At 70.8% G+C, this 57,671-nt stretch carries 37 protein-coding genes (1 of these 37 running past the window's edge); 22 read left to right on the forward strand and 15 right to left on the reverse strand.

The annotated features are described in order from the left end of the window. The first annotated feature begins 122 nt into the window (after window positions 1-122). Window positions 123-428 (forward strand): hypothetical protein, encoded by a 306-nt coding sequence (locus ACFSL4_RS33175; RefSeq protein WP_381091242.1) that lies wholly within the window; start codon window positions 123-125, stop codon window positions 426-428. 248 nt (window positions 429-676) lie between these two features. After that, window positions 677-3,916 (forward strand): SpoIIE family protein phosphatase, encoded by a 3,240-nt coding sequence (locus ACFSL4_RS33180; protein WP_381091326.1) that lies wholly within the window; start codon window positions 677-679, stop codon window positions 3,914-3,916. A gap of 117 nt (window positions 3,917-4,033) precedes the next feature. Here ACFSL4_RS33180 and ACFSL4_RS33185 read toward each other — a convergent pair whose 3' ends face one another. Beyond that, window positions 4,034-6,937 (reverse strand): SpoIIE family protein phosphatase, encoded by a 2,904-nt coding sequence (locus tag ACFSL4_RS33185; protein ID WP_381091244.1) that lies wholly within the window; start codon window positions 6,935-6,937, stop codon window positions 4,034-4,036. A 238-nt stretch (window positions 6,938-7,175) separates the two neighbouring features. Next, complete coding sequence (locus ACFSL4_RS33190; protein ID WP_381091246.1) at window positions 7,176-8,753, reverse strand: hypothetical protein; 1,578 nt, start codon at window positions 8,751-8,753, stop codon at window positions 7,176-7,178. 377 nt (window positions 8,754-9,130) lie between these two features. Here ACFSL4_RS33190 and ACFSL4_RS33195 point away from each other — a divergent pair, with 377 nt between their 5' ends. Next, a complete protein-coding gene (locus ACFSL4_RS33195; RefSeq protein WP_381091248.1) occupies window positions 9,131-9,775 on the forward strand; it encodes a dihydrofolate reductase family protein in 645 nt (214 codons plus the stop codon). A gap of 30 nt (window positions 9,776-9,805) precedes the next feature. Here ACFSL4_RS33195 and ACFSL4_RS33200 read toward each other — a convergent pair whose 3' ends face one another. The 3 genes from ACFSL4_RS33200 to ACFSL4_RS33210 all read right to left on the reverse strand — a co-directional run bounded on the left by ACFSL4_RS33200 (window position 9,806) and on the right by ACFSL4_RS33210 (window position 11,724). Next, window positions 9,806-10,033: an NAD(P)-dependent oxidoreductase gene (locus tag ACFSL4_RS33200; RefSeq protein WP_381091250.1), complete on the reverse strand. Its 228-nt coding sequence runs from the start codon at window positions 10,031-10,033 to the stop codon at window positions 9,806-9,808. A 105-nt stretch (window positions 10,034-10,138) separates the two neighbouring features. Then, complete coding sequence (locus ACFSL4_RS33205) at window positions 10,139-11,308, reverse strand: RNA polymerase sigma factor (RefSeq protein WP_381091328.1); 1,170 nt, start codon at window positions 11,306-11,308, stop codon at window positions 10,139-10,141. A gap of 8 nt (window positions 11,309-11,316) precedes the next feature. Further along, the gene (locus ACFSL4_RS33210) at window positions 11,317-11,724 is read right to left on the reverse strand and encodes a YciI family protein (RefSeq protein ID WP_381091252.1); all 408 of its coding nucleotides are present in this window, start codon (window positions 11,722-11,724) and stop codon (window positions 11,317-11,319) included. A gap of 642 nt (window positions 11,725-12,366) precedes the next feature. On the opposite strand from ACFSL4_RS33210, the gene ACFSL4_RS33215 reads away from it, so the two are divergent. The 4 genes from ACFSL4_RS33215 to ACFSL4_RS33230 are packed head-to-tail and all read left to right on the forward strand — an operon-like array spanning window position 12,367 to window position 20,837. Then, on the forward strand, window positions 12,367-13,890 hold the full coding sequence (locus ACFSL4_RS33215) for a TIGR02677 family protein (protein WP_381091254.1): 1,524 nt from the start codon (window positions 12,367-12,369) through the stop codon (window positions 13,888-13,890). Further along, window positions 13,887-15,371 (forward strand): TIGR02678 family protein, encoded by a 1,485-nt coding sequence (locus ACFSL4_RS33220; RefSeq protein ID WP_381091256.1) that lies wholly within the window; start codon window positions 13,887-13,889, stop codon window positions 15,369-15,371. Before ACFSL4_RS33215 ends, ACFSL4_RS33220 begins: the two co-directional genes overlap by 4 nt. Next, on the forward strand, window positions 15,368-19,549 hold the full coding sequence (locus ACFSL4_RS33225; protein WP_381091258.1) for a TIGR02680 family protein: 4,182 nt from the start codon (window positions 15,368-15,370) through the stop codon (window positions 19,547-19,549). The genes ACFSL4_RS33220 and ACFSL4_RS33225 overlap by 4 nt, the downstream gene beginning before the upstream one ends. Then, window positions 19,539-20,837 (forward strand): TIGR02679 family protein, encoded by a 1,299-nt coding sequence (locus ACFSL4_RS33230; protein ID WP_381091260.1) that lies wholly within the window; start codon window positions 19,539-19,541, stop codon window positions 20,835-20,837. The genes ACFSL4_RS33225 and ACFSL4_RS33230 overlap by 11 nt, the downstream gene beginning before the upstream one ends. Window positions 20,838-21,564: 727 nt before the next feature. Here the strand turns inward: ACFSL4_RS33230 and ACFSL4_RS33235 are convergent. Next, window positions 21,565-21,855, reverse strand: a complete 291-nt coding sequence (locus ACFSL4_RS33235; RefSeq protein ID WP_381091261.1) for a hypothetical protein — start codon at window positions 21,853-21,855, stop codon at window positions 21,565-21,567. Between the two features lie 424 nt (window positions 21,856-22,279). On the opposite strand from ACFSL4_RS33235, the gene ACFSL4_RS33240 reads away from it, so the two are divergent. After that, window positions 22,280-23,620, forward strand: a complete 1,341-nt coding sequence (locus ACFSL4_RS33240) for a ferredoxin reductase family protein (protein WP_381091263.1) — start codon at window positions 22,280-22,282, stop codon at window positions 23,618-23,620. A 546-nt stretch (window positions 23,621-24,166) separates the two neighbouring features. Here ACFSL4_RS33240 and ACFSL4_RS33245 read toward each other — a convergent pair. Further along, the gene (locus ACFSL4_RS33245) at window positions 24,167-24,760 is read right to left on the reverse strand and encodes a CGNR zinc finger domain-containing protein (RefSeq protein ID WP_381091265.1); all 594 of its coding nucleotides are present in this window, start codon (window positions 24,758-24,760) and stop codon (window positions 24,167-24,169) included. A gap of 87 nt (window positions 24,761-24,847) precedes the next feature. On the opposite strand from ACFSL4_RS33245, the gene ACFSL4_RS33250 reads away from it, so the two are divergent. The 9 genes from ACFSL4_RS33250 (at window position 24,848) to ACFSL4_RS33290 (ending at window position 34,760) form a co-directional block, all read left to right on the forward strand. Continuing rightward, on the forward strand, window positions 24,848-25,651 hold the full coding sequence (locus ACFSL4_RS33250; RefSeq protein WP_381091267.1) for an MBL fold metallo-hydrolase: 804 nt from the start codon (window positions 24,848-24,850) through the stop codon (window positions 25,649-25,651). Between the two features lie 648 nt (window positions 25,652-26,299). Further along, window positions 26,300-27,238, forward strand: a complete 939-nt coding sequence (locus tag ACFSL4_RS33255) for a protein NO VEIN domain-containing protein (RefSeq protein ID WP_381091330.1) — start codon at window positions 26,300-26,302, stop codon at window positions 27,236-27,238. A gap of 307 nt (window positions 27,239-27,545) precedes the next feature. After that, window positions 27,546-28,157 carry a DUF429 domain-containing protein gene (locus ACFSL4_RS33260; protein ID WP_381091269.1) on the forward strand — a complete coding sequence of 204 codons (612 nt, stop codon included), beginning with the start codon at window positions 27,546-27,548 and terminating at the stop codon, window positions 28,155-28,157. Beyond that, complete coding sequence (locus ACFSL4_RS33265) at window positions 28,133-28,774, forward strand: hypothetical protein (RefSeq protein ID WP_381091271.1); 642 nt, start codon at window positions 28,133-28,135, stop codon at window positions 28,772-28,774. The genes ACFSL4_RS33260 and ACFSL4_RS33265 overlap by 25 nt, the downstream gene beginning before the upstream one ends. A 209-nt stretch (window positions 28,775-28,983) precedes the next feature. Further along, window positions 28,984-30,657, forward strand: a complete 1,674-nt coding sequence (locus ACFSL4_RS33270; RefSeq protein WP_381091273.1) for a DUF262 domain-containing protein — start codon at window positions 28,984-28,986, stop codon at window positions 30,655-30,657. 219 nt (window positions 30,658-30,876) lie between these two features. Further along, the gene (locus tag ACFSL4_RS33275; protein WP_381091275.1) at window positions 30,877-33,300 is read left to right on the forward strand and encodes an AAA family ATPase; all 2,424 of its coding nucleotides are present in this window, start codon (window positions 30,877-30,879) and stop codon (window positions 33,298-33,300) included. Then, window positions 33,297-33,746 carry a hypothetical protein gene (locus tag ACFSL4_RS33280; protein ID WP_381091277.1) on the forward strand — a complete coding sequence of 150 codons (450 nt, stop codon included), beginning with the start codon at window positions 33,297-33,299 and terminating at the stop codon, window positions 33,744-33,746. The genes ACFSL4_RS33275 and ACFSL4_RS33280 overlap by 4 nt, the downstream gene beginning before the upstream one ends. Before the next feature lie 169 nt (window positions 33,747-33,915). Further along, window positions 33,916-34,236 (forward strand): helix-turn-helix domain-containing protein, encoded by a 321-nt coding sequence (locus tag ACFSL4_RS33285; protein WP_381091279.1) that lies wholly within the window; start codon window positions 33,916-33,918, stop codon window positions 34,234-34,236. A gap of 305 nt (window positions 34,237-34,541) precedes the next feature. Then, entirely contained in the window at window positions 34,542-34,760 is a 219-nt protein-coding gene (locus ACFSL4_RS33290; protein WP_381091281.1) for a hypothetical protein, read from the forward strand. On the opposite strand, the gene ACFSL4_RS33295 is transcribed toward ACFSL4_RS33290, so the two are convergent. After that, the gene (locus ACFSL4_RS33295) at window positions 34,734-35,246 is read right to left on the reverse strand and encodes an ATP-binding protein (RefSeq protein WP_381091283.1); all 513 of its coding nucleotides are present in this window, start codon (window positions 35,244-35,246) and stop codon (window positions 34,734-34,736) included. The genes ACFSL4_RS33290 and ACFSL4_RS33295 overlap by 27 nt on opposite strands. A 167-nt stretch (window positions 35,247-35,413) precedes the next feature. Here ACFSL4_RS33295 and ACFSL4_RS33300 point away from each other — a divergent pair, with 167 nt between their 5' ends. Beyond that, window positions 35,414-36,286: a helix-turn-helix domain-containing protein gene (locus ACFSL4_RS33300; RefSeq protein WP_381091284.1), complete on the forward strand. Its 873-nt coding sequence runs from the start codon at window positions 35,414-35,416 to the stop codon at window positions 36,284-36,286. 2 nt (window positions 36,287-36,288) lie between these two features. Continuing rightward, window positions 36,289-36,471, forward strand: coding sequence for a DUF397 domain-containing protein (locus ACFSL4_RS33305; RefSeq protein WP_381091286.1), 183 nt, complete (start codon window positions 36,289-36,291; stop codon window positions 36,469-36,471). Window positions 36,472-36,586: 115 nt separating this feature from the next. On the opposite strand, the gene ACFSL4_RS33310 is transcribed toward ACFSL4_RS33305, so the two are convergent. The 7 genes from ACFSL4_RS33310 to ACFSL4_RS33340 form a co-directional block, all read right to left on the reverse strand. Next, window positions 36,587-40,000 carry a Swt1 family HEPN domain-containing protein gene (locus ACFSL4_RS33310; protein ID WP_381091288.1) on the reverse strand — a complete coding sequence of 1,138 codons (3,414 nt, stop codon included), beginning with the start codon at window positions 39,998-40,000 and terminating at the stop codon, window positions 36,587-36,589. Continuing rightward, entirely contained in the window at window positions 40,000-42,858 is a 2,859-nt protein-coding gene (locus tag ACFSL4_RS33315; RefSeq protein ID WP_381091290.1) for a DUF1156 domain-containing protein, read from the reverse strand. Before ACFSL4_RS33315 ends, ACFSL4_RS33310 begins: the two co-directional genes overlap by 1 nt. Window positions 42,859-42,937: 79 nt before the next feature. Next, on the reverse strand, window positions 42,938-46,162 hold the full coding sequence (locus ACFSL4_RS33320; RefSeq protein WP_381091292.1) for a helicase-related protein: 3,225 nt from the start codon (window positions 46,160-46,162) through the stop codon (window positions 42,938-42,940). A gap of 439 nt (window positions 46,163-46,601) precedes the next feature. Beyond that, entirely contained in the window at window positions 46,602-47,966 is a 1,365-nt protein-coding gene (locus ACFSL4_RS33325; protein WP_381091294.1) for an AAA family ATPase, read from the reverse strand. Beyond that, window positions 47,963-49,474 (reverse strand): hypothetical protein, encoded by a 1,512-nt coding sequence (locus ACFSL4_RS33330; RefSeq protein WP_381091295.1) that lies wholly within the window; start codon window positions 49,472-49,474, stop codon window positions 47,963-47,965. The genes ACFSL4_RS33325 and ACFSL4_RS33330 overlap by 4 nt, the downstream gene beginning before the upstream one ends. Beyond that, window positions 49,471-50,589: a hypothetical protein gene (locus ACFSL4_RS33335; RefSeq protein WP_381091297.1), complete on the reverse strand. Its 1,119-nt coding sequence runs from the start codon at window positions 50,587-50,589 to the stop codon at window positions 49,471-49,473. The genes ACFSL4_RS33330 and ACFSL4_RS33335 overlap by 4 nt, the downstream gene beginning before the upstream one ends. A gap of 99 nt (window positions 50,590-50,688) precedes the next feature. Continuing rightward, window positions 50,689-51,564, reverse strand: coding sequence for a hypothetical protein (locus tag ACFSL4_RS33340; protein ID WP_381091299.1), 876 nt, complete (start codon window positions 51,562-51,564; stop codon window positions 50,689-50,691). 135 nt (window positions 51,565-51,699) lie between these two features. Between ACFSL4_RS33340 and ACFSL4_RS33345 the strand changes: the two genes are divergently transcribed. The 3 genes in view from ACFSL4_RS33345 to ACFSL4_RS33355 are tightly spaced (each overlapping or abutting the next) and all read left to right on the forward strand, a layout consistent with a single transcriptional unit that may run on beyond the window. Next, window positions 51,700-53,340, forward strand: coding sequence for a PD-(D/E)XK nuclease family protein (locus ACFSL4_RS33345; protein ID WP_381091300.1), 1,641 nt, complete (start codon window positions 51,700-51,702; stop codon window positions 53,338-53,340). Then, window positions 53,337-54,512: a pPIWI_RE_Y domain-containing protein gene (locus ACFSL4_RS33350; protein ID WP_381091302.1), complete on the forward strand. Its 1,176-nt coding sequence runs from the start codon at window positions 53,337-53,339 to the stop codon at window positions 54,510-54,512. Before ACFSL4_RS33345 ends, ACFSL4_RS33350 begins: the two co-directional genes overlap by 4 nt. Beyond that, window positions 54,505-57,671: the 5' portion of a pPIWI_RE_Z domain-containing protein gene (locus tag ACFSL4_RS33355; protein ID WP_381091304.1), read on the forward strand. It continues 271 nt past the right edge of the window; only the first 3,167 of its 3,438 coding nucleotides appear in the window; the start codon lies at window positions 54,505-54,507; its stop codon lies off the right edge, out of view. Before ACFSL4_RS33350 ends, ACFSL4_RS33355 begins: the two co-directional genes overlap by 8 nt.

Below are 57,671 nucleotides of genomic sequence, written 5' to 3' on the forward strand. Positions count from 1 at the left end.
ACAGGCTCCGGGTCACACAGGCCCCGCGTCGCACAGGCCCCGGGTCACACAGGCCCCGCGTCACACAGGGCCCGAAGTGACGCAGGACCCGAGGTCGTCGAGGGCGTACAGGGGGAGAGCACATGAGACTGCCGTGGCGCCGCACCTGGGTGTGCCCGCACTGCTTCCGGACCGTCACCGGCACGCAGATCGCGTACGTCTGCGTCAGCGGCGACCCCGCCTGCGCGGACGGCCGGGGCCTCGCGCACGCCGCCCCCCGGGCCGGCCGGGCGGTGTGCCGCGCCTTCGAGGATCCCGATCTGGATCAGGTACTCGGCCGTGCAGTCGACCGCGGTGTCGGTGATCTGCGGCCCGTCGGGCCCCGTCTGCTGCGCCATGCACCTCTGCCCCCGGGCATCGCCGCTTCCACTGAACTTTGCGTCAACTGACCCCGCAGCCAAGGGAATTCGTCCGGGCGTACGAGTCGTCGACCGCAGGCGGCAGGACGGGACCGCGGGCATGGCGCGGCCGCCGGGGCACGGAACGGGACATATTGTCCATCCAGTGGGATATCGACATGAGATACGTGAAAATTATGATATGCGTCATATCGTGTCTACTGTGAAAAACGCTTGGAGGTGTCCCCGCGGCGGGCCGGGCGGCGGTGCGTTCGACGAGGTACCTCCGGGTGCAGGGAGTGATCTCGTTGTCCGTCGCCTGGGACGACATCGGCGGACTCGTCGATGCCCATGAGCGTTTTCTGACCGGCGCCCTCGTCGACGCCGACGTCAGGGACGCCGTGCTCGACTCCTGGAAGCGGTGCAGATCCGTGGGGCTCGAACCGCACCGGCTGCTGATCCCGCACGCGGAGCCGGTGCTCGACGACCGGTTCCTGCGCGCGGCCGAACCCGTCCTGAAGGACCTGGTCGACTCCATCGCCCAGATGAGCATGACCGTCGTGCTCTGCGACGGCCAGGGCCGCATCGTCCAGCGCTTCGGCGGCAGCCGCCGGCTGCGCGAACGCCTCGACGCGGTCCGCTTCACCCCCGGCTGCGACGCCTCGGAACAGTTCGCGGGCACCAACGGCGTGGGCACCGCGCTGGCCGGGCGGAGCCCCTTCTACGTCGTCGGCCGGGAGCACTTCGCCGACTGCCTGCAACCGTTCGCCTGCGCCGGCGCACCCGTCCGCGACCCCCTCAGCGGCCGCATCGAGGCCGTCCTCGACCTGACCACGCTGCGCTGCGACGGCGACCCCGCCATGCTGCACCTGGTCCGCGGGGCCGTGCGCGACATCGAGACGCGGCTGCTGGAACAGGCCACGGAACGGGAGCAGGCGCTCCTGGCCGCCTACCGCAGGGCCGGCGGCGGGACGACCGGCCCCGACGGCTGGCCCCACCAGTCCGACCACGACTCCCCGGCAGCCCCCGGGAGCACCGCCGACCGGGGCGAGCTCACCAGGATCGACCTGGCCGTGCTGCGGGAGAAGGCCGAGGAACTCATCGCCGCACCGCACCGCACCATGGACCAGGTGTCCCTGTCCGGCGGCCGGACCGCCACCCTCCTGCGCCGCCTGGTCACCGGAGCGGCCGGCGAGACGGGCGTGGCCGTGGAGGCACGGATACTCGGCGGCCCGCGTCTGCGCCCCCTGGACTTCGAGACGGGCACCATGACGCTCGGCCCGGCGCCTTCGACCGGCGCGATCGTGCCACCGGCCACGGCCCCGCCCGGGCCGGCCGATGGCGTGCCACCGGCTCCCGTTCCCCCGGGGCCGGCCGCAGGCGTGCCGCAGGCGCCGGCTCCCTCAGGCCCCGCCGCGGGCGTGCCGTCGGTTCCAGTGCCGTGCGGCGAGGGCGTGCCGCCGGTTCCGGCCGTGTTCGGCCCCGCGGAGGGCGGACTGCCCGTCCCGGCGCCGACCGGGCCGCCTCACGCGGCGGCCGTCGCCCCGGCGCCGCCGTCCCCCGCAGCGGCCGCCCCCGCGCCTCCCCTCGCAGGAACGGCCGTGCCCACGGTCCCGGCCCCGATCCCGCCTCCGTGGGCCCCGCCCCCGGCCACGCCCACCGCCGGCCGGCCGTACACCCCGCCCCCGCCCGCGCCACAGCTACAGCTACAGCCCCGGCCCGGACCGGACGAGACCGGCGGGGCCCCCGGCTCCGCCGAGGGCCCCGCCCTGAAGCCCGCGTCCGACGACGGCTGGCTGCTGCTCGTCGGGGAGCCCGGCGTGGGCCGGCTGGCCGTCCTGGCCCGCAGACGCCTGGAGTTGCTGCACGACGCCGGCGTCCGCATCGGCAGCACCCTGGACGTCACCCGCACCGCCGAGGAACTGGCCGAGGTGACCGTGCCCCGGTTCGCGGACTTCACCGTCGTCGACCTGCCCGACTCCGTGCTGCGCGGCGAGGAGCCGGGCCCTCTCGCCCCCAACACCCCGCTGCGCCGCGTCGCGCTGGGGGCCGTACACGACGGGTCCCATCTGTACGGCGTCGGCGACACCGTTCGCTACATCCCCTCCACGCCGCAGGCCCGCAGCCTGGAGAGCCACCAGTCCGTGCTCGAGCCCGTCCTCACCGAGGCCGGCGGCTGGATGGCCCAGGACTCCGCACGGGCCGCACGGATACTCTCCGCCGGCATGCACTCCCTGATCACCGTGCCGCTGCGGGCCCGTGGCACGACCCTCGGCGTCGTGAGCTTCTACCGCTCCGAGAAGCCCGCCCCCTTCGAGGACGACGATCTGTCCCTGGCCCAGGAACTGGTCGGACGCGCCGCGATCTCCATCGACAACGCCCGCCGCTACACCCGCGAGCACAACACCGCCCTCGCCTTGCAGCGCAGCCTCCTGCCCCGGGGCAGGCCCGAGCAGAGCGCCGTCGAGGTCGCCTACCGCTACCTGCCCGCGCAGGCCGGCGTGGGCGGCGACTGGTTCGACGTCATCCCGCTGTCCGGGGCCCGGGTGGCGCTGGTGGTCGGAGACGTCGTCGGTCACGGCCTGCACGCGGCCGCCACCATGGGCCGGCTGCGCACCGCCGTGCACAACTTCTGCGCCCTGGACCTGCCGCCCGACGAACTCCTCACCCACCTCGACGACCTGGTCGCGCAGCTTGACCGGGCCGAGGGCTGGGCGGAGGAGGACACCGACTCCGAAATCGCCGGGGCCACCTGCCTGTACGCCGTCTACGACCCGGTGTCGCGGCACTGCACCCTCACCCGCGCCGGGCACCCCCTGCCCGCGGTGGTCGGGCCCGACGGCACGGTGGACTTCGTCGACCTCCCGTCCGGACCGCCGCTCGGCCTCGGCGGCACGCCCTTCGAGACCGTCGAGTTGAACCTGCCCGAGGGCAGCCAACTGGTGCTGTACACCAACGGTCTGATCGAGGACCGGCTCCGCGACCCCGACACCCGTCTGGAGAGCTTCCGCACCGTTCTGGCCTGCCCCGACCGCACGCCGGACGACACCTGCGAGGCGGTCCTCGACGCACTGCTCCCCGACCGGCCGCGCGACGACGTGGTCCTGCTGGTCGCCCGTACCCGCGCCCTGGGGCCGGAGCAGGTCGCCCAGTGGGAACTGCCCAGCGACCCGGCGGTCGTCCCCCGCATCCGCGCGGCCGTCACTAAGCGACTGGCCGCCTGGCACCTGGACGAACTCTCCTGCACCACCGAGCTGGTCGCCAGCGAACTGGTCACCAACGCCATCCGCCACGCGACCGGCCCGGTGCGGCTGCGGCTGCTCCGCGACCGCGCGCTGATCTGCGAGGTGTCCGACGGCAGCAGCACCTCGCCCAGGCTGCGCAGGGCCAGGAGCGAGGACGAGGGCGGCCGCGGGCTCTTCCTCGTTGCCCAGTTCACCGAACGCTGGGGCACCCGCTACACCTCCGACGGCAAGGTCATCTGGACGGAACAGCCACTGCCGCCGGCACCCCCGCCGATCCCGCCCCCTCGGCCGTGAGCGCCCGCAGGCCGCCGTCGAGCAGCCGGTGGTGTGCCGGGTGGCCGGTGCCGCAGGTCCGGTACAGCCGGAGGCCGTCGCGGTGCGAGGCGGAGCTCGTCGCGGCGCGAGGCTGAATCAGACCGGGGCGGTGGGGAGGGGCTGTTCGGTCCAGATGGACTTGCCGGTGCGGGTGTGGCGGGTGCCCCAGCGCTGGCAGAGCGCGGAGATGAGCTGCAGTCCGCGGCCGCCCTCGTCGGTGGCGGAGGTGTGGCGGACGTGCGGCGTGGTCAGGCTGGCGTCGGAGACCTCGCAGATCAGTGCGCGACTGCGGAGCATGCGCAGCCGGATGGGGCCGCAGGCATGCCGGATCACATTTCCGACCAGCTCGCTGACCAGGAGCTCGGTGGTCGTGATCAGATCCTCGTCGGCCAGCTCCCAGTCGGCGAGCTGGGTGCGGACCAGGTCGCGGGCCTGGCCCGCCGCCACCGGGTCTTCCGGCAACGGCCACTCGGCGACGTTCTCCGCGTCCAGCGGGTGGGTGCGGGCCAGCAGCAGGGCAGCGTCGTCGACCAGCGCGCCGTGGGCGGGCAGGAGGGCGGAGGTGATGGTGGCGCAGAGGGTGTCCAGCTCGGCCGCGTCCGCCGGTGAGGCCGGCCTGGCGTTCACGGAGTCGATGAGGAGCTCGGCGAGGCGGCTCATGCCGGTGGTGACATCCCTGTCCTTGCTCTCGACCAGGCCGTCGCTGTAGAGGGCGAGCAGGCTGTCGGCGGGCAGCAGGGTCTCAAGGGTCTCGAAGGGCGGCGTTGCCACCCCCAGCGGCGGGTCCGGGGCCATGGGCAGGAAGGTGACGGTGCCGTCGGGGTGGGCCACCGCCGGCGGCGGCTGACCGGCGCTGGCGTACGACAGACGCCGGGTCACCGGGTCGTAGACGCCGTACAGACAGGTCGCGAGGGCATCGGTGCCCGGCTCGCCGACGATGTCGTTGAGGTGGTCGAGGATTTCGTCGGGCGGCAGCTCCAGCTCCGAGAGGGTGCGGACGGCCGTGCGGAGCCTGCCCATGGTGGCGGCCTCGGCCATGCCGTGGCCCATCACGTCGCCGATCACGAGCGCCACCCGGGCCGCGGAGAGCGGGATCACGTCGTACCAGTCGCCGCCGACATCGGCTCCCTGCTTGGCCGGCTGGTAGCGTGCCGCCGCCGTCACCTCGGGCAGCTCGGGCAGTGCCTGCGGCAGCAGGCTGCGCTGCAGGGTACGGGCCCGGGTCTTCGCCTCGTCGTAGAGCCCGGCCCGCTCCAGGGCCTGCGCGATCAGTCCGCTGACCGCGGTCAGCAGTGTTCGCTCGTCATCGTCCAGCACCCGCGGCCGGCTGAAGCAGATCACCGCCGCGCCGATCCCGCGCCCCGATACCGCCAGCGGCAGAATCGCCCACGCCTGCTTGCCGCCCTCCCGGATCAGGATCTCGGTGCCCGGGTAACGCTTCAGGATCTCCTCCGGGGAGGAGACGCAGAGGGGGGTGCGGGTGCGCAGGGCGTCCCCCACCGGGTTCGTGGTGTCCCTCACCGTCCACTGCCTGTCCATCAGCCGGGTGAAGCGCTCCGGGTACCCCCGCGAGCCGATCACCGTCAGCCGGTCGCCGACCACGCCGAGCATGATGAGTCCGGTGCCCCCGAGGGGCGTCATCACGCCGTCTGCCACCGCCGCCATCACATCCTGGGCCGTGACGGCCTCGGCCAGCTCCCGCGTGATCCGCTGCACCAGGGCCGCCCGCTTTGCTGCCGCCCGCTCCGCGGCGGCCCGCTCGACCTCCCGCAGATGCCGCTCGGTGGTGTCGGTGATGTAGAGCGTGAGGCCCTCCGGCACCGGCACCAGCCGCAGGTGGTACCAGGACGTCCCGTCCGGCCACGGTACGTCGAATCCGGCCGGCTGGCCCTCGGCCGCCGTGGCCCGGCACCGCTGCTCCAGCCCCGGCACGGCCCGTACCGCGGGAACGTTCCAGAACAGGGCTCCGGCCACGTCTCCCGCGGCGCCGAAGAGCCGCTCGGCGGCATGATTGAGGAATCCGATGCGCCAGTCCCTGTCCAGGGAGACGAAGCCGTCGCTCATGTGCCGCAGCGCCCGTCCCACCGACTCGGCGGCGGTGTGCGTTTCGCTGCTGTCCCGGAGGGTGCCGATCACCTTCACCGGGCTCCCCTCTTCATCCGTGATCGTCCGGGCACTGGCCTCGACCCAGAGGTATGTGCCGTCCTGGCGCCGGATCCGGTACTCGTCCTGGAAGCCGCCGCGCAGCAGGATGCCCGTGTCGAAGCCCGTCACCGCCCCCGGCAGGTCGTCCGGGTGGATCAGCGCCGCCCACGCCTCGATGCCGCCGCTCATCACCTCCGGATCGATGCCGGCCAGCACCTTCTCGACGGGCCGGTCGGCGGACAGCTCGCCGGTGCGCAGGTCCCAGGTGTACGTGAGGGAGGGACCCTCTTCCACCTCCCAAGGGGAGACGTCCTCCTGCGGTCCCGGCCCGTTCTCCAGGGCGCGCAGCAGGGTGGGGGACGGATTGAGGATCCCGGACGACCTGAGCCTCCCGGACATCCAGGCCGCCACCTCGTTCAGGAACGCGCGCTCCGCCGCCCCGGGCTCGCCGCCCGGGGCGAAGAGGACGGAGAGCGCGCCGCGTCGCCGGCCACCGCCCGGAATGGGAACGGCCAGGTGACCGATGCCGGCGGAGAGCCGGGAAGGCCACAGGGCGGCGGGGTCCCGGCCCGGCACCGGGTCAGGCGGGGCCAGGACAGGCTGCCAGGTGACGGTGTCGTTGCGGGCGGCCCTGCTGGGCGGCGCCGTGCCCCGGGCCGGGATGATCAGCCAGGGCCGGGTCAGCGGTTCCGGCAGGCCACTGTCGGCGACCAGGTAGAGGATGCCGCTCATGCCGCCGCCCGGAAGATGCACCATGCCGCCCAGGCCGTCCACCTCGGCAACCGCTTGCTGGAGCGCGGTCAGCAGCACCTCGACATCGCGCCGGTCCTCGTCCACGGCGTCGAGCAGCCGCATCCGGATGCGGTGTCGCTCCAAGGGCCGCGCCGGGCCTGTGCTGTCCGCATCGCCGCCTCTGGCATTCACCACGGCCGATCGTCGCCTCCGCTCACCGCGTGGGTATCAGCTGGGCCGTATGCGATCGGGTGTGGACCTGCTGCGATCTACATCCGTCGCACGCACTCTAATGCGAACAATTTAGGCGATTTCATCTGTCCTGGGGAGTCTGCGCCCATCCGGTCAACGGTATGTAGTGCTATCTCACTTTTCGTGACTGTTGTGGCCGGGACTGCCACGCTTCCGGCGACGGGGAGGACGGGGAGGACGGGGAGACGGGGGTGCCCGTGGGCGAGGCGGCCGTGGTGGACGGGGCGGTCGGAGCGTCGCTCGTGCCGGCCGGCGGGGTGCTCGGCGACGCGGAGGGCGAAGCACCGGTCGTGAGGGTGGCCGAGGGGGCGGCCGAGGGGGGCGTGTGGCCCAGCGGTGCCAGCACCGCATCGGTCACCAGGCCGTCCGCGTTCCTCGTGAGGACGACGGGGTCGGCGGCGCCGAGGAGCCGATCGCAGCCCAGGTTGGTGAAGGTCTGGTTGGCCCGTGCGGCGAGGAAGGCGAAGAGGTTCGGCGCCGTGGCGGGATCCGGCGAGGGCGCCTTCTCGAAGAGCGCCCTGTCCCTGAAGACACGCCGGACGCCGGCCGGGTCGCGGAAGAGGGTGGTGCAGAAGGCCGCTCCGTCGCCTTCGGCGCCGGCACCGATCGCGGGCATGCCGACGCCCGCGCGGTACGCGTCGGTCTTCGCGACGCTGCCGCGGCCGTCGACGAGCGTCATCGGGTCGTTCTGCGGGACCAGCGCGATCGGAGCCTTCTGGCCGGCCGCGGCGGACAGTTCGTCCAGCGCAAGGGCGGACGTGGCGAGGCCGTCGCCGGACTGGTCGGGCGCCGTGAACGGCTTGCAGCCGAGAGCCGGGTCCATGAACTGGGTCAGCAGCAGGTTGTCGCTGCCGTTGGCCAGATCCTTGGGGGTGCTGGTGGCCGCCGACCGGGCCTTGCCGTTGTGACGGTGGTGGCGGTCGCCGCGGTTGGCCAGTCGCGCCGCCCTCTTGAGGGCCGCCCGGCTCGCGGCGTTGTTCTGGGCGATGCGGCCGTGTGCGTCGGCGAGGTAGTGGGTCACCACGTTGTCGCTTCCGTCCTGGTCCACGACCAAGAAGTCCCTCGTGGTCGGACAGGGCAGGCCGTCCCTGGCGGTCCCGAGCGCCGGAATCCTGAGGTGCCCCTTGGCGATCTGGGCGTTGGCGGCCCGGAAGAATGCCGGCGCATTGCAGTAAGCGAACTGGCCGAAGACCGATCGGCGCAGGCCGTTGACGCAGTTGCCCTGGGCGAGGCTGTCGGAGCGACCGCTCGTCCGCAAGACGAGATTCGCATTGTTGAAACCGAACCAGATACCGACGGTCGAGCCCTTCGGCACCGAGGGGCGGGCGGTCCGCGCGGCCGGCCTCGTTCCTTTGTCGATCACCAACGGGTGGTAGAGGGTCAGTTTGCCGTCCCGGGTGAGGATCGCCGCTTCCACGAACGCCGACTGATCGGGGTTGGCCTCATGGCACGGCCCCTGTGCCGGATCGGTTGCGACGAGTCGGTACGGCGTGGCCAGGCCGCGGGCGGTGAGGGGCCTGTCGGGGACCAGCAGGGTGCAGTCCGGATCGGGTCTGCCGGCAGGCGCGGGCTGCGCCAGGGCCCGCCGGTTCTCCTGCGGATGCCGCTGATCACGGCTCTCCGCGGCGAACACGGAACCCGCGACGACTGCCAGAAGCACCGGCCCGCCGATCAGAGCGAGCGACACCTTGGACCGTTTCCAGCGTCGGGCACGTTCTCGCCGCGAACCGCGCGACGCCTGCGTCAAGTCCTCACGGGGCACTGGGCTGCTCCTCACTGTCCTTTCCTCCGTCGGGAGGAACCCACCATCGTGCGGGGCACACGATGGTCATGACGGCGCGGACCCTTCTCAGCGGGACGGAGGGAAATCCGGTCACCCGGCACGACGGATCCACCCGCCGTACGAGCCGGGCCCGCGGAATGTTCAACGGCCGCACCAGCCATTGCCGAGCCTTGACCGGGCCGTGACGCCCACGAAGCCGGCCGCCGCCGCGGCGATGAGTCCGCCGGACCCGACGGGTCTACCTTCCGACCGGGACAAGACCGATTCATCGGGAGCAAGCCATGGGCCTCATCCACATCGAACTGTTCGCCACCCTCGACCTCGTCGGGCAGGCGCCCGGCGGCCCCGACGAGGACCCGGCGGGGTTCCCGTTCGGCGGCTGGCAGGCCCCTCTGCTGGACGAGGTCGCCGGGGCACAGGTCGGTGCCGCGTACGAGGGCACGGACGCCCTCCTGCTCGGCAGGCGGACGTATGACATCTTCGCCGCCTACTGGCCGCACCAGGAGGGCGGCGAGGACAACGAGATCGCCACGCTCTTCAACAGCGTCCCGAAGTACGTGGCCTCCCGCGGCAAGCCCGACCTCTCGTGGGCCGGGTCCACGCAGCTCGGCCCGGATCTGGCCGGCGCAGTGCGGGAGATCCGTGACCGGCACGAGCACGTGAAGGTCGTCGGGAGCCTGAACCTGGTGCAGACCCTCCTGCGCGAGAAGCTCTTCGACCGTCTCGACCTCTGGGTGCACCCGATCGTGCTCGGCGTGGGGAAGAAGGTGTTCGACGGCGGCGCGGTGCCCACGAACGTCACGCTCCTCGAACCGCCGGCAGCCGGCCCGAAGGGCATCGTGTACCTGCGCTACGGGCTCGCCGACGGCACGCCCGGGACGGGGGACATGAGCGCACCCGATCGCGGTGTCGGACGCCACGGCTGAAGCCGCCTTCCGGGCGCCGGGGCCGACGGCTCATTCCGGGCTCCTGCCGAATGCCTCGCGCCCTATGAGCTGCCACAGGGCCGGGGCCCCTTCGGCGGTCGTCACCGCCACTCGCCTGCCGCTCCACCGCCGGTCCCCGGCCTGCGCGAGGAGGCAGGCGGCGAGGTCGGCCCGGCTGGTGAAGACGCCGTCCGCGTGGTCCTCCTGGAGGCGGTGGTCGCTCACCGTCTCGGCGTCGAGGAGTCCACAGGGGCGCATCGGCGGTCCTCCTCGTCATGTCGTCTCCCCTCGCGCACAGCCGGGCTCAGACACTTGGCCGGATCAGGGCAGGGAAACGTGAATTCCGAGCGCGACCCGCCGGCGTCACCGGCGGGAGTTGAGCCGGGCGGCCTGGCGGGTCAGGTGTTCGCGCTCGGCGAGGTTGGGTGCCTTGTGGGCCGCCTCGGCGTACAGCCGTGCCGCCGTCGCCCGGTCGCCGTCGCGCTCGTGGAGGTAGGCGGCCACCGCCGTGTGGCGGGGCATGGGGTATCCCCCGCTCGGAGGACTCGGGGAGGAGCCGTCCAGCGCCGCGAGCGCCGCCAGCCCGGCGCGCGGTCCGTCGGCCTCGCCGACGGCCACCGCGCGGTTGAGCCGGACGACCGGGCTGTCGGTCAGGCGCAGCAGCTCGTCGTACCACTCGACGATCTGCACCCAGTCGGTCTCCTCGGCGGTGGGCGCGTCGGCGTGGAGGGCGGCGATGGCGGCCTGGGCCTGGAACTCGCCCAGGCGGTCGCGGGCGAGGGCCGTCTGCAGGATCTCCACGCCCTCGGCGATCAACCCGGTGTCCCACCGGCCTCGGTCCTGTTCGGCGAGCGGCACCAGGCTGCCGTCGGGCGCTGTCCGGGAGGCGCGCCGGGCGTGGTGGAGCAGCATGAGGGCGAGCAGCCCGGCCACCTCGGGGTGGTCGACCCGAGCCGCGAGCTGCCGGGTGAGCCGGATGGCCTCGGCGGCGAGGTCGACATCGCCGGAGTAGCCCTCGTTGAAGACCAGGTAGAGGACGCGCAGTACGGTGGCGACGTCGCCGGGCTGGTCGAACCGGACGCTGGAGACGGTGCGCTTGGCCCGGCTGATGCGCTGGGCCATGGTCGCCTCGGGCACCAGGTAGGCCTGGGCGATCTGGCGGGTGGTGAGCCCGCCGACGGCGCGCAGCGTGAGCGCGACCGCGGAGGCCGGCGTCAGCGACGGGTGGGCGCACAGGAAGTAGAGCAGGAGCGTGTCGTCCACCGCGGGCGCGGGCCCGGGCGCCGGCTCCTCCTCGACGAGATCCTCACGCCGGCGGCGGGCGGCGTCCGCCCGGGTCGCGTCGAGGAACCGGCGCCACGCCACGGTGACCAGCCAGCCCTTCGCATCCCGCGGAGGATCGGCCGGCCAGACGCGGACCGCCTCGACCAGCGCGTCCTGCACGGCGTCCTCGGCCGCCGCGAAGTCGGCTCCGCGGCGGACGAGGATGGCGAGCACGCTCGGCGTGAGGCTCCGGAGGAGGGCCTCGTTCATCTGGGAGGTCACTCCGTGATGGTGGGTGGCGCGGCCAGGAACGGGCGCACCTCCAGCCATTCGTGGATCGGTTTCCCGCCGGCCCCGGGGGCGGCCGACAGCTCCCCGGCCAGCTCGACGGCGCGCTCGTAGCCGTCGACGTCGATCACCATCCAGCCGGCGATGAGGTCCTTGGTCTCGGCGAACGGGCCGTCGGTCACCGGCGGCCGCCCCTCACCGTCGTACCGGACCCATGTCCCCTCGGGGGCGAGCGCCTGAGCGTCGACGAACTCGCCGGTCCCCTCAAGCCGGGCCGCGAAGTCGCGCATGTACTGCATGTGCGCCGAGATCTCCTCCGGCGTCCACTGGTCCATGCACACGTCGTTGACCGGAGCCGGAGCGCCCCGGTAGTGCTTGAGCAGCAAGTACTTGGCCATCGTGTTTCCCCTCGGTGCTCGTGCGACCCATTGTGGTCGCCTTCACCGCGGGGACGGAGCCGACCGCGGCTTCTCGACATCGCCGTCCGATTGTTTCTCGGGCCCTCGTGGCCGAGTCCGGGCGAGCCGTCTCGGGGTATCCGGGTCCCCACCGCCGGCACCGGCGGTGGGCAGGAGGTGGGCAGGCGGTGGTGCCGGATGCCGAGTCCGACGCCGGTCAGACCGGCTGCCCGGACCGCGGGGTGGCCGCCCGCTTCAGATGCCGGGCGAGCTGCTGGAAGGTCGACCGGGCCCTGGGGCCGCTTCCGTCTCCCTGAGGGCAGTGGAGGGTGGGGCGGGCCGCGTGGCCTCCAATTCCATTAAGATCAACCTTAACGGAATTCGCGTGGCTGCGCCTGACTCGTACGACGTCGTGAGCGCCACGCTACGGGTGTCCCTGTGGTTCCGAGCGGCCGGTTCTCTGGCTGGCCGGCGCCAGGATCTGTCCGCTGCGAGGGCGGAAGATTCGGCGGGCGCTGCGAAGGGCAGCGCATGGTAGCACAGGGAGCGAGCGCGAGGAGCGCGTTGAAGAAGGCAGCGGCCCGTGCGTCAGACTGGGTGTCGCCCATGCCCTTCCCGACCGAACGAGAGAGTCCCGCACCCGTGACCGACGAGTCCGCGGCCCTGGAATCCGTCGACGAGGACGCCTTCGGCATCGACGCGTTCACCCTGGACGACAGGCTGCGGCTGTTCCATTTCGCCGCCGCCGAGAAACGCCACGAATACCTCTGGCTGTTGCGGGCTTTCGACCGGGGGCGCGCCAACTACCAGGTGCTGCTGCACGCCTCGGACGCGGCGGGGCTCGTGAAGCGGCTCGCCGCCGACCATCCCGGCGCGGCGGCGGTCGGGGACGTGCAGCCGCTGCTCGACGCGCTCGCCGACTGGCAGCTCCTCGACCGGTCCTACGACGGGACGCGCGCCGCGAACCTCGCCGAGTACCGCAACCGCCACTACGTCTATCAGTTCACCCAGGCCGGCTACCGGGCGTACCGGGCGGTGGAGGACGTGCTCGGCGCGCGACTGGAGGACGCCCAGCTCTCCCGGCTCGTCTTCCCCGACATCCTCGCGGACCTTCACGCGCTGGCCGACGCCAACGCCGCCGGCGACGCCGAGGAGGTGTACCGCAAGCTCGGCCGGCTGGACTCCGTACTGGGTGAGATGGCGCAGCGCGCCGCGCGGTTCTACCTGATGCTCGGCGACCTGGCGCGGACCAACGACACCCGGCCCGAGGTGTTCCTCGCCCACAAGGACGCCCTGCTGGCGCACATGCGGGAGTTCACCGCCGAACTCGGCCGCTACGCCCCGCTGCTCGCCGAGGCCGTCGGGAAGGCCGCCGCCACCGGAGTCGACCGGATGGTCGAGCATGCCGCCGAGGCCGACGAGCGGCTCTTCCGCAGCCCCGCCGAACGCCTTGAAGACTGGCGGCAGCGGTGGCAGGGCATCGTCCACTGGTTCGCGGAGCGCGAGCACGGCGAGACCGAGCGGCTGCAGGACGCCACCGTCACCGCCATCCGCTCCGTCCTCGCCCTGCTGCGCCGCGTCACCGAGGCCCGCCGCGGCGGAGTGAGCCGGGAAAGTCAACTGCGGCACCTCGCCCAGTGGTTCACCTCCTGCGAGAGCGACGAGGACGCGCACGCCCTCTTCCAGGCCGTCTTCGGGCTCGGCGCGCCCCGCCACATCGCCGTCCCGTACGCCGACCCCGAGCTGATCCCGGGACGTACGTCCTGGTGGGAGGCCGAACCGGTCGAACTGGCGCGCACCCTCGTCCAGTCCGGCCGCAGTCCCGGCCTGCACGGCCCCGGCCGCATCGAACGCAACGAAGCCGGTCGGGAACGGCTGCGCGCCGAGCAGTTGAAGCAGCAGGCCGAGCGCCGCACGGCCGCCGCCTCGCTCGCCGCGGACGGAGCGCACGGCAGGGTGCTGGACGAGGCCGAGACGCGGGTCCTGCTGGCGCTGATGGACGTGGCGCTCGCCGCTCGCGTCCCGGCCAGCCGCACCGTCTCCGCCGCCTCCGGCTCCGCCCACGGCGTACGCCTCACCCTCACCCCCGCCGAGGGCTCCACCACCGTGCACACCGTCCGCGGCAACCTGCACCTGGACGGGCTGCGACTGGAGGTCACGGCATGAGCGCGGAGCGGAGCACGTCCGACCCGGATCGCGGTGGGCGGCGGGCGGGAGGAGGGCGACGGGCGTCGGAGCGCGTCGCCGAGAACGTCTCCCCCCTCGAACTCGCCGACTACCAGAAGGCCGTACGGCTGGTCCTGCGGCATCCGCTGATCACAGCCGAGTACCCGGACCGGGCGGCCCTGCCGACCGTGCGCCGCTGGTCCGAGCAGCTGCGCAGCGACCTCATGGAGGTCCTCGGCTACCGGCTCGTCACCACGGCCGACACCGCCCGGCTGCTGCGCGCCCAGGACCATCTGGACGCGACGCGACCCGCCGTCACTCGCGCGGGCCGCCCCTTCGACCGGCGTCGCTACGCCTACCTCGTCCTCACCCTCGCCGCCCTCGGCCGCCACGGTGCGCAGGTCGCCCTCGGCGAGCTCGCCGACGCGGTCGCCGCCGACGCCGTGCGCATCGACGGCCTGGGCCTGGACACCGCCCGCAAGTCCGACCGGGACGCCTTCGTCGACGCCGTCACCTGGCTCACCGAACGCGGCGCCCTCGCTCTCGCCGACGGCTCCGCCACCGCCTGGGCCGGCGACCCCGACCGTGCGGAGGCCCTGTACGACATCGACCGCGAGATCCTCACCGCCGTGTACCAGCCCACGCGAGTCCTGCAGCACCTCACCTCGGTGACCGGGCTCCTCGACTCCGGCAGCGCGCTGGGCCTGGCCACCGGCCGCCACACGCAGCGCCGCGACCAGGCCCGCCGCGCCCGCCGCCTCGTGCTGGAGAACCCGGTCGCCTACTACGCCGACGCCGAGCCCGACCTGCTCGGCCAGCTGCGCGCCCCTTCACTCCCCGAGGATCTGGAGCGTCTGACCGGCCTCGCCGTGGAGCGCCGTGCCGAGGGCGTCGCGCTCGTCGACACCTCCGGCAGACTGTCCGACATCCGTTTCCCCGGCGGCGGCACGGTCGCCCAGGCCGCGCTGCTCCTCGGCGCCCGCATCAGCGAGGCCGCCCGCCGCACCGGGCGGCACGCCCCCGACCTGCTGCCCGCCCCGACGGCCGCCGAACGCCTCGCCGCCCGGGCCCGCCGCATCGACGCGGTCCTCCCGGCGCGCGGACTGCTCGCGGAGCTCTCCGCACCCGAGGAGGAGACACCGTACGCGGCCGCCGACGGGCAGGGCGACGAGCCGCAGGAGACCCGCCACCCCTTCGTCACCGACTCCTGGCTGCGCGGCAGGCTCAAGGAGATCATCGGCGAGTACGGCAAGGGCTTCGCCGCCGACCTGCGCGAGGACCCGGACCGGCTGCTCACCCAGGTCCTGGACCTGCTGGCCGCCTTGTCGTTGGTCGCCCGCGTCGACGGCGGAGTCCTCGCGCTTCCGCTCCTCGCCCGCTACCGCGGGGTCACCGCCCGCGTGAAGTCCCGTGTGCCCGCCCCACGATCAGCCCGGACCGCCCTGTTCGCCGACGACACCGTGAAGGACCCGACGCCGTGACCACCCCGGCCAGCACCCTTGCTCCCACCTCGGACGACCGCTACGTCCCCACCCGCGCCGGGATCATCAATCTGTGGGACTACCGGGACGAGGAGTTCTCCTTCGCCGGCGGCTGGCTGGTGCTGCGCGGGCCGAACGGCTCCGGCAAGACCAAGGCTCTCGAAGTGCTCTTCCCCTTCGTCCTCGACGGCCGTATCGACCCCAAGCGGCTCAATCCGTTCGCGGCCGAGGACCGCACGATGAAGTCCAACCTGCTCTTCCGCGGGCAGGACAGCGCACTCGGCTACGTCTGGATCGAGTTCACCCACCGCGACAGCGGCGAGGCCGTCACCTGCGGCATCGGCCTGCACGCCCAGCGCCACCGCGACACCCCCGCCCGCTGGCACTTCGTCACCGACGGCCGTGTCGGGAAGGACTTCTCCCTCCTCACCGACGACGACCGGCCGATGACGAAGAAGCAGCTCGCCGCCGAGCTGGGCCACGAGCTGATCGCTTCCCCGACCGACTACCGCGCCACGGTCGACCAGCGGCTGTTCGGCCTCGGCCGGGAGCGGTACGAGCAACTGCTCACCCTCATCCTCACGCTGCGCCGCCCGCAGCTCGCCAAGAACCTCGACCCGGCCAAGCTCTCCGACACCCTCACCGAGGGCCTGCGCCCGCTGGACGACGACCTCATCGCCGAGGCGGCCCGCTCCTTCGACGACATGGAGTCCGTGCAGCGCACCCTGGAAGGGCTGGTCGCCGCCGACGACGCCACCCGGGCCTTCCTCGCCGGCTACTCCACCTACCTGCGCGTCCACGCCCGCGTGGCCGCCGACCGGCTCACCGCCCGCCGCACCGAGACCGCCGCCCGTACCGCCGCCCTGGACACCGCCGCGGCACAGCTGGCGGCGGCCCGCGAGCAGCAGGCCGCCGCCGAGACGCGCGCCGAGAGCGCCGACGCCGCGCTCATCGCCCTGCGCGCCCGCCTCGACCGGTTGCGCTCCTCCGCCGCCTACCAGGCCGTCGAGCAACTCGCCGACCTGGAACGCCTGGTGCGCACCTGCGAGCACACCGCCCAGCAGTCCGCCGCCGAACGCGGACGCCGCACCGCCGCCACCGGCCGCGCCCGCGCCGAGGCGGAACGCGCGGCTCAGCTCGCCGCCGAACTCGAGGCCGCCGTCTCCCGTGACGCCGCCGCCGTCGCCGACCACGCCCGCACCGCGGGCATCGCCTGGACTCCGGCCGACGCCGAACCCGCCCGGATCACCGAGCGGTCCGCCGCGCTCGCCACCGCCCGCCACGACGGCGTGCGGGCGACGCGCGCCGCCCAGCAGGACTGCCGCAGCGCCGAGCAGACCCGCGACCTCGCCCGCAGCTCGCTCGACCGCGCCCAGCAGACCGTCACCGCCGCCGAAACCGCCGAGGCCGACGCCGAGAGGGCGGTCGAGGCCGCCCGCGCACAGGCACGTCAGGCACTCGCGCGGTGGACGCAGGCCCACGGCCCGCTCCTGCCCGAGGGCAGCGCAGAGCGCCTCGCCGAAGCCCTCGACGTCACCGGCGAGAACGTCACCGGCGAGAACCTCACCGGCGAACGGGAAGCGGCCACCCTCGCCGAGACCTTTGCCGAGGCCGCCGCCCCAGCCGTGCAGGAGTTGCGCGACACCCTGGCCGCCGTGCACGCCCGGTGCACCGACCTCGAACGCCGCCGCGCCGAGACCGAGTCCGAGCGCGACCGCATCGCCGCGGAGCACGACGACGCCCCGCCCGCCGCGCGCGGCCGCACCGCCGACCGCACTCAGGACGGGGGCACTTCCCCAGCCACCGCCGGGGGCACCCCCACCGAGGCACTCAAGGCACTGGGGGCCGGCGTACCGCTGTGGCAGCTCGTCGACTTCGCCGAACACCTGACGGGGGAACAGCAAGCCGGCCTGGAAGCGGCCCTGGAGGCATCCGGCCTCCTCGACGCCCTCGTCACCGCCGAGGACACTCCCGTTCCGGCCGGACACAGCGACGGCTACCTGCACGCCCGCACACCCGTCGACGGACCCAGCCTGGCCGACCTGCTGCGCCCCGAGGACGGCACGCCGATCCCCGCCGCGCGCGTCACCGCCGTCCTGCGCTCCGTCGCCGTCACCTCCCACCCCGACTCCGGCGCCGCGCAGATCACCCCGGACGGCCGGTACGTCGCCGGCGTCCTCGTCGGCGCGCACGTCAAGAAGCACGCCGAGTACGTCGGTGCCACCGCCCGTGAGCGCCGCCGCACCGCCCGCATCGCCGCCTGCGAGGCGCAGCTCGCCGAACTCGCGGCTGAAACAGCGGAGCTGGCGCGTCACGAGTCCCGTACCGAGGCACGCCTCGAGTCGTACGCCGCGGCCCGTGCCGCCCTGCCCCGCACCACCGGTGTCACCGCCGCGCTGCGCGAACGCGACAAGGCCGCCGCCCGGCTGCGCGCCACCCGCGAGGCCGCAGACACCGCCCAGGCCGGCTACGACGAGGCCGTGGCCGCCTGCTCGGTGGCCGAGCGCGCCCTGCGCCGCACCGCCGCCGAGCACGGCATCGCCCCCGACCGCGTCGACGCCGTCGAGACCGCCACCCGCGCCTTCGAAGCGGCGGTACGCGAACTCGCCGCCCGCCGCCGCGAACACACCCGGCAGCTGGAGGCCGCCGAAGCCGCCGCCGACCGGCTGAGCACCGCCGCCGAGGACGAGGAAGCCGCCCTGGACGCCGAGCGCGCCGCGCGACGCCGCCACGCCGAGGAGGCCGCCAAGCTCGACGCCCTCCAGGAGGCCGTCGGGGCGGAGGCGCAGGAGGTGATGCGCCAGGTACAGGAGGCCGAGGGCGCCCTCGACGGCGCGGTCCGGGAAGCCGAGACAGCCACCGCCGCCCTGCACACCGCCATCGCCGCCACCGCCTCCGCCGAGGCCCGCCGTACCGCGGCGGCCGAGGCCCGCTCCGTCGCCGCCGCCGAAGAGAAGGACACCGCCCGTGGCCTCGCCCCGTACGCGGCCCGTGAACTCCTCGACATCCTGCGCTGCCCGCCCGGCCTCGCCTGGCCCGCCCAGGAAGCCGACTGGGCAGGCGCCGAGCTGCCCGGCACGGCGATCGCCGTCCACGAGGCGATCCTGGCCGCCACCCGCGACCTCACCCCCACCGAGACCAGCGTCAAGCAGTCCGTCACCCGCCTGACGAAGGCCCTGGACGACCTGCAGGCCCAACTCACCGCCGCCGGACAGGACTACCGGCCCGAGTGGGACGGCTCCGACGGCGTCATCGTCGTACGCGTCGCCGACGAGGAAGGCCCGCTGCCCGTCGCCTCATTCGCCGAGAAGATCGCCGAACACCGCCGCGACCAGGCCGAACTGCTCAGCGACTCCGAGCAGCGCATCCTCGAGGACGCCCTGCTCACCCGGCTCGCCCAGCAGATCCACGACCGCACCGTCGACGCCCGCGACCTCATCCGGCGCATGAACACCGACATGCGCGAACGCAGGATGTCCTCCGGCACGACGGTCGGCGTGAGCTGGCTGCTCGCCGACGACCTCGACGACGAGCAGCGCGCCGTCTGCGCCCTCCTCGACGCGGACGCCGCCCGGCTCGGCCCCGACGGGCTCGCCCGGATCCGCGCCCACTTCGCCGCGCAGATCAAGAACGCCCGCGCCCGCCACCGCGACCTGCCCTACCGCGAACTGCTGGCCCAGGTCCTCGACTACCGCCGCTGGCGGCAGTTCGCCTTCCAGCTCGTACGCCCCGACAGGAGCGAGGAGCGGCTCACCCGCGCCCGGCACAGCCGCCTCTCCGGCGGCGAGCAGTCCGTCTCGCTGCACCTGCCGCTGTTCGCCGCCGCGCACGCCATGCTCAACTCCGCACACCCGCACGCCCCGCGGCTGCTCGCCCTGGACGAGGCGTTCGCCGGCGTCGACGACACCGGCCGCGGCGAACTGATGTCGCTGGCCGCACAGTTCGACCTCGACCTGTTCATGACCGGCTACGACCTGTGGGCCGCCCACGCCTCCGTCCCCGCCGCCGCCCACTACGACCTCGCCCACTCGGCGATCGACCACACCGTCTCCGCGCTGCTGCTCCTCTGGGACGGCGGGAAACTGCTCGCCGACGACATCGGCGACCTCACCGCCGTCCTCGGCTCACCCGGCACCCGCCGCGTCCCCAGGCCGGAGGAGGCCGCCGTTGCCGACTGAGCAGCACGACTACGAGGAACTGCGCGGCGAGGGCTGGACCCGGCTGCTGGCCGCCGCCCGCCGCAAAGTGGAACGCACCTCGGGCGCGCTCGACGGCGAGATCGGCCTCACCGCCCCCAGCGAGGCCGAGCGCCGCACCGTCATCGGCGTCACCGGCCGCTACCGCCCCGAGACCGCCAAACGCCTCGCGGTCCCTCTCACCGCCCTCGACACCTACCTCTACGACCGCTACGGCACCGGCCTGCTCCAAACCCTCGGCCGCCTGAACGGCCCCCTGCGCGACCGGCCCGCCGAACGCGCGGACGAGGACGCCCGCCGCGAGCGGATCCTGGCCTCGGCGGGCTCCAGCCGCCTCGCCACCGAGAGCTGGTTCGCGGCCTGGCTGGACCGCCTCGCCGCCGACGGCACCCTCACCCGCCTCCTGCGCCGCGGGGACGCACCCCTGATCGACGCGGCGGTGCGCGTCCTGGAGCAACTCGAAAGCCTCCCCGAGGCACCCTCCCGCATCCTGCCGCTTCCGGTCCTCGCCGAACGGGCCACCGGCGACACCAAGGCCCTCGTCCCCGGCACCCCGCTCGAACAGCTCGTCCTGCGCGCCCTCGCCCAGCGCACCGGCGACGAAGTCCCGAGCGAGAGGGCCGGACGCCGCGCCCTGTGGGAGAGCGCCGGCGCGATCGCCGACGACCTCGCCAGCCAGGTCCTCGTCCTGGGCATCCGCCCCGAGGGCGACACGGTGGTCTGCGACTGGCTGCGCGATGCCGCCGACTCCGGCATCCCGTTCCGGCTCACCCTCCACCAGCTCGCATCCGACCCCGTCGTCCCCGTCCCCGGCGACATCTTCGTCTGCGAGAACCCGGCCGTGCTGCGTGCGGCCGCCGCCGAACTCGAAGCCGGCAGCGTGTCCCTGGTGTGCACCGAGGGTGTACCGTCCGCCGCCTGCCACCGGCTGCTCGCCGACGCGGTACGCGCCGGAGCCCGGTTGCACTGGCGGGCCGACTTCGACTGGGCGGGCCTGCGCATCACCGCCGCCGCCGTGGAACGCCACGGGGCCCGTCCGTGGCGCATGACCGCCGCCGACTACCGAGAAGCCCTCGGCCAGGGCCAGTCCACCCCGCTCGGCGGCCCGCCCGCGGCCAGCCCCTGGGACCCCGAACTGGCGCGTGCCATGGCGGAGTCGGGCCACGCCGTCATGGAGGAGCGCCTGCTGCCCGCGCTCCTGGCCGACCTCACCCGCACCCATCGCGGCCCCGGCGGACCGAGCGGCTGGCGGCCTGCCCGCGTCGAGTGATCGTGCATCCCACCGGCCCCGACCGGCTCACCGCGCTGAACGAGCACTGCGGACAGCCGGCCGGCACGGTGCCGGGCGGGACCCGACGGCGTCACGGTGTCCGTCGGGCAGCCCCGAGTGGCCGACGGCTTTGTCACCTGCGCCGCCGTCGGCCCGCTGCGCGCGGGGGTCACCACCCTCACGTACACGGTCACCGCTTCCGACGGCGACACGCAGACGAACGCGTTCCAGTTCGAGGCAGTCGACGGTGCGCCGGCGGTGACCGCTCCGGCCGCCTGCAAGGGCCTGAGCCTGCCGCCGCCGGCAACGGACACGGGCGCGGGTCCGGACGGCGTGATCCCGGGGCTCGGCCGGGGCACGGCGCTGGCCGTGGCCGCCGTGGCCCTGATCGTGGTCGTCGGTGCGGGCTTCATCGCCGCACGTGTACGGCGGGGGGCACGGCCGGCCGGCAGGAGGAGGACCACCCGGTGGGGCGGGAGCCGGTCCCGCCCGGGGCGGGCTCGCTCGCGGTTCATGCGCAGCGCCGCCTTGCACGCGCTCGCGTCCTGTCCGGGAACGGACCGGCCGGATGCGAGCCTCAGGACGGAGCGTCCTTGGGGGGAGAGCGCGCGACTCGGGTCGAGCGGCCCCTGTGACCCGCAGGCTGCTGGAAGCATCAAGTCGAGTGCCAACTGCCGTGTGTACAACACACGAAGGCACCCTGCACCGCGGCTCGCCGAGCACCGCTTCAGAACGCCGCCGTCACCGCAGCGGCGATCAGGAGGTAAGCGATCACGGCGCCGAGGACGACTCCCACCATGGACAGGGCTTTCCAGGTGGGGGCCAGCGCGGCGCGGGCGATCTTGAGGTTGGTGACCATGCCGAGCGCGCCGATGAACCCGCCGATCAATCCACCGATGAGGAGCAGACCCAAGGGGAGGGCCGCGAGTATGCCTTGCCACATGGGAAGATTGCGGATTTGACCGAACCGGTCATTCCTTTTTGGGGTATCCAGGTTGAGGTCGGGCATTTTGGTCACATGAACTTCCTCGGCAGCAGGGGAGTTGAGAGTGTGAAGATTCTAGAACTGCCGAATCGCGCATGGAAACCGTCCAGGGTGCCCCCGCAGCAGGACGCCAGACGGACGGGAACGGTCGTGAGCTGCGGTCTTCCGGGGCGCGGGTGACAGTGGAGGCCGTGTTCCCTCCTGCGCGCGCTTGTTGAGGATGTCGTTGATCCGTGCCCCTCCACGGGAGTGGTCCGCCCGGACGTGTGCAGATCCGGTTCGTCCGGCTCACGTACCACATGGCGGTCAGATCGGATTGTTCCGGCATGAACGGATCGGGCCCGCGCGCCGTATCTTTACCCGACCGAGGTGCGCATTCCGGCCGAATACCTCGGTCTTCACGGGGTTTGTGCACACGGTCCGCGAGTACTGCGGCCACGGGGGATGGGAGACAACCATGACGGCGGCGAGCAACACGGTGCGCAGAGGCACCGTTCTTCCGGTGGACGCGGCGCGCTGGGCGTTGTGGACGTTCGTCCTCGTCAACGTGGTGATCGTCGAGGCGCTGTTCCTCAGCGCCGGTTCGGGCAAGAACGGGGTGCTCACGGTCGCCAAGTTCTTCGGACTGCACGCAGCCCTGCTGATGCTGTTCCAACTGCTGCTGGTGGCCCGGCTGCCGTGGCTGGACCGCCGCATCGGGATGGACCGGCTCACGGTGTGGCACCGCTGGGTCGGGTTCTCCCTGCTGTGGACCGTCCTCACCCATGCCACGCTGGTGGTGCTCGGCTATGCGAACCTCGACGACACGTCCATGGGGAAGACGTTCGTCGCGCTGAGCGGGGTGCCGGCCTCCCTGCTGGGCATGCTCGCCGCGGCCGTCCTCGTCGGGATCGCCGTGATCTCCACCCGCTCCCTGCGGCGGCGGCTGCGGTACGAGGTCTGGCACGGGCTGCACCTGCTGCTCTACGCGGCCCTGGGCCTGGCGTTCGCGCACCAGTTGCAGGAGACCACGACGTTCACGTCCTCCGCGTTCGCCACGGCCTACTGGTGGACCCTGTGGCTGTTCGCCTTCAGCGCCCTGGTGACCGGGCGATTCGCCATGCCGCTGTGGCGCAACGCCTACCACCGGTTCCGCGTCGCGGCCGTGGTACCGGAGTCGGACAACGTGGTCTCCGTGTACGTCACCGGCCGACACCTCGACAAACTCCCCGCCCGGGCGGGTCAGTTCTGCATCTGGCGGTTCCCCGGGCACAACCACTGGTGGTCGGCCAACCCTTTCTCCCTGTCGGCGGCGCCCAACGGACGGGGGCTGCGCCTCACGGCGAAGGCGGCGGGCAGCACCAGCGCCGGCCTGCGGAACGTCCCGGTCGGCAGCCACGCCTTCGTCGAGGGACCGTACGGCGCGTTCACCTCGCTGCACCGGACCCGGCCCGGCATCCTGCTGATCGCCGGCGGCGTGGGGATCACGCCCGTGCGGGCCCTGCTGGAAGAACAGACGACCGGCGACGTCGTCGTGCTGTACCGGGTGCGCAGCGAGGCCGACGCCGTGCTGCTGGACGAGGTGCGCCACCTGGTCGCGCTACGGGGCGGACGGTTGCACCTGTTCACCGGCAGGACGGGCGAGGACGGCGTCCCGCCGTTCGGCCCGAGCGGCCTGCACCGGCTGGTCCCCGACATCACCGAACGCGACGTGTACGTCTGCGGCCCGCCCGCCATGACCACGGTCGTGCTCTCCGGCCTGCGAGACCTTCGGGTCCCCGTGCGACAGGTGCACGCCGAGAGGTTCGGCCTGGCCTGACCCGGAAAGGGGCCCGACGTCCAGACCTGCGCGTCGGGACCCGCCACAGGCCGATCCGGGCCCGACGCGTCAGGCGCGGATCGGCGACGGGCCGGGGACAAGGACATCATGGGCGCCTGGACACCGTGAACGCCGGAACGGCGCAGACGGACTCCGGGCTCGACCAGATGAACCAGGGTGCGGCGGAGGCCAACGCCGGACCCCTGCATGAGAACGCCGGTATCGGCCGCGCCAACAGCGGCATGTCCCTGATGGACAAGGGGATCAGCGAGGCGAACAAGGCCCTGGCCGGGCGCGACAAGGCCGTCGGGGACATGACCAAGGGGTTCGAGCCGCCGAACCACATCACCCCCGGCCGGATCGACCTCGACTTCTCCCGCTGGGGGCCTCTCCGGCAGCAAGAGGTCCTTTTCTCGGCTGCTTCGGCGAAGTCTTCGGTAGCGGCTTCGTCGCGAGAGATCGGGCAGCGGATGTTCGGCACTTCGGGCAGCAGCGGGCCTGGGCGTTGTTCGATTCAGCGCTGGTGGTGGCTGGGCGGTTGCGGCGTCATCGGGAGGTGGTGCGGCGGGCGTAGGCGCGGGCGGCGCGGGCGCGGTCGCCGCAGCGGGTGGAGCACCAGTGGCGGCGGCCGTAGCGGAGCAGGTAGCGGTTGCAGGGGGCGGAGCCGCATGCGGTGAGGCGCTCCGCGTCGGGGGCCGTGAGCAGGTCGGCGGCGTCAGCGGCGAGGACGGCCAGGGCGTGGTCGACGATCGCGGTGGTGGGGTGGGGGGTGGCGCGGTGGGGGCCGGTCTTGTCGTCCCACTGCAGCAGCGGGGCGGTGGGGACGCGGGTCATCGCGTCGTTGATGGCCCTGACCGCGGCGGGGAGGGCGGGCAGACCCTCGGCGCGGGAGGCGAACAGCGACCTGATCTGTTCGCGCAGCGAGCGCAGCTGCGCCGCACACGTCTCCCGCATGCCCGCGTCGACCGGCGCGAGACCGCGTTCCGTCAGCCACCGATTCGCCTGCACCGGAGTGCCCAGGAGATCGACCGTGTGCCCGCCGGGCAGCGCGATCGCGCTGTTGGCGAGGGCGAGGGAGAGGTGCTCTTCCTCGCCCTGTGCGGGCGGCAGACCGGGCTGTCCGATCACGGGCTCCTTCATGCTCCTCATGGTACGGCTTGCGTGTATCCGTGAGAAGCAACTACGGTCATCTCACGGTTACATAGCATCCATCCGTGAGGTGTTGTCGTGTCTTCTCTTCCCGCAACGACCAGCGAGTTCCCTGTCCGTGTCTTCGGCGGCCCGACCGCCCTCTTCGAGTACGGCGGCTTGCGGTTCCTGACCGATCCGACCTTCGACGGCCCCGGCGACTACGGCCGGCCCGGCCGCCCGGTCCTGACCAAGACCGCCCCCTCCACCGGCGCCCCCGCGGACCTCGGCCGCATCGACGTGGTCCTGCTCTCGCACGACGAGCACGCCGACAATCTCGACACCTCCGGCCGGGCCCTGCTCACCGGCGTTCCCCTCACCCTGACCACACGCGGCGGCAGCGAGCGCCTGGGCGAGAGCCTGGGGGAGAAGGCCACGAGCCTGGCCGACTGGGAATCCATCGAACTGGACCGCCCCGACGGCGGCACGGTCACCGTGACCGGTGTCCCCGCCATCCACGGCCCCGGCCCCCGCGAGGAGGTCGAGCCGGTCACCGGCGAGGTCGTCGGCTTCGTACTGAGCGGCGAGGGCCTGCCCACCGTCTATGTCAGCGGCGACAACGCCTCCCTCGACGCGGTTAGGGAGATCGCCGACCGCTTCGCCCCCATCGGCACCGCCTTCCTCTTCGCCGGCGCGCCCCGCTTCCCCGTCCTCTTCGACAACCGGCCGATCGTCCTGGACAGCGCCCAGGCCGCCGAGGCCGCCCGGATCCTCGGCGCCGGCCGCGTGGTCCCCGTCCACTACGACAGCTGGGCCCACTTCACCGAAGGCCGCGACGACCTGGTCGCCGCCTTCACCACCGCGGGCCTGGCCGACCGCCTGGACTGGGGCCGGCGAAACTGACCTCCGGCGCCTGAAGCGCCAACGGCACCGGCGAGACCTTCGCGCCGCTCACAGCCTGAGCACTCGGCCTTCGCAGCCCCCTGCCGATCCCACGCGTTCTGCCAGCAGGGCCACCGGGTGGTGAAGCGTGACCCAACCCCGCGCCACCTCACTTGTCCCCATCGTCACCCTGCAGCAGTGGCGGGGATCGAAGTCCTCGAACTGGGCGATGCGGTCGCCATTGACGGCCCGGGCAGCGCGGGCCAGCGACATATGCGTCGTCGGCAAGGCCGTTGGTGGGTCGGGCCACTCGGCTTGAAGGGAACACAGATCGCGGGTGGCCGAGTCCGGGCGCACCAGCGGGCCCTCGTTGAAGCGGGGCGGGCGCAAGCTGACGGGACATCGGCCGGTGATCGGTTCCGCGAAGATGAGGCGGGACCTCGCCCCTCTCGCCCTGTGTCTGGCCTGCGTTGCCAAGTCCTCAGCCGCGGAACTCGGTTATATGAAAATCTGATCGTCATGCGGAATGGTCATGGAGCTCAGCCGATCGTTGGGATCGACGCAGAAGCAGGCGGTCACGGAGGAAGACAGTTGCCGAGGCACGAGGACAGCCGCACGGACGACCTTCCTGCCCCCCTCGAACCTCCGTCGCGGACGGTCTCCTTCGTGATGGTCCACGTCGGCCAATCGCCCGAGACCCAGCGCAACCTGCAATACGGGATCGAAACCCGGTCGTGGGGGTTCCCTCTGTGGAGGCCCGAGTACCGGTCCGCGCGCCCACGCTTCGCTGTGCTGGCCACGGGAGTGGGGCCGCGCGTGCAACTTGATGTGTGGAGTACCAAGAGGATCACTCTGTACCTGTTCGAAGTACGGGAGAACTTCTACGAGGCAGAGGCTCCTCACTGGCCGGACGAGGAAGCCGCGAGCCTCATCAAGTACCCGGTGCGCTTCGGCATCGAGCCGTTGGCTGTACTCCACGATGTCCGTCTCGATGAGGACGGTCCGCTCGGAATCGCTGCCAGTGACGCCATACGTGTCTCAGGGACTCAACAAGGCAGAGGCATGCTCGTTGACATGGATCCGCAGCCGTTGCTCGATGCGGCGGGGATCCCGGCGAGCTGGTCCGAACAGCAGACAGTCCCCCTGAACCGCACACCCGGCTTCACCGCGGAGCAGGTGAAGCCGCCCAAGTCACCGAAGCGGCCCTCCAGCGGAGCGGGCTTCGTCTCCGACCCCAAGAAGCGCAAGGCCATCGAACTGCATGCGGAGGACATGGCAGTTGCTCACTACGAGGGGGAGGGCTGGGCAGTCGAACGCCTCGGCAAGCCGTACGACCTCCACTGCACACGTGGCCGGGAAGAGCGCCGCGTTGAGGTGAAGGGGACAACGGGAGCGGCCACAAGCGTCGACCTGACGATCAACGAGGTCGAGCATGCCCGGAACCCGCAGAACACCGTGGACCTGTTTGTGGTCAGCGACATCAAGGTGGACATGCGGACCGACAACTACACAGCGAGTGGTGGCAGGGTGTTGCACCTCCATGACTGGGCGCCGGCTGAGGAGGACCTGAGGCCGAGGAGCTTTGAGTACCGACTACCGCAGGCCTGATTGCCTGGGTGCACAGTCAGGGGATTCCGGGAGCCCCACTGGCCCTCTTGTCTCCGTGTCCACCGCCCCTATGGTGGTCCTCCGTGCCTGTTCTTCGCAGGGGCCGCTCTGCCTATGGCAAGGTCGGGAGCGGGCCGCTGAATGATCCGGACCGTCGTCCGGCTGAAGCGGTAGAACGTTGGCAGAGGTCGTAGGTGCGAGTTTCCGGCAGGGCACAGACAGATGAAGACGGCGGCTGGCGGTGGTTTCTGGGACTGTGGGTGCTGCTACGTTGCGGCTCGGGCTTGTGCGCGAGGGGCGGGGTGGGATGGACGTCCTTGGGGTCGACGCCTGTGGTAAGCAGGGGTGGGTGGGGATCAGGCTCACGGACGGCGCGTACGCGGGCAGCCTGGTGGATCCCCGGCTCGAGAGGCTGATCGAGCGCGCCGCCGAGGTGGATATGATCGCGGTGGACATACCGTTGGGCCTGGTCGAGAAGGGCTGGCGTGCAGCAGATCTCGCGGCCAGGGCGCTGCTCGGGATGCGGCGCAGCAGCGTTTTCCCCATAGCGCCGAGGATGGCGTGGCAGGAGCAGGACTACAGGGCGGCCGCCGACCGATGTCAGGAGCTCACCGGCAATCGGCTGAGCCGGCAGGCGTGGGCGCTGAGACCGAAGCTGCTTGAGGCGCGGGCGTGTTGGCTCGCCGATGAGCGGATCCACGAGGTCCACCCCGAGGTGTCCTTCTACGCCTTGGCCGGCGGAGTGCCGCTGGCTTACGCCAAGAAGACCTGGCGCGGTCAGAACCTGCGCCGCTCCCTGCTTGCCGAGGCCGGGTTCGTGCTCCCGGACGAGATTGGCGAGGCGGACCGCATTCCCGTGGACGACGTGCTCGAACGGATGGGTTCGGCGCCGACGTGTTCGAGCGTTGGCTCGACCTGATCGACAAGCTCGTGCGACTGGCCGCCGAGGTCGGCACCCCCGCGGGGGCGGAACCGTTGCTGCTGCCAGAGGAAGCGGTCGCGATCCTCAAGCGCTCCCGACTGGACGCGACCGTGCAGAAGATGCGTTGCCTGCACGTCTCGAGCCTCGTCCGGGCGGAGCTGGCGCGGGAGGTCGAGCAGGACGGGGTCATCGTGCGGACGGCGATGAGCCGGGGCCAGGGCATCGTGGAGATGTTCACCGCGGAGACGGCCCCCTGCTTCGGCTGGCAGATCCAGGAAGGCCAGTTCCGGCTGGTCTACCTGACCGGCTCAGGCCCCGGCCACGGGCCCGGCCCGACGCGGCGGGCGGCCCGCGAACAGGAGGCCCGCGCCTACGCCGACTACTTCTGCTTCGACCGGGCGCGCACCCTGCTGGGCGACACCGGTCCCGAGCGACCTGTAACCGCCCCGAATGCTCCGTTGGCCTTCAACGGGTTCGCGCCCGACTTCGTCTACCGGAGCATCCCCGCGCCAGACCTGGCGATCGAGCAGGTCGTCCGGCTCGGTGTCACCTATGCGCGGCGGGCGTTGAGGTGGCACGCAGACGCGTGGGGCAAGGGAGACGGGCGCGGCTGAGCGCTGACTGAGAGGGATGACGGACTTCCGGTCCCTGCTGAACCTGATGCCGGACGCGGCGGGTGCTCACGCTGTCGTCGATACAGCAGTGGACGGTGAAGCCCTCGTCCAGGCGTGGGATGGTCCTGCTGCCATGGAATCGCCGCTGGTGCAGAGTAGTTGCGTCGGATTAGGGCCGCGGAGCTCCATATTTCCGACATCATCGGGGCATGCAGAAGCTCGAGGCGCACGAGATGCCCTTGCACAAGGTGTTCAGCAGTGACTACGACTTCCAGATACCTGACTACCAGCGTCCCTATGCCTGGCAGGAGGAGCAGGCGGCTCAACTGCTGATGGACCTGCAGGAAGCCCTGGACCGTGGGACGGGTGAGCCGTACTTCCTCGGATCCGTTGTGCTCGTCAAGAACAGCGCGGTCCCCAAGGCGGATGTCATCGACGGCCAGCAGCGCCTCACGACCCTGACCATCCTCCTGTCGGTTCTACGCGACCTGACCGACGATCCGGAACTACGCGGCGACCTCGACCGGCTGGTAATGGAGCCCGGGGCCAAGATCCGTGGGCTCGCCCCGAGGCCGCGGCTCGCTCTGCGAAGCCGTGACGCGGACTTCTTCGAGAAGTACGTGCAGACGAAGGGCGCGGTGGGCACTCTGCTGACGCTCAAGGAGGAAGCCCTGCGGACCGACGCGCAGAAGGCCGTTCTCCGCAACGCGACAGTCCTTCACGGCACCCTCACCGCGTTGACCGAGGAACGCCGGCTGGAACTGGCTCAGATGCTCGCCGAGCGGACGTTCCTGGTCGTCGTCAGCACTCCTGACCTCGATAGCGCACACCGGATCTTCAGCGTCATGAACTCCCGCGGCCTGGACCTGTCCCCCACCGACATCTTCAAGTCGCAGATAATCGGGGATCTCGGGGCGGAGGCGTCCGAGGCGTGCGCCACCACCTGGGAGGACGCCGAGGAGATGCTGGGGCGCGACGACTTCGCGGAACTCTTCCTCCACCTGCGGATGATCTTCGCCAAGAAGCGGGCGGAACAGGAGCTGCTCAAGGAGTTCCCGGAGCAGGTGCTCAGCCGCTACCTCCCCGGCAGGGCCGAGGCCTTCGTCCATGACGTCGTCCGGCCGTATGCCGAGGCCTATGCCCAGATCCGTGAAGCACGTTATGAGTCCGCTTCGGGTGCGGAGGCGGTCAACGCCTGGTTCAGGAGGCTCCAGCAGGTCGACAACTACGACTGGCGGCCCGCCGCCCTCTGGGCACTGCGCCACCACGAGGACGACCCGGCATGGCTCGACACGTTCATGCGGGCCTTGGAGCGGCTGTCGGCCAGCATGTTCGTCCGCCGCGTCTACACGACCCCTCGCGTCACACGCTACGCCGAGCTGCTTCGGCAGCTCGACGAAGGACAGGGCCTCGACTCCCCGGCCCTCGAACTGAGGGACGACGAGAAGGCCGAGACCCGGTCCAGGCTCGACGGCGATCTCTATCTGGTCGGCAAGATCCGCAAGTACGTGCTGCTGCGGCTCGACGAGGTGCTGGCCCGCGGGCAGGGAGTGACGTACGACCACCCGCTCATCACCGTGGAGCACGTGCTGCCGCAGACCCCGAAGGCCGATTCGCAGTGGGTCGGACTGTTCGAAGAGGAGCAGCGTGCCCAGTGGACGCACCGTCTGGGAAACCTGGTGCTGCTGAACCGCGCCAAGAACTCGGCCGCCCAGAACTACGACTTCACCGCCAAGAAGGCCAAGTACTTCACCGGCCGCGGGGGAGTGGTCCCCTTCGCGCTGACCAGCCAGGTGCTCCAGCACGCCGAGTGGACCCCTGAGGTGCTGAAGGCCAGGCAGGAGGAGCTGCTGGGGGTGCTCTTCGAGGAGTGGCGTCTGTGAGTACGGGTGCCGGGGTGTCACGCCCCGGCCCCGGGCCCAATGATCTCCACGAAGTTCCAAAGAGTTCCATTATTGGGTCTGTGTGGGCTATGGTCGTCCACAACTCACGGCACACGGCCCCGCGTTGCACCGCTGCTCCCGTGCGCCCCCTGTCGTCCTGTTGCCGCCGGCCAGTCCGGCCCCTCGCTCCGCAGTCGTCGCCTCCACGGGAGTCCCGTCATGCCCGTACCCGCCGATCCCGCCCCGGACCCGTCTCCCGCAGGGCCGCCCGCCCAGGAGCCGGCGGCCGGTACACTCGCCCATCTCATCGCCGGGCGGCTCGCCGACTCGGACCTCGACGAGGGCACCCGGGCCCTCCTCCTCACCGCCTTCCAGGACGACGGCCCGGCACGCGGCCGGATGCCCGGCGCCTACCTGCAGTCCGTCACGGTCAGCGGCTTCCGCGGCATCGGCCGCACCACACGCCTCCCCCTTACCCCCGGCCCGGGGCTCACCCTGGTCACCGGCCGCAACGGATCCGGCAAGTCGAGCTTCGCGGAGGCCGTGGAGATAGCGCTGACCGGCGACAACGCCCGCTGGCGCGGCCGCAGCGACATCTGGCGCAAGAGCTGGCGCAACCTCCACCACGGCCAGCAACCCCAGGTCGCCGTGGAGTTGCGCATCGACGGCGATCCGGAGCCGGCCACCGTGCTGCGCACCTGGCACGGGGACGACGTCGCCGACTCCACCGCCGAACTCGAGCGGCCCGGCCACGATTCCGTCCCCCTCCCGGACCTCGGCTGGCAGGAGGACCTGGCCACCTACCGCCCCTTCCTGTCGTACTCCGAGCTCGGCCAGGTGATCGGGGGCAGGCCCAGCGAGATGTACGACGCCGTCGCCTCCATCCTCGGGCTGGAGCAACTCGCCGCCGCCGACAAGTGGTTGCGCGAGCTGGCCCGCGAGTACGAGGCGCCCGCCAAGGAAGCCAAGGCCGAACTGCCCGCCCTGCTCACCCTCCTGGACGGCACCGACGACCCCCGCGCCCGGGCCGCCCGCACCGCACTGAGCGGGCGGCGCCCGGACCTCGCGCGAGCGGCCGAACTGGCCGCCGGGACCGGCCCGGCGGACGAGTCACTCCTGTTCGACCTGCGCCGCCGCTCCACCCTGACCGGACCCGACACCGAGGCGGTCGCCACGGCCGTGACCCGGCTGCGCGAAGCCATCGCCTCCACCGAGGACCTGCGGGGCACGTCCGCCGAGGACGCGCTGCGCCGCGCCGAACTCCTCGCCCGCGCGCTCGCCCACCACCGCGCCCACCCCGCCCTCGACACCTGCCCGGTGTGCGGCGGCACGGCCCGCCTCGACGAGGAATGGGCACGGGACGCCGCCGAGCAGGAACACCGGCTGCGCGTCGAGGCCGAGCAGGTCCTCACCGCCCGCAGGGAACTCGACGCGGCCGCGCAGGCCGTCCGCGACCTGGCCGCGGCGCCCCCCGACTGGCTGCCGCCCGAGATCGCCGCCGCCTGGGACGACTGGCTGCGGTGCCGTACCGTCTCCGACCCGACCGTACTGGCGTCCGTCTCCGAGAACGCCGCACGGACCGCCGCCGACGCCGCATGGGTCACCCGTCAGCAGGCCGCGGAGCGCCTCGCCGACCAGGACGACACCTGGCGCGACGCCGCGCGGGCGCTCGCCGCCTGGCTGGACAAGGCCCACGCGGCCGAGCAGGCGGCCCCGCACATGGCCCGCGTCAAGGCCGCCCAGAAGTGGCTCAAGGTCGCCCATGACGAGATCCGCGCCGACCGGATGCGGCCCATCGCCGAGGACGCCCAGCGCATCTGGTCCAACCTGCGCCAGCAGAGCAACGTCGCCCTCGGCCCGGTCCGCCTGGGCGGCTCAGGAACCCAGCGCAAGGTCGCCCTCGACGTGACCGTCGACGACATCGACGCCCCCGCGCTCGGCGTCATGAGCCAGGGGGAACTCCACTCCCTCGCCCTGTCCCTCTTCCTCCCGCGCACCTTCCTCCCGGAGAACCCCTTCCGGTTCCTCGTCATCGACGACCCGGTGCAGTCCATGGACCCCGCCAAGGTGGACGGCCTCGCCCGCGTCCTCGCGCTCCTCGCCGAGCACCGCCAGGTCGTCGTCTTCACCCACGACACCCGCCTGCCGCAGGCCCTGAAGTACCTGCGGCTGCCCGCCACCGTCCTCACGGTCGACCGCCGTGAGCGCTCCGCTGTACGGGTCCGCTCCGGCGACGACCCCGTCAAACAGGCCCTCAACGACGCGAAGGCGCTCGCCAGGACCCGCGACCTGCCCGGCGACGTCGTAGCCCGGGTCCTGCCCGGCCTGTGCCGCACCGCGCTGGAGGCCGCCCTCCTTGAACCGGCCCGGCGCCGGCTCCTCGGCACGGGCCTGCCGCACGCCGAGATCGAGCAGCGCATCGCCAAGGCCCACAAGCTCACCGAACTGGCCTCCCTCGCCCTCTACGGGGAAACCGACCGGGTGGGCGAGACCATGACCGACCTCACCCGGGCCTACGGCCAGCAGGCCACCGACCACATCCGGTGGTGCAACAAGGGCTCCCACGAAGCCGTACCCGTCGACAACGCGGAGGAGATCATCCGCCGCACCGCGGACCTCGCGAAGGCGGTGCGAACCCTGTGACCACGATCCGCCCGGCCACACCCGTTCCGTCTGCGCGCCCGCCCCGGCTCCCCGCGACCCTCCCGCCTCCGCCGCCGCCCACCTCGACCCCCGAGGAACTGCTCGCGGGCGCGGACCGGCTGCTCGGCACGGCCACCGCCTCCACCACGGGCGTCTGGCCGCGCGCCGTGGCACTGCTGCTGCGCCACGCCCTCGAAGAGGCCCTGCGCCGCTACTGGCAGCCCCGCAAACCGCAGCTGTCCCGCTGCCCGCCGCACGCCCAGGCCCTGTGCCTGGAGTCCTACGCCGATCCCGACACGGCCCGCCGCTGGTCGGCGACCTGGGCCGGCCTCAGCCGGGCCTGCCACTACCACGGGTACGAGCTGGCTCCCACGCAGGGGGAGCTGCTTGCCTGGCGGGACGACGTCCAGCGGGTGCTGGACGCCCTGGCGAGGGGAACGGCGTAGCCGGCCGCCGGGCGTCCACGGCGGTCGTCGTGCCATGATCCGACGATGGTCACCGGTCGCGGGGCCGGGATCCACGCGACCGGTATCCCGTCCCTGAGGTACCGCACACCAGGTGCGCTACGGGCAGTGGCTGGCTTACCTGGAACAACGGCGCGAAGGAGAGTGAGCAATGGACACGTTCCACCCCTGGGACGAGGTAAGGGACGAGATCTTCGACGAGGACGATCTCGACGAGATCAGGGCGGGCGCCCAAAGGCTGGTTGCGCAGGCGCGCGCCCACCGGCTGGCCGAGGTACGTCAGGAACTCGGTCTCACCCAGAGCGAGGTTGCGGCGCGTATGCATGTCCGCCAGGAGCGGGTGTCCGCCATCGAACGCGGTAAGGCCGTCTCGACGGAGGTCGGCACCGTGGCGGCATACGTCGCCGCGCTCGGCGGCAAGCTGGAGATCGTCGCGAACTTCGGTGGCACCCGCGTCGTCATCGCTCGGTGACCCAGCCCCCACGCAGGTGGAGCTGCTGGCCCTGGCGGGACGACGTCGAGCGGGCCCATGCCGGAAGGTGGGGCCATTCACTCGCCGACCGCAAGGCGAAGGCGGTGGCCCTCCACGAGGGACTGCGCACGGTTCCGCACCGTGCGCTGGTGCTCCGCCCCGGTCCCTCGCTCAGGTGCGGCGCCCCCAGTCGGCGCTGGTGTACGCCCTGTCCGGCGTCCTGAAGGACTGCAACGTCCCTCAGGCCCGTACGTCCGAGCCGCCCATGCGTGAGGCGAAGGCGGGCCGTCCGGAGTGTCTGGCCTGTGCGACGGGCCCGGACCTCGCGGATCGGCGGCGCATCGGCACCGCTCTGGGGCGGGTGGCCCCTGCCGGCGAAGAAGCGGCCGGACGCGGTGGACGCCTGGGTGGCCCTGGCAGCGGCCCGGCACAGCAGTGCGGTGGTCTTCACCACCGACCCGGGGGACATCCATGTCTGCCTGACGGTCCTCGCGCCGTCAGACGTACACGTGGTCGCCGTCTGACGGTCGACTGTCACGCGGGAGTGCGTTTGTCGCGCACGTCCGGGCCGAGGTCTCGCAGGCGCACTCGGCCCAGACTGTCTTGCCGCCGGGCGGGTACGGCTCGACGCCCCAGCGGTCGGCGAGGGCGGTGACCAGGAGCAGGCCGCGGCCGGACTCGGCGTCGAGGGGCGTTCCGCATTCCGCCGGCGGCGACGGGATGCGCTCGCCCCGGGCGTCGGTGACGGCGATGCGGAGCAGGCCGGCCGTGGCGTCGAGGGTGAGTGTGAGCCGGAAGTCGCGGCTTCGAACGCGACCGTGCAAGTAGGCGTTGGTGGCGAGTTCGGCCACGATCTGCTCGGCGCGCTCGGTGACCCTGGGTGACACGGGCCACGCGCGGAGCTGCTCGGCGGCGAGGAGACGGGCGAGCCGGGCTCCTCGGCGGGTGGACGACAGAAGCTGGGAGAACATGTGTACGGGGGCGTTGAGTTGGGGTGTCGTTGCGCGCATGGGGCCACGGTGACGGGTGCGCGGGGCGCGTTCCAGAGGTGCCGTCCGTACGTTGTGTCAGCGTACGGGCACATTCCGTGGACGGTACGACGGTTCATGCGTCACGCTGGGTGCGGTCGGGTGGGGAACGGCGAACAGCGCGGGAACGGAACCGGAGGTGGCCGCGGATGACCGGCGGCGGTGCGGTGGACGACGAGGACATGCCGGGCGGCGAGGCGGACCGGGAGCCCGATCCCTCGGACAGCCTGCGGACGTTCGGGGCCTTCCTGCAGGCACTGCGCGAGCACGCCGGGTACAGCAGGACCGAGTTCGCGAACCTGGTGAGCTTCTCCAAGCACACGGTGGAATCGGTGGAGTTGGGCCGGCGAATGCCCGACGTGGCGCTGGTGGAGCGCTCCGAGGAGGCGCTGGGGAACACGGGGGCGCTGCGGAAGGCGTCGAAGTACGTGACCCGGGGGCGCGGGGATGCCGGGCTCGCGGCGTGGTTCCGGCAGTGGGCCCGCCTGGAGCGGGTGGCGGTGAGCCTGTGCACGTACGAGTGCCGGCTGGTGCCGGGGTTGTTGCAGTCGGAGGGGTATGCGCGGGCGGTGTTCGAGGGGACCGTTCCGGTGGCGCCGGACAGTCTGCTGGAAGACTTCATGGCCCGGCGGATGGAGCGGCAGCAGATGCTGTTCGAGCGACCGACGATGCCGTTCAGCTTCATCGTCGAAGAGCACGTCTTCCGGCGTTGGTTCGGGGATCTGGAGCAGATGCGGCAGATGCTCGACCATGTGCTGGAGCTGAGCACACCGCGGAACGTGACGCTTCAAGTCGTGCCGTTGGAGGCAGGGTTGCATGCCTGTCTGGATGGCCCGGTGCGGCTTCTGGAGACTCCCAGGGGGCAGCGATACGCGTACTCCGAGGGACAACAGAACGGCCGTCTGATCTCCGACGTGAAAGAGGTGAGCCTCCTCTGCCAGCGCTATGACACACTGCGCTCGCAGGCCCTGAACGCCAAGGACTCGCGGGGTCTGCTGGAGCGACTCCGAGGAGAGCTATGAGCATGACGCCGGAACTGGCGTGGTTCAAATCCAGCTACAGCGGCAGTCAGGGTGACGACTGCGTGGAGGTCGCCATCACCGAACAGGCCGTGTACGTAAGGGACTCCAAGGAAGTGTCGCGTCCTCACTTCGCCGTCGGCCGCGAGGAGTGGTCGCGGTTCGTGGGGTTCGCAACAGAGGTGTGAGGGACACGGGCGCCGGCAGCCGGTGACCCCGTTGCAGCGATGCCTCGGTCCCGCATAGCGTTCAGCGCGCTGGTGGGGGAGACCCTGTGGTCTCCCTCCACCAGCACGGACCGACTCAGTTCTCTTCGAAACCTGTGTCTTCGAACTTCAGCTGGGCGGCGTTCTCTCTGACGGTACGTACCTGCTGTTCGGTGAATCCGTCGGCAGCGCTTGCGGTGATCTCGATACGGACCTCGAGCGTGACGCCGTCGGCGGCTTCGAGATGCGCCAGGACCTCCTGCTGGATATTGGCGAAGTCGGCAGCAGGACGGTTGGGATTAAGGGTCTTGACACCCCAGAACCTGCGCGTGACCTTCTTCGCAGGCGGAGGCGAAGGCTGAGAGCCGGGACCCGTCGTAGGCGTGACAGCACCGGGACTGGAAGACGGGCTGCTGCTTTCACCACTATTGCCGCCATCCGCAGGGGTGACCGGTGCGATCGGCGGGGTGGCCACAACCCGTGCGCGCTGGGCGATGGCTCGGGCTGGTTGGACAAGGAGCGTGTCGTCGGTGACGAAGCTGGGATCGGGCTTGTCGCCGTGGATCCAGAGGTTCTGGTACTCGTCGGTGGCCTCGTCGTAGCCGTCGGCGAAGGCGAAGGCGTCTTGCTGCCAGAGGAGGACGTCAGCAGCACCGAGTACGGCCTGCTCAAGCACATGCCGGTTGGGCAGGCGCTTGAGGTAGGGGTACTGCGTGTACCAGGACCACAGGTCGCCGAACCTCACATGCCCCTTGCCCCAGGCGTTGGCCAGGGCGCCTTCGAGAGCCATACGCACCAGCGTGGCCCCGAGCACCGGGGTGATCCAGCCCTTGGCCTTGAGTGCCGCGGTGACGCGCTCGGCGAGGGAACCACCGTCCTTGGCGATACGAGTGAAGGAGATGGTGGGCTTCTGGCCGGGCAGCTCGGTCGGGATCAGCGCTGCGGTGAATGCCGCTCGGACACGGTCGTCGACAGCCGCGTCCAACTGGCGTGCGCGGGTGACGGACTGCTTGCGCTGCTGGGCGCTCAGCTCGAGTTCTTCGGCCTCGTCCGCGATGGACTTCCAGGCCCGGTACTCCCGCACCACTCCGTCGAGCTCGGGGTAGGTGTCCCGATCGGCGGCGACCATGACCAGCATGTTGCGGCGCTGCCGCTGCCCGTTACCTGCCTCCCGCAGGAGACGCGCGGCAAAGTCCGTGGCGGTGGAGGCGTCCTTGCCCCAGGTGAACTTCGGGTGCAGGACCACGAGCTTGAGCACCTCGGAATCGGGGATGTCCCCGGTGTCGAGAGGCGCGGCGTGCACGGCACCGAAGGAAGCCTTGGATGCCTTCGCCGTGGCCTTGAGGCGTTCGATGATGGTGGCGTGCACGTCGGCCTCGCTGTAGCCGGCCGCACGATCGGCGGCCACGCGGGAGACCGAAGCGGCCAGGTCGTACCAGGAGCGGTCGCCGTCCTCATAGAAGTAGGTGGCACGCTGGCCCAGCAGGGCGCGCGCGTCACCGATGTGGTTGATGACGTCACCAGGAACTGCGGTGCCCAGGCGGAGCTGCTGGATGTCCACGCCCTTGTGTGCCGAGCGCAGCGTCGGGACGGTCGCGATGAACACAGATCGGGCGACACGCCTGGTAAGGGCCCGCTGCCCGAACGACGGACGCTCGTGGTCGATCTGAACCGGGGTGGCCCCCTCCCCGTCGACGTCCTTGTCTACCACCGGCTTCCAGTTGTCATCGAGATACTTGGTGATCTCGCTGAATACCTGGGTGTCGTGGACGGGTACGGCGCCGGGGGTGATGAGCGGTGTGGTGTCATTGGCCGCCCACAGTGAGTTGATGACCACGCTCATTAGACGCAGCACGCCGCGGGTGCGCTGGAACTTCGGCAGCGTCGACCAGTCCTCGTAGAGCCGGTCGAACAGCTCGGGATGGATCGGGTACGCCGCTCGGATGCGCTGCTCGTACGCGCCGGTGGTCGTCTCGCGCGGGAAGAACCCGGTGTTCTCCTGGTAGTACTTCACGTACTGCTTGGCCACCGCGGCGATGTCCGCCAGGGCCACAGCGTCGGGTTCTTCGAACAGGCGCCGCCGGACGATCTCGAAGGATTCGATGTTGTTGGCCGGTCGCCAGTCGTCGGCGTTCCGGCCGATGGTGTGCTGCAGGGTTTCCAGAGCGACGTGCCCGTTGGGGCCGCCCACCTCCAGTGCCGAGCCGCCGCCTCCGTTGTCGAGGGAGTCGGAGGCGGGGATGGAGACCACCAGCATGACGCCGGGGATGGACTTGGCCATCTCGGTCAGGTGCTGGGCGAAGGTGTGCTGAGTTGCGAATGTTCCGCCGGGCAGGTCGTCGCGGCCGACGAGTTGGCGGGCGTAGGCCACCCACTCGTCGATCAGGATCAGCACGCTCTTGCCGCCGGCGACGACGTCACGTACGACGGCGTCCAGGGCGTCGCCGGGGTCGGTGCCGGTCGCATCAGCCATTGCGATGCGGTCGAACGCCTCGCGATCTCCGAGCTGCCAGGCCAACTCCCCCCAGAGCGTGCGCACCTGCGTGCCATCGTCCTTAGGGATCGGCTGGCTCGGGGAGAGCTTTGTGCCCACCAAGGTGACCCGCTTCACGTCCAGAGACTTCAGCGGATCGCCGTCGCCCGTGGGCAGGGAGGCATGTACCACGTCCTGGACGGCCTGCGGCAGCGCGTTCGTGGTCAAGCCGCCGGAGAACAGGTGGTACAAGGCCAGCATCGAGTGCGTCTTGCCGCCACCGAACTGGGTCTGCAGATTTATCACCGGGCTTGCCCCGGCATCCCCGGAAAGACGCTTGAGCGCACGAGTCAGCAGGTCGGACAGACCACTGGTGAGATAGGTACGGGAGAAGAACTCAGCCGGGTTCAGGTACTCCGGCGCCGCAGTGTGGCCATGGGCCACCGCGTACAGGTCGGCGGCGAACTCCGCAGCGGAGAACTGCCCGCGGATCACGTCGGCGTGCGGCCGGATGACCTCACGCCACGGCTTGATCGCCGTACCGGCCTGCATACCGGCCACCTTGACCGCCTGCGCTTCACGCGTCAGCCGGTTGCGCGTCTGCTTCTCGAAGACCTCACGCTGGTGTTCCATGCGCGTCTTCGCTACTGCATCAGCCTCGTCGGCGGCACCGATCACCGTCAGCAGACGCTCGATCGTGTCCAGCGCGCGGTAGGTGTCGTCCGAGGAGAACTTCTGCCCGTGGTGCGCTGCGTTCGCCGTCTCCCGCAGCTCGGAGGCCAACGCGGACTGTGGGCGCGACAGGTCCTTCTCGAATACCTTCCATCGCTCGGTGACCATGCGCAGCAGGAACCGCACGTCGTCGCGTGAGTACGTCTTGGCTGTGCCGAACTTCGCTTCGTCCTCTGCGGCGATCAGCTCTACCCAGTCCTTGCCGGCTGGAGCCTGCGCCGACATACGCATGTCGACCCACGGGCGCATCCCCTCGAGCAGCTGGTCGAGTCCGCGCAGCACCTTCTCGTTGTTCGTCAGCGCCATCAGATCTCCTCCCCAAAGAGCGTCTCGGCCACAGCGGCCGGGCGGATCGTGGTCGACGTCGCGGAGACATCGGCCCACGCCCCTCCAAGCCCATTGAACAACCCTGCGGTTGAGGCATCCTGAGACTCCATCAGCTCGTACAGGCGAGTGGCCAGGCGGTTGACCTCGTCCAGGTCCACCTTCCCCTTCACTCCGGCCATGAGCCTGGCGGCCTCCTCGCGTCCCTCGGTCGCGTACGCGCGTGCCAGATGGCAGGTGACCTCCCACAGGGACAGCCGGTCGTCGTGAGCCGGATCCCATCGGGGGTCCAGATCCAGCGGCTTGATGAGCGCGACCTTTCCGCCGCCGGAGGTCAGGACTCCGCCGCGGGCAATCCCGTCCACCGATAGCCCCAAGGGCACAGCTAGCGACTCGGCGTCACCGTAGGGGCGTGTGTCCCAGCCGTAGGAGCGGAACCAGTCCAGGCAGAATCGGGTGTCGGCGTCCAGCTCGGCGTCATGCTCGTTCTGCAACGCGTCGAACGTCTGGTTGATCAGCGCCAGCGCAGTCTTCACGGACATCGTGGAACCGTCGTCTTCCAGCACGCGGGAGAAGCGGGAGAACACTGCCATCCCCGGCCCCAGAATCGTCTGCCGCAGGTCCGCTGGGGCAATGGCGCCCTCGTGAATACGGGGCAGCGCTTCCTCCAACTCGGCGTGCAAGGCCGAGAGGAATCCCATGCGATCAGTGGCCGATGCTGTCTCCTTGCGTGGCCGCAATGCGAGCACGATGGAAGATGCGAGGGCGTTAGTACCCACCGAGATCATCCGGCCGCTGCGCTCGGAGCGGACTGGCCAGGTCGCGGTAATGGTCCAGCCAGCCCGGATCATGCCCTCCAAGAGAGTGGACCATCCGGTGCTGGCAATTCCCTCCTTTTCTAGTTCAGACTGTTTGAAAGCGTAGAATGCGGTGATCGGGTATTCTGATGATGCTGATTGCCGGGTGTGGGTAAATACCCGCTCGAATCCCTCCTCGAAGAACTTTTCTGCTTTCGCCCTCCCTCCATGTCGATAGGGGTTGGCGACTAGCTCTTCCTTCTTCGGGACGAGCATTGTACCGAAGAGGTCCGGGTGGATTCCTCGGAGGGATCGACGAAGCCAGACGTAGAAGAAGTCAGACAAATCGGAGTAGCCGATGTTGTCGTAATAAGGAGGGTCGGTGGAGACCAGGAGGCCAGAGTAGTCCCGACTAGCCGCGTCTGCTTGGTGTGAGAACCCTGGAACTTGATCCGCAGGGACGGAGTCGATGCCGGAAGATACCCAAGTCACATGGTTTCCGAAATTGCCTACCGCGTTGGAGAGGACGTTGACTTCAATAAAATCCCAGGTCATGGCGATGGCGTGGCGGGGGAACGTGTTCCTGACCTTCTCGACCCCGTTGATCCAGCTGCAGATTGAAGAAGACCAATCGGCAAGCTTCGAGATTGCCATGGAAAGGTACGTCGCTACCGCATCAGCGTAGGCCTCAGCTCCCACGCCGCCGCGGGCCAGGGATTCACCACGGGGGCGGCCGACCGCGAGCGCATCCTTGAGTGCCATTTCTCGCGCCTCGGCAACTAGATCGCTGAACGTCACGAGGGCGGTGAGCTGCCTATTGGTGAATAGATCGACATAGTCGGTCATTCCATAGGCTTGAACTCGGAAACCGAGCGTAGCGTCGGGGAGGCTCCCAAGAGGTACTGACTCCGGCTGCGATAGATCTGCTGACGAGATATGGGCGCTGGTGGGTTTCAGGTAAATCCGGCGACGATCACCTTCGGCGATGATGGCCATCAATTGCTCGCGCACTTGTTTAGCGCGGCCTTTCTCGCGGATGTACTTGAATTCGACAGCGCTGTGGCAGGCGATGCAGGTGGCCCCCTTGCGATCTACCGTGCCCTCGCTGTCCTTACCTGGGGCAAACTGCGGGTCATGCCCTATGGCGAACTCCACGCGCCGCCCGCCCGGTGAAGTGGTGTCGGGTACGATCCTAGGGGCGACGTAAGCCTCCTTGCCCTTCTTCTTGCTAAGCCACCAAGAGCGCACAAGAGGCATTCGGATCCCGCAGGCGGGGTTGGGGCAAATTACGGTGCGGGCCCAGAGCCAGGCGATCACTGGTGCTTGCGTGTGCTTGCCGGTGGGTTCGCCGTCTCGTCCCAGAATAGGAACCTGCGCGTCGGGGTAGTGATGTCCAATCCGCCGTTTAGCCTGGTCGAACATCCACATTCCGTATCGGCGCACGTCCTCAGCCAGGCCGGTGGCGCGAGGCCAATCGTTGACCTGGGTATCGGCTGCCCCCGGGAACACAGGTGCTTGTCCGGCGAACTTCGGTGGGATTTCGATCAACGCCCTGGTCTTGAGGGACGGGACGGGATTGAGATCACTGCCGTGTGCTTCGAGCCCGAGTCGCTGTGCTTCGACGGGGATGGTTCCTCCCCCGGAGAACGGGTCGAGGATGGCTGGCGGCTTTCCGTCGGTGTACTTGAGAATCGCTTCCCGAGCCTCGCGGTAGACCCTTTCGTTGTTCGTGTTCTCCCACCGCGCAATCCTGCGAATAATCCAGTGCAGTCGTTCGCGTTCGGCCTTCTGCTCTTCCTCAGTGGGAAACAGATCTGGCCGCGAGGAGGGGTCGTCGACGAGCTGAGCGAACAGTACAGCTCGGATCGAAGCGAGAGGGCGTGGTGCCCACCACAGGTGCATAGTTGCCGGGTGCCCCTTGCGGGGGACGGACTTCTCATGGGCAGAGGCGTCGTTGATGTCCTCCAGCGGGAGAGAGACCTCGATGAGCTTGCGTCGGGGGACAGAACCTGACGGCGTTCCGGGCTGCACTGCGGTGTTCACCTACTCAATCTAGATTCCGAGGCGCTCGAACCGTGCCTCGGGTGGCGTTCGAGCGGATGAAGCGTGTGGATCTTGTGCGTCAGAGGGGCTCTACACCGCGGTCCCACTCCGCCTTCCAGTTGCGGCGCAAGTCGTCGACGTACTTGTCCAGGACCAGGTCGGCGAAGGGGTTGAGCACATAGCGGACCTGGTCGTTCGACCCGTCGGGGGTGTCAGGATCCACGGCGACGAGCGCGAGCCGGTAGTCGGGCTCGGCGTTCTTGGCGTAGCCGACCTCGCTGGTGGTGACGGTGAAGTTGTCAGCGCCTAGCACACGCCCCTTGACCTCAATGAAGATCAGGTGGCCGTCGGGCTTGCGGGAACGGATGTCGAAGCCCTTGTTGGAGTGCGCCATCTCCTCAGGCACCCGCCCGAGCCGACGCTCGGCAGCCAGTACAGCATCTACGGCACGGCGTTCGGTGACGGAGGTGTCCAAGGCAAAGCTGCCAGGCGTCGGCTGTTCACCGGCGACGCCTGGGACGACCGAGGCGGGCAGGACGAGCGCTGCGCTGACGATCTTCGGCGGGTGCACGGTGACCTGGGTCTCGAGGTCGAGCTCGCTTTGGCGGCGCGCGAGTCGGGCCTCCAGGGAACGGGCGCGTTCACGTGCGGTGGCCGGTGAGATACGGATCTTCTTACCTGCCGCCTGTGCCTCGGCAAGCTTGATCGACTCACCGTCCCAGTAGTTCATCTGAGCCAGCAGCCGCTGACGTACTAGCTTGCGCGTCCGTTCGACAGCCGGGACGACGCGAGCGATGACATCGGCCCGGTGTTCGGGCAGGCCATGCTGGATTGCCCAGTTCTGAGCAATCTTCTCAACGCCGTCGGCAAGCCAGGGCGAGGACAGCTCGGAGTTGATGGCAAGGGCCAGCGCGGTGTGCTGCTCCATATTCAGGTCCGCGGGCAGGGACAGGTCGAGGTACGGGGCGGGGCCTGCTGGCTGTGCGGTTCCGTCCGGCAGCACGGAGACGTACTCGAACCTCTTGCTGATTGCTGTGCCGCGCCCGTCCGAGAGCTCTTCCAGCAGGGCGAAGACAAGGCGGGGGGTGGTGGCGGTCCGGTCCAGGAAGGTTGCTCCACGGGTCAGGGTGTCGCCGTACCTGTTCAGGATCTCGGTGATGATCGCGTCCATCAGCGGATGACCGGGTGCTATGAGCTCGGCGTCCGGGCGTCCGGGCATCACCACGGCCGAGGGCTCGAAGGTGATGCGCCCGTAGCGCGGGCTGATGGTACGCCGACCTTCCCGCAGGACCGCCGGCACCTGTGTCAGCTCGAACCGGTCCTTCTCCCGCTTGGAGGCTCGCCCGCCTAGGGCACGCAGGGACTCCATGACGAAGGCCTGCACGAAGTGGGGCTGCATGCGCCGGGCGCGGGCCTCGTCCATCTGCCGGCGCAGCTCGGTCAGCTCCTCCAGCCCGATCTCCGGGGTGGCCAGGGCGCGTTCCTTGATCAGCTCCTGGAGGCCGTCGGCTACGGACTTGTCGATGACCTGGTCCAGATAAGCGCGGACCTCGGGCTGCTCGCCGTAGCGGATGGCTCGCACGAGCAGGTCACGCAGCGGCTCGTCAGCGAAGGCGTTCTCACCCAGGACGTCGAAGACCTTGCCGCCGTAGGCGCGGCGCTGCTGCTCGATCTTGGTCAGCAGGCGCTGGAAGACCTGGCCCTCCCTGGTCTCGGAGGCCACGAGGTTCCACAGGCGGCAGACTTCGCGCTGGCCGATGCGGTGGATACGCCCGAAGCGCTGCTCGATGCGGTTGGGATTCCAGGGGAGGTCATAGTTGACCATGAGGTGCGCGGCCTGGAGGTTCAGTCCTTCGCCGGCGGCGTCGGTGGCGATCAGAACGTGGCAGCGAGGGTCGTTGGTGAACTTGGTGCGGATCTCCCGACGAGCCTGTCGCGCGGTGCCACCGTGGATGGTGCATACGGCATCCTCGTCGCCGCCCAGCAGAGTGGTGATCCGGCCTGCGAGGTAGTCGAGGGTGTCGCGGTGCTCGGTGAAGACAATGATCTTGTGCGGGGCGTGGCGGTCACTGCTCAGACCGTCTTCGCGGGCCTTGAGGACAAGGGAACGCAATTCCTGCCACTTGCGATCCTCACCCGAGGTACGGACCTGCTGGGCGATCTCTTCAAGACGTGCCAGGACCGCGAGCTCGGCGTCCAGCTCGGCTGCCGTGCGTGCGGCGGTGGCGGCGTCCAGGACCTCGCTCTCCAGCTGCTCCAGCTCGGCGGCACCCCACTCGTCGGAGTCGAAGTCCTCCGGGTCGAACGACAGCGTCTCGGGTGGGGGAACGAACGGGCCTGCCAGGATCTGCTCACGGTGGGCGCGCAGGCGTGCGGCGCGGCGCCGGATCGACTGGTAGATCGCCTCCGGGCTCGACGCCAGGCGTCGCTGCAGGACCGTGAGCGCGAAGCCGACGGTGCGTCGTCTGCCGTCGGCTCGCTCGGCCCGGTTCATCTCCGTGCGTACGTACTCGGTGACTTCTTCGTACAGGTGCATCTCCAGAGGGGAGAGCGTGTACTCGACGGTCTCGGCCACCCGCTCGGGGAACAGCGGCTTGCCGTCGAAGGTGAGCAGGTCCTCCTTGATCATCCGGCGCATCAGTCCGGTGGTGTCGGTGGAGTGCACGCCTTGGCGGTACTGCCCGGCGAACCTGTCGGGGTCCAGTAAAGCGAGGAACGTCTGGAAGTTGGCTTCCGACCCCGAGTGAGGGGTGGCGGTCATCAGCAGGAAGTGCCGGGTGATCTTGCCGAGCAGCTGGCCCAACTCGTAGCGGCGGGTCCGCTTGAGTTCGTTGCCGAACCAGGAGGCGCTCATGCGGTGGGCCTCGTCCACGACGATGAGGTCCCATTCCGACTCCGCGAGCACGGTCTGCCACTCTTCGTTGCGGGCCAGCTGGTCCATGCGCGCGATCAGCATCGGGTTGCGCCGGAACGGGTCGCCGTCGCGGTCGGCCTCCGCCAGGTCGCGTGTCAAGATCGCCATCTCGATCCCGAACTTCTCCGCGAGTTCGGTCTGCCACTGCTCGACGAGCCCACCGGGGGCCACGATCAGGCAACGCTGTATGTCCCCGCGCAGCAGCAGCTCTTTGAGATAGAGACCCGCCATGATTGTCTTCCCTGCGCCAGGATCGTCTGCCAGCAGGAAGCGCAGGGAGCCGGCTTGGGCCAGCAGCGTGCCGTAGACGGCGCGGATCTGGTGGGGCAGCGGGTCGATGTCACTGGTCTCCACTGCCAGCATCGGGTCCGACAGACCCGCGTGCTGCATGCGCAGCGCCTCAGCCGCAAGACGGAACTGTTCAGGGGTGGCGTCGAACGACCACCGTGACCTCGGTGCTTCACGCCGCAGCCCGGTGATGTCTTCGGGGAAAAGCACCTGATCGAACAGGTGTCCGGAGTCGTCGCGGACCGTAATCTGAAGAGCGTCACCAACCGGCGTGGCAGCCACGACGGTGACCGACCCCGAGGCCAATCCGGTCAGGCGAACCCCAGGCTCGACATCATCGGCGTGCATAGGACCCTTCCCCCCACAACCAGGCGCTGAGAAACTCGGCGCCGACCGCCTTGGACGTCGCTGCTTCATCGAGAGCGTAGTTACGAGTGCCCGACGTCACTGACGAACGCTGCCAAGGCGCTGCACATGTGGCATTCAACCACTTTCTCCACAGACATTTCACATCTTGGTGATGATCGGAATTCATGGGTTCTCACGCTGCCCGCACCCGATGCTCCCCCGCCTCCAAAAGCCCCATGACCACCTGATGCGCCCGCCACCCATCCGGAAACTTGGGCGGCACATCCAGGTACACAGGACTGCTCCGCGGATGCCGGTCCAGCAGGTCGCGGATGCCGGCGCGGGCCACCACGATGCAGGCGAAGCGGTGCCGGGAGAGCAGGACGCACAGACGGCCCGTCTCCAGGTGGAACGCGGAGGCGTCCTGGCGGCCGGACAGCGGGTGCCAGACCAGGGTGACGTCGAACTCGCGGCCCTGGAGGCGGTTGGCGGTGTCCACGGTGATGCCGGTCAGGCCGCGAGTGGCGAGACGGGAGCGGACCGCGTCCGCCTGGACGGTGCGTGCCGTGCCGATCGCGATGCGGTCCGTGGTCAGGGGATCCCCGTTGACCAGCGCACCGCGCTCCAGCAGCCGGGCCGCCGTCGCCGCGAGGGCCTCGGCCACCTCCGGGTCCTGGTCCAGGGTGTGGCGGGCGGGGAGTTCCAGGTGGCCCCAGCCGGAGGCGGCGGCCCGGGCGAGGACGTCGTCCAGCGGGCCGGAGCCATGGGGCAGGGTGGTGTACGAGAGCACGCGCTCCGGTGCCGTCGTACCGGGGACGAACCGGTAGAAGGGGTAGAAGGCCCGCTCGACCAGGGGTGCCGCCGTCTCTGGGAGGCGCCAGGAGACGGGGAGTTGGTGGCGTACGAGGTCGGGGTTGTGGGCGAGGGTGACGTCCACCGCGTTGCGCAGCGGGTCCCAGGTAAGGCCGTGCCAGCGGTCGGTCTCCACGGTGGCGAAGGGGTCGAGCTGGCCGGGGTCGCCGACGAAGAGGACCTGTGAGTCGTCCTGGGCGAACAGCGGGGCTGTCGCCAGGAGTCCGTCCGAGCGCATCTGGTACGCCTCGTCGACGATGGCCCACCGCCACGGCGCGCACTTGTCCGGGGTGACGAACGACCACTTCTTCGCGGTGGACACCACGACGGGCAGGTCACGCAGGTCCGTCACCTGGCTGCTCCCGGTGACGTTGGGGTGCCGGGTGACGCGGGGCGGGAGGACGTGGCCGCCGGCGTGGAGGCGGCCGAGCGCCAGACCGGGGTGCTCCCGCGCGATGCGGTCCACCAGGTCGTCGACCTGCTCGTTGGTCTGCGCGACGATCATGAGCTGGTGGCCCGCGGACGTCAGGTGCCCGGTGGCCCGCACCACCAGCGTGGACTTCCCGGCCCCGGGAGGCGAGTCCACGACGACACCCCGGCCGGGCGCGGTGTCGAGGCCGGTGAGGATCCCCGCGACCGCCTGGTCCGCGCGTTCGCCGGGAGTGAGGGCTTCGGGCTCGCCGGTGTCGGGAAGGAGGGCGGTCACTCCCAGGTCTCCTCTGCGTCCTCGTCGGTGGGCTCGTACGGCTGGGGCGGACCACCGTGGGTCCAGGGCGTGTTCTCCTCGTCGGGCAGGGCGGACGGCATGGCGGTGGGGTTGAGCGTGGTGTACGTCAGCTCCTCGCCGGTCTCCGCGAGGGTGCCGGCCGGTGCCGGGGGCTTGCGCTTCCTCGCGAAGCCGCCCTCGAGTTGGAGCAGCACGGTGTGGCCGCCGTCGCCCTCCTGCCGTACGTCGAGGATCCGGGCTCCTTGGCCCGGCCGGGCGGGGGACTTGACCTCTGTACCGACCTCCAGGCCGACGCGGGAGTCGGTGCGGAGGGTGATCGTCGGACGCCACACCTGGGACCCGGGAGGGTCGCCGGGGACGAAGCGGTCCTCGTCCCTGGCCGTCACCGTGCCCGTGAACGCCTCGCCGGTCAGCTCGTACTCCGCCATCACCAGCGGGTCGTCGTACGCGCGCTGCGCCTCGTAGCGGGCGACCGCGTCCTCCAGCCGGGCCAGGCGGCGGGCGGCTCGGACGGCCTGGTCGCGGCGGGCCTGCGGGCGGCCGTCGGCGTCCAGGTACTCGGCGTACTCGGAGAACCAGCGCCGGTCGAGGGCCCAGCGGCCGGGGACGTGGGCGCCCTCCGGCAGCTCGCGGAGCAGCTCCACGCCGCGCCACATCAGCCGCCAGGTGGGCAGCACCTGGCCCTGCAGCTCACGGTCGATCTGGCGGCCGACCGCCTCGCGTCCGCGGTCGTCGGACGCCTCGTCGTAGCGCGTCATCAGTTCGTGCAGGGTCCGGTCGAAGACCGGGTCCGTGGACGGACCGGCCGACGGCCACACGGCGGGGTCCTCCGCCTCCCGAGCCGCCCGCGCACCGTCGCTGCCCTCCGGTGGATCGATCCAGGCGAGCAGGGACGCGAGGTGGGAGTCCTCCGAGGGGCTCTGGCCCGTGGCCCAGTGCGCGGCGAGCAGCCGGGTCATCGCGAGCAGCACGGAGGAGTCCGGGAACTCGGCCAGGTCCGCGAACCAGGTCAGCCACTTGCCGAGGGCGGGCACGGACGGGTCGACCGCGTACGGCCCATCGGTGGCGCGCAGCCTGGTCAGTCGGCCGAGCAGGCGCACGTACGCGATGCCCTCGCCGTTCGGGACGAGGAGCTGCGGGGCCCGCTGGAAGCGCAGGCGTTCCTCCTTCTCCTTGCCGCGGCCGACGGTGTAGGGCTCCGTGTCCGTCCGACATCCATCGATGTACGCGAGGAGGAGCGCGGCGAGGCGCTCGGCGAACCGAAAGCGTTCGGCGCGGTTGCGCGGCTGGCGGACGGTGAGGAGGGTCGGGTGCTCGGGGTCCGTACCCGCCAGCGCGGCCAGGGGGGCGCAGGCCTCGCCGGCGAGGGTGAGCGGCACCAGGACGAACGGCTTCTCGTCCAGGTGTTGGTGGCGGACGGTCGTCAGCGGTTCGGCGCGGCCGGTGTGTGACGCCGTGAGCGTCGCGACGGTGGACAGGACGCTCATGCAGCCCCCCGGCGGAGTCGGCGCAGCCGGGCGGCGGCGCGCAGCAGGTCGACGGCTTCCGTCTCGGCCTCTCCAGGGGCGGTTGCGCCGTCCAGGTAGTCGAGCGCGGTGCGGGTGGAGTCGATGCCGGGCAGATCGTTGCGTACGCCGCTGCCCAGGCGGGCCGACGAGGCGCATCCGTCGGCCTCGTCGCGGCAGTAGCGCGCCATCTCGCAGAAGGACAGGCAGGAGGGGGTGTACGACGCGTCCAACGCCTCTATGGAAGAGGAGAGTTCGTCCGGGCTCCGGGTCGTGTCCAGGGTCGCAGTCTCGGGGAGCTGGGCCGCGAGGTCCTCGGCGCGCCGCAGTCGCGAGAGCTGGAACTGGAGGGCGTCGAGTTCCTGCCGGAGGTCGATCAGGCGGCCGTAGGGGCGGTTGGAGAAGTCCTTGGGGCAGACGAGCAGGAACTCGTGGGAGATCTGCTCGGTGGGCAGGCTGGCGGTGTCGAAGGCGCGGCGCAGGGCGAGGACGTACACCGCGGCCTGCTTGGCGGCCTCGGCGACGGCGGTGGGATCGGCCTGGCCGTCGATCGCCGCGAAGGAGCGGATCAGGACGACGTGGAACTTCCCTCCGATGCGGTGGGTGAGCGCGTCCGGTTCCAAGTACGCAGTCTGGCCAGCGACTTCGAGGGTCAGTACGGGGCGGTCGAGGATGAGCCGTACGTCCTGGCCGGAGGCCACGTGCGCGAGGAGGCGGCGGGTCTCCCGCTCGCGCACATGCAAGGCCGTGCTGCCGCGCACCTCGTTGAGGTCGGTGACATGGGCCTCTGCCACGGGGACGGAGAGCTGCTCGCGCAGCAGCCGGATGAGCTCGGCGTAGGAACCCCACTTCACGAGGTCGTGGAACGCCTGTTCGCGGGCGAGGGCGAAGGGCGACTGGCCGAAGCGCGGCTCGTAGCCGACCTGTTGAGCGAGTAACGCCTTGTCCACTCCGGCGGCGTCGAGGACGGCGCGGCGGGCGCAGGCGGGATTGGCGGTCAGGGCGGTGATCTTGCGGGCGGTGTACGGCTGAGGGGGCTGCGGTCCACGCAGCCGGGCGAGTCGGCCGTCGGGAGGTTCGGACTGCTGCGAGGGCATCGTCTCTACTTCGGGAACGTCTTCTGGAACGTCTTCTGGAGCTCACCGGCGTGCGAGGCGTCTGACGTCATCGCCGCCGGGGAGGGGCCGTCAGGTCAGTCACGGCAGGGTCCCACTCGCGTCGCGCAGCGCATCACGCATCGGTGCCGCACCGAACAGTTGCTGCGCATCCGCGAGTTGGGAACGGGCGCGCTGCGCTGCCGCTTGCCGCTGCTGGTCGTCCTCCTGCTGGTGGACGGCCGCTTCGGCGTGGGCGGCGGCGATCACGCGGGCGGGATCGGGTTGCTGGGCCGCGGCGTCGTAGGCGCCCGGGATCGTGAGGGCGAAACGGCGCAGCAGCCGCCAGGCCGCGTCAGGGGCCGGATGCCCTGCCGTGGTGAGTCGCTGGATCTGCTCGGCGGTTCCCACCGCATGGGTGAGGAAGTCGGTGCGCGGGCTGAGCGGGCCGATGATGCGCCGTTCCACGGGCCAGGTGGACAGGGCCAGGAGCCCGCGTGCGGGGACGAGACGGTCGTGGGTCAGCGCCGCGCAGATGTAGTACGGGCGTGCGTAGCCCTGCGCCTTGAAGGAGCGCTCCTCGTCACGGCGGAGGGATGCGAGTTTGGTGGCGACCAGCGACTCGGTGAAGAACGCCTCGTAGGTGGACGAGATGAGCTTCGGGGCGGCAGGGGCGCCCAGCAGGGTCAGCGCCTGGTGGACCTGTTCGCGGATCGGGATGGAGCCGTGCGTCGGGCGCTCCTTGCGGCGGGGTTCGCCTGTGGTAGCCGACGCCTGCGGGGCGGGCGGCTCGGTCAGGAGTGCCTCGCCGTCCGGTCCCGCCTCGGTCTCCAGGGCGTGCTCCCACGCGGCCTCGGCCTCGCGCAGCGCGCGACGGATGCGCGCGGTTTCGGCCTTGTCCCGCGCCCGCACGGCACCGCGCAGCTCGGTGCGCAGGTGCGACAGGCGCTGTTCGAGCTCCTCCAGTGATGCCGCCATGCGGGGCAGCTTAGCGCAGGAACCAGCCTCTGCCAAGAATTTCCAATGAATTCCAAGGTTTCTGCTACGGTCAAAAACGGCGGCTCACCCGGCCGGTCCGAAGGGTGCCGTCTGTTCCGAGACAAGGGGGAGGCAATGAGTCACGACACGACGGCATGGCACAGGCCGCACTGGTTGACCGGGGACGACGGCCTCGTTCGCGTAGGGCCCGGTACGGGCGGGAGCGAGGAGCGCACCTGCCCCGCGCACGCGGCCGCCAAGGCTCGGCCCGGTCTCTGGCCGGTCCGGCGTCTCCAGTTGCCGAAGCCGGAGCTCGAGACGTTCACCCTCGGGCCGGTGATGGACGCCCTCGACCAGGTCGAGTTCCACGGTGAGACTCCCGACCGGGCCCTGGCGGGGCTGCGCTCCCGCACCCCCGCCCTCCACCCCGGTCACCTGACGTACGCCGAGCACGCCCTCCGGACGTACCTGGGAGCGTGTGCCGGCGACGGTGAGCAGCGGCTGCATCCGGTGCGCCCGTACTGGGTGGCCCAGCGGGAAAACGGCAAGTTCTGGGAGATGTACGCCTGGTGGCGTAGGTACGAGTCGGCCGACGGACGACTGCGCGAGTACCGGCGGCTGCGGCACGGTGAGTCCAAGGACTCCGAGCCCGGCGAGATCGCCATCGCCGTGTACGTGGCCGTTCACGGGCGCCAGGCGGCCTGGCCCCGGAAATGGGCGCGTGCGTTCGAGCCGTACGGACCCGCCGCCCGGCCCGAGCGGGTGCGTGTCGTCGAAGTCGGGCTCGTCGACGGACGGCCTCGTGTGCAGTTCGACGGGACGGCCGAGGAGGCCGAGGCGTACTACGCCGAGCACGGGCACCCGCACGTGGCCCGTGTCGTGGCGGGCGGCAGGCCGGTACCCGGCTCGTCCTGCGTCGACTGCAAGCAGTTCACGGGCTGCGAGGCCGTGCCACGCAGGCCCGGTGTCCTCGGACTCTCCTCGCGGGTGGCACCGCTGAGGAAGGTGTCGGTCAGCGATCTGCGCTATCACGCGGCCTGCCCCGCACAGGGATTCCTCCGTGCCCTGCACCTGCCCAAGTCCGACGAGTACGGCAGCGCGGCCAGGCTGGGCCAGGCGGTGCACGGCTGGATCGAGAAGCTGCACCGGCGCCCGGCACGGCCGCCGTGCGCGCCCGGCGACATGCCCCCGGAGGGCGAGAACTGGACAGAGGGACGCTGGCGGGTCTCCGACGAGGACGCCGCGACCGGTCGGGACATGCTGCTCCACCACGTCGACGCCTGTCCCTTCCAGGACGCCGCCCTCATCCAGCGGGTCGAGCCCGAAGCCCTCCGAGTCGTCCACGACACCGCGGCGCAGGCCGTCGCCATTGCCAAACCCGACCTGCTCTACCAGGAGGACGGCTCGTGGGTGTGGCGGGAACTCAAGACGACACGGAAGCGGCGCCGCCACCACGAGGACCCTCTCGACACCTACCCCCAACTCGCCCTGGCGGTCACCCTCCTGGCGCAGGGCGCGCTGGGCGGCGATCCGGACGGCTCGCGCGTCGAGCTGGAGATCCTCCGGCCGGACGGTTCCGATCCGCACGTGATCGACCCGACGGATCCCGGCCGGCAGCGGAAGGCGCTGTCGGTTCTGCGGCGGTACGCCGGTCCGTGGCGGGAGGACGAGACATGGGACGCCCGCCCCGGACCGCATTGTCAGTCGTGCCCGGTATCACGGTGGTGTCCGAGCGCCGCGTCCGACGGCGCCGTCGCGGGAGAGGGGGAGGCGTGACCACGACCGGCATGAGGGACGCACGGTCCGAGGGCGCTCTCGAAACGGACGAGGCACTGCTCCGCCAGATCGCCAGCGCCCTGGCGTGCCTGTCCCGGCAGAGGACCGTACCCAACCCGGTCTACCCGGCGAAGGTGCAGAACGCTTACAACCGACTCGTCCTGCACTGCCTGCGCCGGGACGAGGAACCGCCCGGCAGCGTGCCGCAGATGGTCCGCTGGGCTTGTGAACGGCCGCTGACCGAGTGGCCGTTGGAACTGCCGCCCGAGAACTTCCCGGGCACGGCCCTGCTCGTCGACCCGGAGACTCGACTGCCGCAACAGCTGTGCCTGGAGTGGGAGGTGAGCGCGGCCGACCCGGCCGCCGAGCTCTTCGAGAACGAACGCATCCGGGAAGCGCTCGCCGTGTGCCGCGCGGCCAAGGCCCCCCAGGCGTACACCGCGTTCCGGGCCCTGCTCACCTCCAGGCCCGTGCTGACCGGCGCCGAGCTGGCACTGCTCGGGGGCGATCCCGACTGCGGGATGCTGCTGCACGATGTGATCAAGCGCTGCTACGAGCCCGTGCCCGCCTCCTACCTGCGGCGCGGTACGTACCGGCAGTGCGCTCGCTGCCGCTGCCTGATGGTGCCGCTGCTGCACGGTGGCCACCGGTGCGAGCTGGATCGATGCCGCCGCGACGGCACCTCGGACGACGGCACACCGCTCCGTGCCGACAGAGGCGGGGTCTTCCAGCTCAGCCGCCCCCTGCGGATGTTCATCACCAGCCCCGGGCTCGCGGAGACCGATCTGCAAGCCGCCCTGGAGAAGAAGTTCGCAGTCACCGCCGAGATGTGGCCCAACTACGACGCGTACGACCTGCGCGTCCCGCTGCCAGGGCGACGGCACTGGGCGGTGGACGTCAAGGACCGGGTGAACCCCGTTCTCCTGGCGCGCTCCCTCACACCGTTCAGGAACGAGCCGCCGTACGACCGGGCGTTCCTCGTCGTGCCCCGCTACCGCTTCCGCGACAACGAGGCGTACGGGCGGCAGTTCCGCCGCAACCTGCCGGAGGACCTGGCCGACCGGGTCACCCTCCTGGACGACCAGGCATTCCTGCGGCTGGTCGCCGATGAGATCTCCACCCCGCGCGACACGGCGGGAGACCCGCGTACCGAAGGAGGACACCGTGCGTGACCGCAGGGGATGGCACCGGCGCTGCTCACCGCAGCAGCTCACCGAGGTGTGGCCGGCGAACCTCGGCAGCTTCCGCCCCGGCGACCTTCTCGACGTCGAACTGGGCCTGTACCTGCTGCAGGACGTGACGCCCACCCGCACGGCCGCCGATGTCTGGCCGCTGCTGGGCGGTTACCCGTACAGCGAGGTGTTCGGAGACGTCCGCACAGACGAACAGCGGCTGCGTGTGCTGCGCGCCCGCCACTACCTGTGGGACATGCGGCGACGGCACGCCTGGTCGGATGCGCTGGCCGACTATCTGAAGGTCCCGCAGCACCTGCGCGGATACGACATCGACGGACCCGGCTCCGTGCCGAGCCGTCGCGAGACGTCGCGCGCCGCACGCCGTTTCGAGATCTACGAAGAGCTGCTCAGCACCGCTCCGCGGTTCGCGACACGGTCCATTCCCTTGGCCGAGGAGGGAGAGCACACCTTCCGGGTGCAGGACCGTACCCACTCCGTGGTGTTCGACGAGGAACTGCTGACGGACACCCTGCCGCGCGCCCACGCACTCGACGCACCACCGGCCGGGCACGGAGAGCCCGTCGACGTCACCTGGGAAGAGCTCGAAAAAGCCGCCGACGAGATGGACGCCGTGGAGGCGACGGCGCCGGAGGGGGCGCGGGGCGGCTGGGCCGGGCGGCTTGGGCGGGTGAAACTGCTCGTGCGCGACGCGGAACTCGGCCGCTTCACCGCACAGGGACGGCTGAGGATCGACCGGCTGCTGCACCTCGTGGGGATGGTGGGAGCCGGCAAGTCCACCCTCCGGGACATCCTGACCTACCACCTCGTGACCCGGACACCCCGCCGGGTCACCATCGTCGTCGGCGACGTGGCCGAGACGCTCGCCGTGGTGGAGCAGTTCGACCGGCTCGGTGTGCGGGCGGCGCCGATCCTCGGGCACTCCACCCGGGAACGCAACATCAACCGGCTGCACCGTCGCACCGCCACGGCCGGCGCCGCCACCATGCTCGGGCACGACCACGCGGGCTTCGCCCACCTCAGCAGCGCCTGCCCCGTCGACGTGCTGCGCGGCCTGGAAGCCCGCCGCCCGCTCGGCGTCCGTGAAGCACCGTGCATCACGCTGTACACCGTCCCCGAGCAGGAGGACACGGACGGCGATCCCCTCCTCGACGACGAGAACAGCACGCGGCGCGACGCACAGGGCCCTAAGCCGCAACGGAGACTGTGCCCGCTGTGGAACCGCTGCCCGCGCCACCGCGGGGCCCGTGACCTGGTCGACGCGCAGGTGTGGGTCGCCACCCCGGCCGGTCTGGTGCACAGCTCCGTCCCGCTGCACCAGCACCAGGAACAGCTCCGGTACCTCGAACTCGCGTGCCGGCTCAGCGACCTGGTCATCGTCGACGAGGCCGACCGGGTCCAGATGCAGCTCGACACGGCCTTCGCGCCGGCCAGCACTCTGGTCGGCAAGGCCCCGAACTCCTGGTTCGACGAGGTCGCCGTCCACAAGTTCCAGCAGATGGCCCGGGACGGCCGACTCCAGCTGTCCGCCCGTGACGTCGACGACTGGACCAACGCCGTCAACACGGTCAGCGCCGCCACCGACCGCCTCTTCGCCCTGCTCGTCAAGGACGACAATCTCAGGCGGTGGATCAGCGTCGACTACTTCAGCGCCTTCACCCTCCACAACCTGCTGCTGGACAGCTGGTTCCCGGGGCGGAAGGAGGGCGAACGCCCGCCCGCGGCGGCCCGGACGCTGGACGGCGCGCTCGGCCGGTTCCGCGACGACCCGCTGCACGAGCACCAGAGCGCGGGTGGCGACGACGAAGTGACACCCTTGGTGAACACCTTCGTCCACCTCGCCCTGGAGCTCCTGCACGCGCCCCAGGGAGCACGGACGCGCGAGAGGCTGCGCGACACGCTCACCGACATCGTCGGAGACGACAGCACGGTGCTCGCGGACGCCGACCTCCAGGCCCGGCGCTTCGAGTTCACCCTGCTCCTTTCCGCCCTGCACAGCCGTCTCGACTTCATGACCACGCTGTGGCCGCGCGTCGAGGCCGCCCTCAATCTCGAGAGCGCATCGAACGTGCTCTCCCGCAGGCCACCCAAGGACTACGAGGCGGTCATCCCAGAGTCGCCCATGGGCAACGTGCTCGGCTTCCAGTTCCGCCACGACGACCGTGAGCGTGACGGTGACCGCAGCGGTGAACTCCGCTTCTTCCACTGCAACGGTGTGGGCCGCGAACTGCTCATGCGGCTCGGAGACCTGTGCGCCGTGGACGGCCGTCCGGGCCCGCACGTCCTGCTCATGTCCGCGACGAGCTGGGCGGGCACGTCGAGCAGATACCACGTGCACGCCGAGGTGGGTGCCGTGCTGCGTCCTCACGACGAGGAAGTCGAAGCCGTCCTGGAAAGCGAGTTCCGCAAGGAGTTCCTGTACTGGCCCGGAAACGACCGACCCAAGCCGCTGCGCCTGTCCGGCTGCGACCCCGAAGAACGGCCGCAGGCCCTTCTCCACATGCTGCACCAGCTCGCGGTGCCCGACCGGAGCCTGCCCGACGCCGAGAGCATGCTGGACGCCGAGCTGAAGGAGATCGACGATCCGGACCGCCGCCGCATCCTGCTGCTCGCCGGCAGCTACGACGAGGCACGCCGGGCCGCCGAGTACCTCAACCAGATCCCCGAGTGGAACGGTCGTGTCACCCGGCTCGTGTCCGACGACGCGGACTCCGACACAGCCTGGATCCGGCTGCCGGAGGACTCCGCCGCACGGACACTGCCCCGCGGTGACGTGAAGGCATTCCCCTCGGTCGGCGGCGACATCCTCGTCGCGCCGCTGCTCGCCGTCGAGCGAGGACACAACATCGTCCTGCGCGGCGGCAAGGCGGCCATCGGCACGGTCTACTTCCTGGCACGCCCCCACCCGCGGCCCGACGACATCTCACTCGCCATCCAGTCGATCAACGACTGGGCCGTACGCCAACTCCGCGACGTCGACGGGTCCTTCCGGCAGAACGCGCTCGCCGCCGCCACACCCGACAAGGCGGCCGTGGCGTTCCGCAGCCGAGCACGCCGCCAGTGGAACCGCTTCCTCACCCGGCGGCTGGCCTGGTCCAGCCTGCGGGACGAGGAGAAGGCGTCGTTCACCTGGGACCA

Origin of the sequence: Streptomyces caeni (genome assembly GCF_042678285.1) — a bacterium.
Classification (GTDB): domain Bacteria; phylum Actinomycetota; class Actinomycetes; order Streptomycetales; family Streptomycetaceae; genus Streptomyces; species Streptomyces caeni.

Excerpts from the sequence above, each read along its gene's own strand:
- ACFSL4_RS33260 (WP_381091269.1), top strand. The coding sequence starts at position 27,546 with ATGGACGTCCTTGGGGTCGACGCCTGTGGTAAGCAGGGGTGGGTGGGG.
- ACFSL4_RS33275 (WP_381091275.1), top strand. The coding sequence starts at position 30,877 with ATGCCCGTACCCGCCGATCCCGCCCCGGACCCGTCTCCCGCAGGGCCG.
- ACFSL4_RS33185 (WP_381091244.1), bottom strand. The coding sequence starts at position 6,937 with ATGCGGCTGCTCGACGCCGTGGACGAGGACCGGCGCGATGTCGAGGTG.
- ACFSL4_RS33270 (WP_381091273.1), top strand. The coding sequence starts at position 28,984 with ATGCAGAAGCTCGAGGCGCACGAGATGCCCTTGCACAAGGTGTTCAGC.
- ACFSL4_RS33200 (WP_381091250.1), bottom strand. The coding sequence starts at position 10,033 with ATGCGCCCCTGTGGACTCCTCGACGCCGAGACGGTGAGCGACCACCGC.
- ACFSL4_RS33295 (WP_381091283.1), bottom strand. The coding sequence starts at position 35,246 with ATGCGCGCAACGACACCCCAACTCAACGCCCCCGTACACATGTTCTCC.
- ACFSL4_RS33305 (WP_381091286.1), top strand. The coding sequence starts at position 36,289 with ATGACGCCGGAACTGGCGTGGTTCAAATCCAGCTACAGCGGCAGTCAG.
- ACFSL4_RS33175 (WP_381091242.1), top strand. The coding sequence starts at position 123 with ATGAGACTGCCGTGGCGCCGCACCTGGGTGTGCCCGCACTGCTTCCGG.
- ACFSL4_RS33330 (WP_381091295.1), bottom strand. The coding sequence starts at position 49,474 with ATGAGCGTCCTGTCCACCGTCGCGACGCTCACGGCGTCACACACCGGC.
- ACFSL4_RS33310 (WP_381091288.1), bottom strand. The coding sequence starts at position 40,000 with ATGGCGCTGACGAACAACGAGAAGGTGCTGCGCGGACTCGACCAGCTG.
- ACFSL4_RS33220 (WP_381091256.1), top strand. The coding sequence starts at position 13,887 with ATGAGCGCGGAGCGGAGCACGTCCGACCCGGATCGCGGTGGGCGGCGG.
- ACFSL4_RS33195 (WP_381091248.1), top strand. The coding sequence starts at position 9,131 with ATGGGCCTCATCCACATCGAACTGTTCGCCACCCTCGACCTCGTCGGG.
- ACFSL4_RS33320 (WP_381091292.1), bottom strand. The coding sequence starts at position 46,162 with ATGCAGCACGCGGGTCTGTCGGACCCGATGCTGGCAGTGGAGACCAGT.
- ACFSL4_RS33285 (WP_381091279.1), top strand. The coding sequence starts at position 33,916 with ATGGACACGTTCCACCCCTGGGACGAGGTAAGGGACGAGATCTTCGAC.
- ACFSL4_RS33255 (WP_381091330.1), top strand. The coding sequence starts at position 26,300 with ATGGTCCACGTCGGCCAATCGCCCGAGACCCAGCGCAACCTGCAATAC.
- ACFSL4_RS33240 (WP_381091263.1), top strand. The coding sequence starts at position 22,280 with ATGACGGCGGCGAGCAACACGGTGCGCAGAGGCACCGTTCTTCCGGTG.
- ACFSL4_RS33245 (WP_381091265.1), bottom strand. The coding sequence starts at position 24,760 with ATGAAGGAGCCCGTGATCGGACAGCCCGGTCTGCCGCCCGCACAGGGC.
- ACFSL4_RS33205 (WP_381091328.1), bottom strand. The coding sequence starts at position 11,308 with ATGAACGAGGCCCTCCTCCGGAGCCTCACGCCGAGCGTGCTCGCCATC.
- ACFSL4_RS33210 (WP_381091252.1), bottom strand. The coding sequence starts at position 11,724 with ATGGCCAAGTACTTGCTGCTCAAGCACTACCGGGGCGCTCCGGCTCCG.
- ACFSL4_RS33300 (WP_381091284.1), top strand. The coding sequence starts at position 35,414 with ATGACCGGCGGCGGTGCGGTGGACGACGAGGACATGCCGGGCGGCGAG.
- ACFSL4_RS33345 (WP_381091300.1), top strand. The coding sequence starts at position 51,700 with ATGAGTCACGACACGACGGCATGGCACAGGCCGCACTGGTTGACCGGG.
- ACFSL4_RS33340 (WP_381091299.1), bottom strand. The coding sequence starts at position 51,564 with ATGGCGGCATCACTGGAGGAGCTCGAACAGCGCCTGTCGCACCTGCGC.
- ACFSL4_RS33335 (WP_381091297.1), bottom strand. The coding sequence starts at position 50,589 with ATGCCCTCGCAGCAGTCCGAACCTCCCGACGGCCGACTCGCCCGGCTG.